Annotated in this window: 55 protein-coding genes and 1 pseudogene (1 of these 56 cut by a window edge); 24 read left to right on the top strand and 32 right to left on the bottom strand. The window is 62.2% G+C overall.

Annotation, left to right across the window (positions count from 1 at the left end; translation table 11 throughout):
- Window positions 1-361: the 3' portion of an AraC family transcriptional regulator gene (locus VGO04_RS29495; RefSeq protein ID WP_327499529.1), read on the top strand. The gene continues 491 nt to the left of window position 1, outside the view; only the last 361 of its 852 coding nucleotides appear in the window; its start codon lies off the left edge, out of view; it ends in the stop codon at window positions 359-361.
- A gap of 97 nt (window positions 362-458) precedes the next feature.
- On the opposite strand, the gene VGO04_RS29490 is transcribed toward VGO04_RS29495, so the two are convergent.
- The gene (locus VGO04_RS29490) at window positions 459-1673 is read right to left on the bottom strand and encodes an NADP-dependent isocitrate dehydrogenase (RefSeq protein WP_043614565.1); all 1215 of its coding nucleotides are present in this window, start codon (window positions 1671-1673) and stop codon (window positions 459-461) included.
- A 274-nt stretch (window positions 1674-1947) separates the two neighbouring features.
- On the opposite strand from VGO04_RS29490, the gene VGO04_RS29485 reads away from it, so the two are divergent.
- The 3 genes from VGO04_RS29485 to murI all read left to right on the top strand — a co-directional run bounded on the left by VGO04_RS29485 (window position 1948) and on the right by murI (window position 5688).
- Window positions 1948-3924, top strand: a complete 1977-nt coding sequence (locus VGO04_RS29485; RefSeq protein WP_327499528.1) for an FUSC family protein — start codon at window positions 1948-1950, stop codon at window positions 3922-3924.
- Between the two features lie 86 nt (window positions 3925-4010).
- Window positions 4011-4856: an RNA methyltransferase gene (locus VGO04_RS29480; RefSeq protein WP_327499526.1), complete on the top strand. Its 846-nt coding sequence runs from the start codon at window positions 4011-4013 to the stop codon at window positions 4854-4856.
- Window positions 4843-5688: a glutamate racemase gene (gene murI, locus VGO04_RS29475; RefSeq protein ID WP_327499525.1), complete on the top strand. Its 846-nt coding sequence runs from the start codon at window positions 4843-4845 to the stop codon at window positions 5686-5688. The genes VGO04_RS29480 and murI overlap by 14 nt, the downstream gene beginning before the upstream one ends.
- A gap of 36 nt (window positions 5689-5724) precedes the next feature.
- Here the strand turns inward: murI and VGO04_RS29470 are convergent, their stop codons facing one another.
- Window positions 5725-5910, bottom strand: a complete 186-nt coding sequence (locus tag VGO04_RS29470; protein WP_327499524.1) for a hypothetical protein — start codon at window positions 5908-5910, stop codon at window positions 5725-5727.
- A 300-nt stretch (window positions 5911-6210) separates the two neighbouring features.
- Between VGO04_RS29470 and VGO04_RS29465 the strand changes: the two genes are divergently transcribed.
- Window positions 6211-7728: an ATP-binding protein gene (locus VGO04_RS29465; protein WP_327499523.1), complete on the top strand. Its 1518-nt coding sequence runs from the start codon at window positions 6211-6213 to the stop codon at window positions 7726-7728.
- A gap of 59 nt (window positions 7729-7787) precedes the next feature.
- Here VGO04_RS29465 and VGO04_RS29460 read toward each other — a convergent pair whose 3' ends face one another.
- A complete protein-coding gene (locus VGO04_RS29460; protein ID WP_327499522.1) occupies window positions 7788-8123 on the bottom strand; it encodes a cupin domain-containing protein in 336 nt (111 codons plus the stop codon).
- Between the two features lie 110 nt (window positions 8124-8233).
- Here VGO04_RS29460 and VGO04_RS29455 point away from each other — a divergent pair, with 110 nt between their 5' ends.
- The 5 genes from VGO04_RS29455 to VGO04_RS29435 all read left to right on the top strand — a co-directional run bounded on the left by VGO04_RS29455 (window position 8234) and on the right by VGO04_RS29435 (window position 12622).
- A complete protein-coding gene (locus tag VGO04_RS29455) occupies window positions 8234-8761 on the top strand; it encodes a MarR family transcriptional regulator (RefSeq protein ID WP_327499521.1) in 528 nt (175 codons plus the stop codon).
- Window positions 8762-8988: 227 nt separating this feature from the next.
- The gene (rpsD, locus tag VGO04_RS29450) at window positions 8989-9606 is read left to right on the top strand and encodes a 30S ribosomal protein S4 (protein WP_034794529.1); all 618 of its coding nucleotides are present in this window, start codon (window positions 8989-8991) and stop codon (window positions 9604-9606) included.
- A 150-nt stretch (window positions 9607-9756) separates the two neighbouring features.
- Complete coding sequence (locus VGO04_RS29445; protein WP_327499520.1) at window positions 9757-10704, top strand: glutaminase; 948 nt, start codon at window positions 9757-9759, stop codon at window positions 10702-10704.
- Between the two features lie 212 nt (window positions 10705-10916).
- Entirely contained in the window at window positions 10917-11801 is an 885-nt protein-coding gene (ttcA, locus tag VGO04_RS29440; RefSeq protein ID WP_327499519.1) for a tRNA 2-thiocytidine(32) synthetase TtcA, read from the top strand.
- Complete coding sequence (locus VGO04_RS29435; RefSeq protein ID WP_327499518.1) at window positions 11798-12622, top strand: inositol monophosphatase; 825 nt, start codon at window positions 11798-11800, stop codon at window positions 12620-12622. The genes ttcA and VGO04_RS29435 overlap by 4 nt, the downstream gene beginning before the upstream one ends.
- A gap of 80 nt (window positions 12623-12702) precedes the next feature.
- Here the strand turns inward: VGO04_RS29435 and VGO04_RS29430 are convergent, their stop codons facing one another.
- The 6 genes from VGO04_RS29430 to purL all read right to left on the bottom strand — a co-directional run bounded on the left by VGO04_RS29430 (window position 12703) and on the right by purL (window position 19239).
- Window positions 12703-13995 carry a multidrug effflux MFS transporter gene (locus VGO04_RS29430; protein ID WP_327499517.1) on the bottom strand — a complete coding sequence of 431 codons (1293 nt, stop codon included), beginning with the start codon at window positions 13993-13995 and terminating at the stop codon, window positions 12703-12705.
- Window positions 13996-14094: 99 nt separating this feature from the next.
- Entirely contained in the window at window positions 14095-15333 is a 1239-nt protein-coding gene (locus VGO04_RS29425; RefSeq protein WP_327499516.1) for a multidrug effflux MFS transporter, read from the bottom strand.
- A gap of 481 nt (window positions 15334-15814) precedes the next feature.
- Window positions 15815-16153, bottom strand: a complete 339-nt coding sequence (grxD, locus tag VGO04_RS29420) for a Grx4 family monothiol glutaredoxin (RefSeq protein WP_327499515.1) — start codon at window positions 16151-16153, stop codon at window positions 15815-15817.
- 130 nt (window positions 16154-16283) lie between these two features.
- On the bottom strand, window positions 16284-16529 hold the full coding sequence (locus tag VGO04_RS29415; protein WP_327499514.1) for a hypothetical protein: 246 nt from the start codon (window positions 16527-16529) through the stop codon (window positions 16284-16286).
- A gap of 6 nt (window positions 16530-16535) precedes the next feature.
- Window positions 16536-16769, bottom strand: coding sequence for a BolA family protein (locus VGO04_RS29410; protein WP_057248940.1), 234 nt, complete (start codon window positions 16767-16769; stop codon window positions 16536-16538).
- Between the two features lie 238 nt (window positions 16770-17007).
- Complete coding sequence (gene purL, locus VGO04_RS29405; RefSeq protein ID WP_327499513.1) at window positions 17008-19239, bottom strand: phosphoribosylformylglycinamidine synthase subunit PurL; 2232 nt, start codon at window positions 19237-19239, stop codon at window positions 17008-17010.
- Here purL and VGO04_RS29400 point away from each other — a divergent pair.
- A complete protein-coding gene (locus tag VGO04_RS29400) occupies window positions 19226-19393 on the top strand; it encodes a hypothetical protein (RefSeq protein WP_156134025.1) in 168 nt (55 codons plus the stop codon). The genes purL and VGO04_RS29400 overlap by 14 nt on opposite strands.
- A gap of 42 nt (window positions 19394-19435) precedes the next feature.
- Here the strand turns inward: VGO04_RS29400 and VGO04_RS29395 are convergent, their stop codons facing one another.
- Together VGO04_RS29395 and VGO04_RS29390 are read right to left on the bottom strand one after the other, a co-directional pair.
- Window positions 19436-20017 (bottom strand): acyloxyacyl hydrolase, encoded by a 582-nt coding sequence (locus VGO04_RS29395; protein ID WP_327499512.1) that lies wholly within the window; start codon window positions 20015-20017, stop codon window positions 19436-19438.
- A 91-nt stretch (window positions 20018-20108) separates the two neighbouring features.
- Complete coding sequence (locus VGO04_RS29390) at window positions 20109-21527, bottom strand: PLP-dependent aminotransferase family protein (RefSeq protein ID WP_327499511.1); 1419 nt, start codon at window positions 21525-21527, stop codon at window positions 20109-20111.
- 82 nt (window positions 21528-21609) lie between these two features.
- Between VGO04_RS29390 and VGO04_RS29385 the strand changes: the two genes are divergently transcribed.
- Window positions 21610-21864: a DUF1127 domain-containing protein gene (locus tag VGO04_RS29385; protein ID WP_327499510.1), complete on the top strand. Its 255-nt coding sequence runs from the start codon at window positions 21610-21612 to the stop codon at window positions 21862-21864.
- 94 nt (window positions 21865-21958) lie between these two features.
- Here VGO04_RS29385 and VGO04_RS29380 read toward each other — a convergent pair whose 3' ends face one another.
- The 4 genes from VGO04_RS29380 to purC all read right to left on the bottom strand — a co-directional run bounded on the left by VGO04_RS29380 (window position 21959) and on the right by purC (window position 24297).
- Window positions 21959-22366: a hypothetical protein gene (locus VGO04_RS29380; protein ID WP_327499509.1), complete on the bottom strand. Its 408-nt coding sequence runs from the start codon at window positions 22364-22366 to the stop codon at window positions 21959-21961.
- Between the two features lie 56 nt (window positions 22367-22422).
- A complete protein-coding gene (purQ, locus tag VGO04_RS29375) occupies window positions 22423-23094 on the bottom strand; it encodes a phosphoribosylformylglycinamidine synthase subunit PurQ (RefSeq protein ID WP_327499508.1) in 672 nt (223 codons plus the stop codon).
- Window positions 23095-23272: 178 nt separating this feature from the next.
- Complete coding sequence (gene purS, locus VGO04_RS29370) at window positions 23273-23515, bottom strand: phosphoribosylformylglycinamidine synthase subunit PurS (RefSeq protein WP_034794427.1); 243 nt, start codon at window positions 23513-23515, stop codon at window positions 23273-23275.
- A 17-nt stretch (window positions 23516-23532) separates the two neighbouring features.
- Window positions 23533-24297, bottom strand: a complete 765-nt coding sequence (gene purC, locus VGO04_RS29365) for a phosphoribosylaminoimidazolesuccinocarboxamide synthase (RefSeq protein ID WP_065373601.1) — start codon at window positions 24295-24297, stop codon at window positions 23533-23535.
- Window positions 24298-24527: 230 nt separating this feature from the next.
- On the opposite strand from purC, the gene VGO04_RS29360 reads away from it, so the two are divergent.
- A complete protein-coding gene (locus VGO04_RS29360) occupies window positions 24528-24842 on the top strand; it encodes a DUF1476 domain-containing protein (protein WP_327499507.1) in 315 nt (104 codons plus the stop codon).
- A 48-nt stretch (window positions 24843-24890) separates the two neighbouring features.
- Here the strand turns inward: VGO04_RS29360 and VGO04_RS29355 are convergent, their stop codons facing one another.
- Together VGO04_RS29355 and VGO04_RS29350 are read right to left on the bottom strand one after the other, a co-directional pair.
- Window positions 24891-27413, bottom strand: coding sequence for an EAL domain-containing protein (locus VGO04_RS29355; RefSeq protein WP_327499506.1), 2523 nt, complete (start codon window positions 27411-27413; stop codon window positions 24891-24893).
- Between the two features lie 190 nt (window positions 27414-27603).
- Window positions 27604-28158, bottom strand: coding sequence for an alpha/beta hydrolase (locus VGO04_RS29350; RefSeq protein ID WP_327499505.1), 555 nt, complete (start codon window positions 28156-28158; stop codon window positions 27604-27606).
- Window positions 28159-28418: 260 nt separating this feature from the next.
- Here VGO04_RS29350 and VGO04_RS29345 point away from each other — a divergent pair, with 260 nt between their 5' ends.
- Window positions 28419-29234, top strand: a complete 816-nt coding sequence (locus tag VGO04_RS29345; protein WP_327499504.1) for a DUF2189 domain-containing protein — start codon at window positions 28419-28421, stop codon at window positions 29232-29234.
- An 82-nt stretch (window positions 29235-29316) separates the two neighbouring features.
- Here the strand turns inward: VGO04_RS29345 and VGO04_RS29340 are convergent, their stop codons facing one another.
- The 7 genes from VGO04_RS29340 to VGO04_RS29310 form a co-directional block, all read right to left on the bottom strand.
- Window positions 29317-29625 (bottom strand): PilZ domain-containing protein, encoded by a 309-nt coding sequence (locus VGO04_RS29340; RefSeq protein ID WP_327499503.1) that lies wholly within the window; start codon window positions 29623-29625, stop codon window positions 29317-29319.
- A 160-nt stretch (window positions 29626-29785) separates the two neighbouring features.
- Entirely contained in the window at window positions 29786-31087 is a 1302-nt protein-coding gene (gene purB, locus VGO04_RS29335; protein ID WP_327499502.1) for an adenylosuccinate lyase, read from the bottom strand.
- Between the two features lie 62 nt (window positions 31088-31149).
- Window positions 31150-31707: a hypothetical protein gene (locus tag VGO04_RS29330; protein ID WP_327499501.1), complete on the bottom strand. Its 558-nt coding sequence runs from the start codon at window positions 31705-31707 to the stop codon at window positions 31150-31152.
- On the bottom strand, window positions 31704-32447 hold the full coding sequence (locus VGO04_RS29325; protein ID WP_327499500.1) for a DUF2259 domain-containing protein: 744 nt from the start codon (window positions 32445-32447) through the stop codon (window positions 31704-31706). Before VGO04_RS29325 ends, VGO04_RS29330 begins: the two co-directional genes overlap by 4 nt.
- Entirely contained in the window at window positions 32444-33121 is a 678-nt protein-coding gene (gene rpe / locus VGO04_RS29320) for a ribulose-phosphate 3-epimerase (protein ID WP_327499499.1), read from the bottom strand. The genes VGO04_RS29325 and rpe overlap by 4 nt, the downstream gene beginning before the upstream one ends.
- Window positions 33122-33197: 76 nt before the next feature.
- Complete coding sequence (locus tag VGO04_RS29315; RefSeq protein ID WP_327499498.1) at window positions 33198-34205, bottom strand: P1 family peptidase; 1008 nt, start codon at window positions 34203-34205, stop codon at window positions 33198-33200.
- The gene (locus tag VGO04_RS29310) at window positions 34202-35290 is read right to left on the bottom strand and encodes a branched-chain amino acid ABC transporter substrate-binding protein (protein ID WP_327499497.1); all 1089 of its coding nucleotides are present in this window, start codon (window positions 35288-35290) and stop codon (window positions 34202-34204) included. The genes VGO04_RS29315 and VGO04_RS29310 overlap by 4 nt, the downstream gene beginning before the upstream one ends.
- 259 nt (window positions 35291-35549) lie before the next feature.
- On the opposite strand from VGO04_RS29310, the pseudogene VGO04_RS29305 reads away from it, so the two are divergent.
- The 7 genes and pseudogenes from VGO04_RS29305 to VGO04_RS29275 all read left to right on the top strand — a co-directional run bounded on the left by VGO04_RS29305 (window position 35550) and on the right by VGO04_RS29275 (window position 41379).
- A pseudogene (locus tag VGO04_RS29305) lies at window positions 35550-36076 on the top strand (flavin reductase family protein).
- Between the two features lie 125 nt (window positions 36077-36201).
- A complete protein-coding gene (locus VGO04_RS29300; RefSeq protein WP_327499496.1) occupies window positions 36202-37122 on the top strand; it encodes a MoxR family ATPase in 921 nt (306 codons plus the stop codon).
- Between the two features lie 22 nt (window positions 37123-37144).
- On the top strand, window positions 37145-38380 hold the full coding sequence (locus tag VGO04_RS29295) for a VWA domain-containing protein (protein ID WP_327499495.1): 1236 nt from the start codon (window positions 37145-37147) through the stop codon (window positions 38378-38380).
- A gap of 24 nt (window positions 38381-38404) precedes the next feature.
- Window positions 38405-38737 carry an XdhC family protein gene (locus VGO04_RS29290; RefSeq protein WP_327499493.1) on the top strand — a complete coding sequence of 111 codons (333 nt, stop codon included), beginning with the start codon at window positions 38405-38407 and terminating at the stop codon, window positions 38735-38737.
- A 2-nt stretch (window positions 38738-38739) separates the two neighbouring features.
- Complete coding sequence (locus VGO04_RS29285) at window positions 38740-39444, top strand: XdhC family protein (protein ID WP_327499492.1); 705 nt, start codon at window positions 38740-38742, stop codon at window positions 39442-39444.
- Window positions 39441-41057 (top strand): molybdopterin-binding/glycosyltransferase family 2 protein, encoded by a 1617-nt coding sequence (locus VGO04_RS29280; RefSeq protein ID WP_327499491.1) that lies wholly within the window; start codon window positions 39441-39443, stop codon window positions 41055-41057. The genes VGO04_RS29285 and VGO04_RS29280 overlap by 4 nt, the downstream gene beginning before the upstream one ends.
- 4 nt (window positions 41058-41061) lie before the next feature.
- Window positions 41062-41379, top strand: coding sequence for a TfoX/Sxy family protein (locus tag VGO04_RS29275; RefSeq protein ID WP_327499490.1), 318 nt, complete (start codon window positions 41062-41064; stop codon window positions 41377-41379).
- 42 nt (window positions 41380-41421) lie between these two features.
- Here VGO04_RS29275 and VGO04_RS29270 read toward each other — a convergent pair whose 3' ends face one another.
- The 5 genes from VGO04_RS29270 to VGO04_RS29250 form a co-directional block, all read right to left on the bottom strand.
- On the bottom strand, window positions 41422-41853 hold the full coding sequence (locus VGO04_RS29270) for an NUDIX domain-containing protein (protein ID WP_327499489.1): 432 nt from the start codon (window positions 41851-41853) through the stop codon (window positions 41422-41424).
- Between the two features lie 8 nt (window positions 41854-41861).
- Window positions 41862-43370 carry a DEAD/DEAH box helicase gene (locus VGO04_RS29265; RefSeq protein WP_327499488.1) on the bottom strand — a complete coding sequence of 503 codons (1509 nt, stop codon included), beginning with the start codon at window positions 43368-43370 and terminating at the stop codon, window positions 41862-41864.
- 202 nt (window positions 43371-43572) lie between these two features.
- Window positions 43573-44907, bottom strand: a complete 1335-nt coding sequence (locus tag VGO04_RS29260; protein WP_327499487.1) for a M23 family metallopeptidase — start codon at window positions 44905-44907, stop codon at window positions 43573-43575.
- A 104-nt stretch (window positions 44908-45011) separates the two neighbouring features.
- Window positions 45012-45839, bottom strand: a complete 828-nt coding sequence (locus tag VGO04_RS29255) for a ferritin-like domain-containing protein (protein WP_327499486.1) — start codon at window positions 45837-45839, stop codon at window positions 45012-45014.
- Between the two features lie 9 nt (window positions 45840-45848).
- Window positions 45849-46316 carry a peroxiredoxin gene (locus tag VGO04_RS29250; RefSeq protein ID WP_327499485.1) on the bottom strand — a complete coding sequence of 156 codons (468 nt, stop codon included), beginning with the start codon at window positions 46314-46316 and terminating at the stop codon, window positions 45849-45851.
- A gap of 410 nt (window positions 46317-46726) precedes the next feature.
- Between VGO04_RS29250 and VGO04_RS29245 the strand changes: the two genes are divergently transcribed.
- Entirely contained in the window at window positions 46727-50119 is a 3393-nt protein-coding gene (locus tag VGO04_RS29245) for a DUF3971 domain-containing protein (protein ID WP_327499484.1), read from the top strand.
- A 52-nt stretch (window positions 50120-50171) separates the two neighbouring features.
- Here the strand turns inward: VGO04_RS29245 and tyrS are convergent, their stop codons facing one another.
- Window positions 50172-51425 carry a tyrosine--tRNA ligase gene (gene tyrS, locus VGO04_RS29240; protein WP_327499483.1) on the bottom strand — a complete coding sequence of 418 codons (1254 nt, stop codon included), beginning with the start codon at window positions 51423-51425 and terminating at the stop codon, window positions 50172-50174.
- A gap of 97 nt (window positions 51426-51522) precedes the next feature.
- Here tyrS and VGO04_RS29235 point away from each other — a divergent pair, with 97 nt between their 5' ends.
- Together VGO04_RS29235 and VGO04_RS29230 are read left to right on the top strand one after the other, a co-directional pair.
- Window positions 51523-52662, top strand: a complete 1140-nt coding sequence (locus VGO04_RS29235) for an anhydro-N-acetylmuramic acid kinase (protein ID WP_327499482.1) — start codon at window positions 51523-51525, stop codon at window positions 52660-52662.
- 141 nt (window positions 52663-52803) lie between these two features.
- A complete protein-coding gene (locus VGO04_RS29230) occupies window positions 52804-54003 on the top strand; it encodes a GGDEF domain-containing protein (protein WP_327499532.1) in 1200 nt (399 codons plus the stop codon).
- Between the two features lie 11 nt (window positions 54004-54014).
- On the opposite strand, the gene VGO04_RS29225 is transcribed toward VGO04_RS29230, so the two are convergent.
- Complete coding sequence (locus tag VGO04_RS29225) at window positions 54015-54833, bottom strand: alpha/beta hydrolase (RefSeq protein WP_327499480.1); 819 nt, start codon at window positions 54831-54833, stop codon at window positions 54015-54017.
- 207 nt (window positions 54834-55040) lie between these two features.
- Window positions 55041-55718, bottom strand: a complete 678-nt coding sequence (locus VGO04_RS29220; RefSeq protein WP_043614433.1) for an alpha/beta hydrolase — start codon at window positions 55716-55718, stop codon at window positions 55041-55043.
- Window positions 55719-55873 lie beyond the last annotated feature (155 nt).

Below are 55873 nucleotides of genomic sequence, written 5' to 3'. Positions count from 1 at the left end.
GACCTTGTTCTCACGCCAGCTCTTCAGGCCGGACATGGAGATGATCGGCATCTATCTCGACGACCCGGAACTGGTGCCGACCGACAAGCTGCGCTCATTTGCCTGCGTCAGCGCGCGCGCGCCGGTTGCGGCCGAAGCACCGCTGGCGCCCCAGCATCTCGACGGCGGCCGCTACGCCGTGCTTCGCCACAAGGGTCCCTATGCGGACATGCCGAAGGCCTACCAATGGCTCTACGGCACCTGGCTGCCGCAGTCGGGCCGAGAGATCCGCGACAGCCTGATGTTCGAAAAATATCTCAACAATCCGCGGGAGGTCGCGCCGACCGAACTGTTGAGCGAGATCTATCTGCCGCTGAAATAGCGACACGCCGCCCCAAGCGTTCAGGCGGCATCGAACGCGCCTCAAAAAGAAACCCGGCTCAAGGCCGGGTTTCGTCGTCTTCAAGGACTGGTGCCGATCAGGCAGCCATGGCCTTCTGCAGGTTCTCGTCGATCTTGTCGAGGAAGCCGGTGGTCGAGAGCCACGGCTGATCGGGACCGATGAGCAGCGCCAGGTCCTTGGTCATGAAGCCGGCTTCGACGGTATCGACGCAGACCTTCTCGAGGGTTTCGGAGAACTTGGCCAGTTCCGCATTGCCGTCGAGCTTGGCGCGGTGGGCAAGGCCACGGGTCCAGGCGAAGATCGAGGCGATCGAGTTGGTCGAGGTTTCCTCGCCCTTCTGGTGCTGGCGGTAGTGACGGGTCACCGTGCCGTGCGCGGCTTCGGCTTCAACCGTCTTGCCGTCCGGCGTCATCAGAACCGAGGTCATCAGGCCGAGCGAGCCGAAGCCCTGGGCCACGATGTCGGACTGCACGTCGCCGTCGTAGTTCTTGCACGCCCAGACGTAGCCGCCGGACCACTTCAGAGCCGAGGCAACCATGTCGTCGATCAGGCGGTGCTCGTACCAGATCTTCAGTTCCTTGAACTTGTCGGCGAATTCCGCGTCGAAGACCTGCTGGAAGATGTCCTTGAAGCGACCGTCATAGACCTTGAGGATGGTGTTCTTGGTCGACAGGTACACCGGAACCTTGCGCTGGATGCCGTAGTTGAACGAAGCGCGCGCGAATTCGGTGATCGAATCGTCGAGGTTGTACATTCCCATGGCAACACCGGCCGACGGTGCATCGAAGACGTCGTATTCGATTTCCTTGCCGTCTTCACCGACGAACTTCATCGTCAGCTTGCCCTTGCCGGGGAACTTGAAGTCGGTGGCGCGGTACTGGTCGCCGAAGGCGTGACGGCCGACGATGATCGGCTTGGTCCAGCCCGGAACCAGGCGCGGAACGTTCTTGCAGATGATCGGCTCGCGGAAGATGACGCCGCCGAGGATGTTGCGGATCGTGCCGTTCGGCGACTTCCACATCTTCTTCAGCTTGAATTCCTCAACGCGGGCTTCGTCCGGCGTGATCGTGGCGCACTTGACGCCGACGCCGTGCTTCTTAATGGCGTTGGCGGCGTCGATCGTCACCTGGTCTTCGGTGGCGTCGCGGTTCTCGACGCTGAGGTCGTAATATTCGAGATCAACGTCGAGGTAGGGATGGATCAGCTTGTCCTTGATGAACTGCCAGATGATGCGGGTCATCTCATCGCCGTCGAGTTCGACGACCGGATTGGCGACCTTGATCTTTGCCATGAATATGCCTCGTAGTTTAGCGGGACAGCGGGAGCGATGTCCCTTCCTCTCTGAAAAATCCTGTGCCCTATAGCACTCAGAACCGGCGACGCAAAGCATGCTTGGATGAAACTTTGGATGGAGACCAAACCCGGCGGCTGCCAAGGGTTTGGCAAGGCTTTCGAGCTAGGCTTTGAACGCCGTCCACCTTGCAAAGATCGCGCCTGCCGCTATGCAGGAAGGACCGGCGAGGCGAGGGCCTTGCGCGGTGAACGCACACAGGCAAAGGCATCCGATGGCACTTCGTTCCCGTATGCGTGATTGGCTTCTTGCCAACGACCCCGCCTTTTCGCGGTTGCGTCAGGCGTCCCGGATCACGGCGACGGTCGTCGTGTCCGTCCTGATCCTGATGGCGGTCCACTACCTGGTCGTACCGATGCCGCCGGCTGCCTTTGGCCTGGCCGCGTCGCTGTCGGTCGAAGGCGGGCTTGCGGTGCGCGACCGCACGGTCGCGGCCCAGAGGCTGACCCGCATCATCGCCGTCATCGTCGGCGTCTCGATGGTCGGGCTGGCCTCGCTTCTGGAAGATCATCGTTACGTCTCGGACGTCGTCTTCCTGCTGATCATCTTCCTCGCAGTCTACGGCCGGTCCTTTGGCCCGCGCGGCTTTGCTGTCGGCATGTTCGCCTTCATGTCCTATTTCACCGGCGCCTATCTCAGGCCGACGGCCGATCAACTGCCGGCGCTGTTCTTCGGCGCGGCGGTGTCGGCGACGGTCGCGCATCTCGTTCGCACGCGACTGCTGCCGGATGATCGCTATGCCGACCTCCTGCGTGCGGCAGCGAGCGTCCAGCGGCGCGTCGACCAGATGCTGGCGCAGCTTACAGACATCGCCCGCAAGCCCGTGCTTTCCGATGTCGACCGCCGGCGGCTGCACACGGCGGAGGAGCGGTTGAAGGAAGCGGTGCTGATGGCCGAAAGCTTCATCCCGACGGAAAACCGACGGCCGGAACCGGAGCCCGGCCAAGTGTCCGCCGATCTCGTCGTCAATCTCTTCGACCTGCATCTGGCGGCCGAAAGCGTGATCGTCTTAAGCTTCCAGGCCATGCCGCCGCCCGCCTTGGTGGAGGCGATGATCGCGCGCGACGGCGGGCGGATCGACGAAGAGATTGCGCGGCTTGGCGATCCGAGCCCGCGCCGCGAAGAGACGGTCAAGGCGCTGCTGTGGCTTCGCAATGTGCGCCAGCGGCTTGCGCGGAGCCTCGCGAAGCTCTCACCCCAGGATCTCGAGGAGCCAGCCGCGGCAACAGGCACCGTTTCTGCCCGATGGAAACCGTCGTTCGATGATCCCGCGTTGAAGAGCGCCATCCAGATCACGCTCGCAGCCGGCATTGCCATGGTGTTCGGGCTGATGCTGTCGCGCGAGCGCTGGTTCTGGGCGGTGCTTGCGGCATTTCTTGTCTTTACCAACACCAGGTCGCGCGGCGATACCGCCGTCAAGGCGCTGCAGCGCTCAGCCGGCACGCTGTTCGGCATCGTGGTCGGCATCGTTGCCGGCACGCTTGTCGGCGGAAACATCTATCTGGTGCTGCCGCTGAGCGCCCTTTGCATCTTTCTCGCCTTCTATTTCCTCGCCGTCTCCTACGCGACGATGACGTTCTTCGTCTCCATCGTGTTGTCGCTGCTCTATAGCCTGATGGGGGTGCTTACCCCGCATCTGTTGCAATTGCGGCTTGAGGAGACCCTGATTGGCTCGATTGCCGGGGCATCGGTCGCGTTCTTCGTGTTCCCGACGCGCACCCGCACGACACTTGATGCCGCCGTGACGGCCTGGTGCAACGAACTGACGGGCTTGCTGCAGGCGGCGAGGGACGGTGCCTCGGGCCTGGTCCTGGTCACCCGCTCTCAGGCGCTCGACCGCTCCTATCGGGATCTCGCGGCCGCCGCAAAGCCGCTCGGGTTGCCCTGGCAGCTGGTCACGCGCCCGGGCCATGTCCGCCAGACGCTTGCCATCTTTCTCGCCTGTACCTATTGGGCGCGCGTCTTTGCCCGACGCGTCGGCACGGAAGCGATCGAGGACGGTTCCGATTTCACGATGGATCTCGATGAGAATATTGAACGGGTTCGCTCGGTTCGCGAAAAGGCGTCGGCCTATTTCTACGAGGTCGGCCGGATCGGCGCGCCGGTGGACCGGCATCTGCCAATCTCCAGGGACGATGCAGAGCTTGGCCTGGAGATGATCGGCGTATCGCTCAACCGCCTTCATCTGTAGGCTTGGGGCCGATCACAGATCACGGACTTTAATTTCGCCGGCATTTGTGCAAGGGAAGCGCCGAACGAAAGACGAAGGCGAAAGACATGGCAGGCACCAACAGCGAACGAGTACTCCTGACCGAAGGACCGGCGATCATTCTTGCCTATCCACAGCTCGGCGAGAACATCGGCATGGTCGCCCGTGCCATGGCCAATTTCGGCCTGTCGGAACTGCGCCTCGTCAACCCACGCGACGGCTGGCCAAACGAAAAGGCCCAATCCGCCGCGAGCCGCGCTGACCACGTCATCGAGGGCGCCAAGCTCTATGACACGCTCGAGGAGGCAATCGCCGACCTCAACTTCGTCTATGCGACGACAGCGCGGGACCGTTACGGCTACAAGCCGGTGCGCTCGCCGATCGTGGCCGCGCGCACGCTCAGGCAGCGTTTCGTCGCGGGCGAGGCGACCGGCATCATCTTCGGCCGCGAACGCACCGGCCTCACCAACGAAGAGGTAGCCCTTGCCGACGAGATCGTGACTTTCCCGGTCAATCCGGCCTTTGCCTCGCTGAACCTCGCCCAGGCGGTGCTGCTCATGTCCTATGAGTGGCTGAAGACCGGTATGGAAAGCGAAGACCAGACGTCCTTCCAGGCGCTGGAACAGCGCCCGGCGAAAAAGGATGATCTGCAGGGCCTGTTCGATCACCTCGAGGATGCGCTGGAAGCGCGCAACTATTTCCGCTCCGCCGACAAAAAGCCGAAATTGGTCGAAAATCTGCGGACCGTTCTGACCAGACCATCCTTTACCGAAACGGAAATCCGGGTGTTGCGCGGCGTGATCTCGTCACTCGATCGGTTTTCGCGCGAACATCCCCGTGGTTCCGGCGCTCCTGCCGACAGCAGCAGAGCCGAGCCCAACAAGAAAGTATCGGACAGCGGTGACAGCGAGTGAACTGAAGCCCATCCTCGTCTTCGATAGCGGCATCGGCGGCTTGACCGTGCTGCGCGAGGCGAGGGTGCTGATGCCCGAGCGGCACTTCATCTATGTCGCCGACGATGCCGGCTTTCCCTACGGCGGCTGGGAAGAGGCGGCGCTTAAAGGGCGGGTGATCGAACTCTTCGGTCGATTGCTTTCAGAACACGATCCGGAAATCTGCGTGATCGCCTGCAACACCGCGTTCACGCTTGTCGGCGCGGACCTGCGGGCGGCCTATCCCCAGATGACCTTTGTCGGCACAGTGCCTGCCATCAAGCCGGCGGCCGAGCGCACGCGCTCCGGGCTCGTCTCGGTACTGGCGACACCGGGTACCGTCAAGCGCGCCTATACCCGCGACCTCATCCAGTCCTTTGCCAGCCAGTGCCACGTACGGCTCGTCGGCTCGGAGAACCTCGCCAAGATGGCCGAATCCTATATCCGCGGCGAGAAGCTGGACGACGAGACCGTACTTGCCGAGATCGCGCCGTGTTTCGTCGAGATGGACGGCAAAAAGACCGACATCGTCGTGCTCGCCTGCACGCACTATCCTTTCATGGCCAATGTCTTTCGCCGGCTCGCGCCCTGGCCGGTCGACTGGCTGGACCCGGCTGAAGCCATTGCCCGGCGAGCGCGTTCGCTCGTGCCGCTGCCGAACGGGTTCGAGCCGCTGAATGGGATTGATCCGGCGATCTTCACCTCTGGCAGGCCGGATTTTGCTACACGACGGCTGATGCAGGGCTTCGGCCTGACGGTGGCACCGGATGCCAACATTGAAAAAAGGGCAGGGCACGCCGAAGCGATCGGGTAGAGCGCCCTTTCCGCGTTCCTATGAACGCCCGGCGCTCTAAGAGAAGATCGCAAGCAACAGGCCGATGAGAACGGCCAACAAGCAAGCGGCGCGAAAGCGCATACGGCTGGCGCGAGCGGCATCGTCTTTCGAGGCGACCCGTTGCGTGTCCTTGTAAGCATTGCGCATACGCTGATCGAGATTGTGCAGCTCCATTTGCTGTTCCGTCTCGTAATGTTCCATTGCTGCCCCTGGCAAATCGCTTCGACCAAAACTCATATGGGCATTCGTCTCTGCACGTAAAAGTAAGAATTTCAGTCGATCTCAACTTTATCTTGCTGCAACCGGATTGTGCATCAGGCTCTCTTCGCGAAGCGTATTCCCTGTGGGTTTTCAGTCTCGGCGGCACGATTTCCTGAGAAACCGTGCTAGGTGTCGCCCGATGGGCGGTCTGCGAATGACCGCGAATCAGTCCAGAGCATTTCAAAAGTGAGCAACGATTTTGCGTCCGGAAATGCGCGAGCGTAACGCGAAGAGGTGGAAATGAAGGTCGGCATCGACATGGGAGCGACGTCCGAAGGGACCTCGGCCTCGCTCGATATCGAGGAGCTTCTGGCCACCCGTCTGCTGGTGCAGGGCAATTCCGGTTCGGGCAAGTCGCATCTGTTGCGCCGGCTACTGGAGCAGTCGGCACCCTGGGTGCAGCAGTGCATCATCGATCCCGAGGGCGATTTCGTCACGCTTGCCGACAAGTTCGGCCACGTGGTCGTCGAGGGCGAGCGCACCGATGCCGAACTGATCGGCATTGCCACCCGCATCCGCCAGCATCGCGTCTCCTGCGTGCTCTCGCTCGAAGGGCTCGATATCGAGCAGCAGATGCGCAATGCCGGCGTCTTTCTCAACGCCATGTTCGATGCGGACCGCGAATACTGGTACCCGGTTCTCGTCGTCGTCGACGAAGCGCAAATGTTTGCGCCTTCGGTTGCCGGCGATGTCACCGAAGAGGTGCGCAAGATTTCCCTCGGCGCCATGACGAACCTCATGTGCCGCGGCCGTAAGCGCGGACTTGCCGGCGTGATCGCGACGCAGCGCCTGGCGAAACTTGCCAAGAACGTTGCGGCCGAAGCCTCCAACTTCCTGATGGGCCGCACCTTCCTCGACATCGACATGCTGCGCGCCGCCGACCTGCTCGGCATGGACCGGCGCACGGCGGAGATGTTCCGCGACTTGAAGCGCGGCTCCTTCGTCGCGCTCGGGCCGGCGCTTTCGCGGCGGCCGCTGAGGGTGACGATCGGCGCCGTCGAGACCTCGGCGCGCTCGACGAGCCCGAAGCTGATGCCATTGCCCGAAGCGCCGCAGGACGTGGAAGATCTGATCTTCACGCCGGATCCGGACGAGCTGACGCGGCCTATCATGCGCCGCGCCGTGGCGCCGCCGCGCCCGACGACCGACATCCTTGCGGAACTGTCGCGGCCACGGCCCGAGCCTGTTGCCCCGGCCGAAGCACGGCCGGCGCAACCGGAAATGACGCCGGAGGAGAAGGAAGGGCTGCTCGACAGCGTGTTCCTGGAAATCCTCGCCAATCCCGAAGCCGCCTTTAGACCCGATGCGGAACTGTTCCAGGACTTCCTGGTGCGCTGCCGTATTCGTCGCCTGCCATCCGGCACGGCACTGTCGCTTGGCGCCTTCCGCCGCAAGATGGCGGTCGCGCGCTCGGGCGTCGATGCGGAGACGGCAGCGAGCGAAACCTGGGCGCAGGCCTTGCAGCTTGCCGACCGCGTCACCGAAGACCTGCAGGCCGTGTTCCTGATGATGGCGCAGGCGGCGGTACGGCGGCTACCGTGCCCATCTGACGCGATGATCGCGCGCGCCTATGGCACCCATTCCGCCCGTCGCGCGCGCCGTCTGCTCGGTTATTTCGAGGAGCATGGGCTGATCGTCATCCATGCCGACTTCGCCGGCAAGCGCATCGTTGCCTTCCCGGACCTTGGCTGCGAGACTGCGCCGGGTGACGCCAACGGCCCGGACACGGTTGATCCGGCTGCCGCCGCGGCGGAATGAGCCGTTCAAGCCATCGTTTCTCGCGAGACAAATGACCATGTCGACCGGCTCGGCATGGCTCAGATAAATTCCTGTATGACGCGCTCGGACGCGTGGATGCAGGTCATCTCCAGTCGTGCGTTGCCGTTGTTCACGAAACGGTGGGGCGTGCCCGCCTCCACGACGATGATATCGCCAGCCTTGCCGATAAGCGTCTGATCGCCGACCGTGAACTCTGCCTCGCCGGAATGAATAAGCCATGTCTCGGCATAGGGATGGACATGCAGCGCCGGACCCTGGCCTGGCTCCGCATCCATCAGGAACAGCGAAATCGGCGTGCCGTATTGCCCGCCCTCGAACAGGATCGTGCGTTTTGGACTCGGCTTTTGCTCTGAGCGCGGAATGACATGAAACATGCTGGCCTCCATCTGCTTGGCGTTCTGCCCGGAATGAACTATCTTCACGAGAAGATATTATGCCAAACTATCTTCTCGTCAAGATACTTTCGCAGCGCTGGAGCAAGGCAATGCAAAACGAAAATGCAAAGAGCGATCACGTCGACCGGCTAAGGGCGCAATGGGATCACGAGTTGCCGGATCTCGATACCGAGCCGATGACGATCCTCGGAAGGGCCTATCGACTGTCAAACCTCGTGCGCCCGTCGATCGAGGAGACCTTCGCCTCCTTCGGCCTTGATCGCGGCGAATTCGACGTGCTCTCGACGCTCCGCCGCTCCGGGCCGCCTTATCGGCTGACGCCAACCGATCTTTACACGCTGCTGATGATCTCGTCTGGCGGACTGACGCATCGGCTTGATCGGCTGCAAAAGGCCGGGCTGATCCTGCGCGAGCGTTCAGCATCCGACGGCCGCAGCAGCGTCGTCGGGTTGACGGAGAAGGGGATAGCGCTTGCCGAATCGGCGTTTCGGGCAGACATGGCGAGCGAGGCACGCTATCTCGAAGGCCTTGAGCCGGACGAACGTGCAGCCCTTGCAGCACTCCTGAGGAAGCTGCTTGTTTCACTTGAAAGCGAGCAGACCGGAAACCCGGCGTGAAATGGTGGCTGAAGCGGCAAATTCGTTTGACAATGCCGGCTGGAACCACTAAAGCCGCCCCAACGCCGGGCAGAAATGTCCGGTGTTTCATTGACATGTCCCGTGGCTTCTCCGTCAGCGTGATCGTGAGAAACCTGTCAGAGCCTTAGAAAATGGGTTCAGAGGAGGGCGTGTTTCCTTGATCCGGTTTGGAAACAGGCCGGTGTAACTGTTTGAAAGGAAATGCGATGAGCAAGCGCGAATCGTCCAAGTACAAAATTGACCGCCGTATGGGCGAAAACATCTGGGGCCGTCCGAAGTCCCCGGTAAACCGCCGCGAATACGGCCCGGGCCAGCACGGCCAGCGCCGCAAGTCCAAGCTTTCGGACTTCGGTGTACAGCTGCGCGCCAAGCAGAAGCTCAAGGGCTACTACGGCGACATCCGCGAGAAACAGTTCCGTGCGATCTTCGCCGAAGCTGACCGTCGCAAGGGTGACACCCCGGAAAACCTGATCGGCCTGCTCGAGTCGCGTCTCGACGCGATCGTCTACCGCGCAAAGTTCGTTCCGACCGTTTTCGCTGCACGTCAGTTCGTCAACCATGGCCACGTCAAGGTTAACGGCGTTCGCGTCAACATCGGTTCCTACCGTTGCAAGCCGGGCGACGTCATCGAAGTCAAGGAAAAGTCCAAGCAGCTCGTAACCGTTCTCGAATCGGTTTCGCTCGCTGAGCGCGACGTTCCGGACTACATCGAAGCTGATCACAACAAGATGGTCGCGACCTTCGTCCGCGTTCCGGTTCTCTCCGACGTTCCTTACGCCGTCGTCATGGAACCGCACCTGGTCGTCGAATTCTATTCGCGTTAATCCGAGGCTCACGCCTTGTGACGTATCGAGAACCGCCCGGAAACGGGCGGTTTTTTTGTCAGTGCAGACCAGCATCCGCTCAGCGCGGACCCAAGCATCAAACGCCGTTTCGTCCCTTCGCGCGAAGGCGATGAGTAAGAGGGAAGCCCGATGCCCGAGCAGAATGTGCCGCAGGACCTGCAGGCGATCATCGAGGACATCCATCGCGAACTGAGCCCGCGCTTCGGCCAGGGCAAGGTTGCCGACTACATCCCGCAGCTCGCCCGCGTCGACGCCAAGCATTTCGGCATGGCGATCGTCACCACCGACGGCAAGATCTATCGCGTCGGTGACGCCGAGGTGCCGTTTTCCATCCAGAGCGTGTCGAAGGTGTTCACCCTCACGCTCGCGCTCGGCAAGCACGGCGAAAACATCTGGCACCGCGTCGGTCGCGAACCGTCGGGCTCGGCGTTCAATTCGATCGTCCAGCTGGAACACGAGGGCGGCAAGCCGCGCAATCCCTTCATCAATGCCGGCGCCATCACCATCAGCGACCTGATCCTTGCCGGCCATACGCCGCGCGAACTGATCGGCGAAATCGTGCAGTTCGTCCGCTATCTCGCCGATGACGACCAGATCGTCATCGACCACGAGGTGGCGCGATCGGAAACGGCCACAGGCTTCCGCAACTTTGCCCTCGCCAACTTCATGCGCTCCTATGGACGTCTCGACCACCCCGTGGAGCACGTGCTCGGCGTCTACTTCCACCACTGCGCGCTGTCGATGACCTGCAGCCAGCTCGCCAAGGCGGGTCTGTTTCTCGCCGCCGGCGGAACCAATCCGATTACCCGCCACAATGTCGTCTCGCGCCAGCGGGCGCGACGCATCAATGCGCTGATGCTGACGTGCGGCCACTATGACGGCTCCGGCGATTTCGCCTATCGTGTCGGCCTTCCGGGCAAGAGCGGCGTTGGCGGCGGCATCATGGCGGTCGCCCCCGGCAAGGCCTCGGTTGCCGTCTGGTCGCCGGGCCTTAATGAGAACGGCAACTCGCTGCTCGGGTCGCTGGCGCTCGAAATGCTCGCCGCACGTACCGGCTGGTCGGTGTTCGGGCCTTAAAGCGCATCGCGATCTTTCAGATGCGCAACCGCGCTTTAAGCTCTTGATTTTTCGCATATCGTTATCGCAAAACTGCTGCACACTTTTGCGCGACATGCCCTAAAGGGCCGGCTACGGCCGATTTCCCTTGATCTTGACAGCCGGAGCGGGCAAGTGCAGGCGAAGATATGCCGGGCGCCGATTGCGCCCGACTGCCGCACAGGATCCCCGCCATGGACCTTTCGCTCAACGCGTCGCAAGACCCGGCCGAAACCCTTTTTGATGAGACAGAGACCGACGCGACCGCGCATCCGCTGTTCAGCCGCATGCCGTCGTCCGTCTCGTTCAACAAGCTGCGCAAGCGCCTCCTGCGCCAGACCCGCCAGGCGCTCGACGATTTCGGCATGCTGAAGGGCTCGAAGCGCTGGCTCGTCGGCCTGTCCGGCGGCAAGGACAGCTACAGCCTGCTCGCGCTGCTGATGGATCTGCAATGGCGCGGCCTGCTGCCGGTGGAGCTCATTGCCTGCAATCTCGACCAGGGCCAGCCGAACTTCCCGAAGCACATCCTGCCGGAATACCTGGCTTCGATCGGCGTCAAACACCGCATCGAATACCGCGACACCTATTCGATCGTGAAGGAGAAGATGCCGGCGGGTGCTACCTATTGTTCGCTCTGTTCGCGGCTGCGCCGCGGTAACCTCTATCGCATCGCCCGCGAAGAGGGCTGCGACGCGCTGGTTCTCGGCCATCACCGCGAGGATATCCTCGAAACCTTCTTCATGAACTTCTTCCACGGCGGCCGCTTGGCGTCGATGCCGGCGAAGCTTCTGAACGACGAAGGCGATCTGATGCTGCTTCGCCCGCTCGCCTATGCGGCGGAGGACGATCTTGCCAAGTTCGCGGCAGCCATGGAGTTCCCGATCATTCCTTGCGACCTCTGCGGCTCGCAGGACGGCCTTGAGCGCAACGCGATGAAGGCAATGCTTTCCGATCTCGAGCGGCGCATGCCGGGCCGCAAGGACACGATGCTGCGCGCACTCGGCCACGTGAACCCGTCGCATCTGCTCGATCCCAAGCTGTTCGATTTCCAGTCCCTCACACCGGAGCCCAAAGAATGAGCCATTCCGTCGACATCGCCGGCCTTGCCAATCTCATGCAGGAAGCCGCGGTCAAAGAGATCCTGCCGCGGTTTCGCAATCTCGATGCCGGTGACGTCAGGATGAAATCGGAAGCGATCGACCTCGTGACCGAAGGCGACGAGGCGGCCGAGCGGCTGATCAAGGCGCGCATCGAAGACGTGGCGCCGGGCGCGCTGTTCGTCGGCGAAGAATCGGTCGCGGCCGAGCCGGCCCTGCTCGACAAGCTTGCGGACGCCGATCTTGCCGTCGTCGTCGATCCGATCGACGGCACCTTCAACTTTGCCGCCGGCCTGCCGCTCTTCGGCGTCATGGCGAGCGTCGTCTCGAAGGGCGAAACGGTCGCCGGCATCATCTACGATCCGCTCGGCAATGATTGGGTGATTGCAGAGAAGGGGTCTGGCACCTGGATGTGCCGTCCTGACGGTTCGCAGGAGCGCCTCTCGGTGACTGCGGGCGTTCCGCTCGAAGCCATGGTCGGCGGAGCCTCGACCGGGTTTTACGCGCAAGAAGCGCGGCGCGAGGTCATGGCCAACATGGCCAAGGTTCGGATTGCGACGAGCTATCGCTGTGCCGCACACGAATACCGCATGTTCGCCGCCGGCCACATTCACTTCCTCATGTACCAGAAGCTGATGCCCTGGGATCACCTGGCCGGGACGTTGATCTCGCAGGAAGCGGGCGCCTATGCGGCGCGCTTCGACGGCTCGCCCTATCTGCCGCAGCATCTGAACGGCGGCCTGCTGCTGGCCACCGACAAGGAGAGCTGGGAAACGCTGCGCCGCGAGGTGTTTACGGTCTGAGCCTCTCTCAGCTCGCGCACAAATGAAAAAGCCCGCCCGGATCGCTCCGGGCGGGCTTTTGTTTGCCAAGCGGCCGCCGCTTACATGTGGCCGCCACCGTGATCCATGTTGACGTCCTTGTCGCCGGGATGGGTGAAGAGCTTGCCCTTTTCCGCCCAGAGCGTCGCGAGGATCGTGAAGAGGCCGAAGAGGGCGAACCCACCGAAGAGCGGCTGCAGCGTGCCGTTGAACAGCTGTCCGACGGCGCCGCCGATCAAGGCGCCGCCTGTCGTCGAGACGAAGCCGGTAATGGCTGTCGCGGTGCCGGCGAGGTGGCCCATCGGCTCAAGGCTGATGGCTGTGAAGTTCGTCGCGATCACCGCAAAGAACATCAACAGCACCGAGAACATCAGGTAGCTGACGGCGAAAGCCGGCGTGCCGGCGAGCGACATGACGAAACCGGCGACCGAGATCAGCGTGAACAGGATCATCGAGACGTGGGAGATGCGGCGCATGCCGAAGCTGCGGACGAAGAAGCCGTTGGCAAAATTCGCAACCGCAATGCCGCCAGCCGTGCCGGCAAAGGCGATCGGCAACCAATCGCCAAGGCCATAGACCTCACCGAAGATCTGCTGGACGGTGACGATGTAGGCGCAGATGACGGCGGTAAACAGCGTCATGCCAATCATGTAGCCGCAGGTGATGCGGTTGGTCAGAACGGTCTTGAAGCCGGAGGCAACCGCACCGACGGAGAGCGGCAGCCGCTCTTCCTGGGGCAGGGACTCCTTCATGCGCGCAAAGGCCCAGGCAAACAGGATCGCGCCGACGATGCCGATCAGGATGAAGATCCAGTGCCAATTGGCATAGAGGATGACCAGCTGGCCGATCGAGGGTGCGACGATCGGCACGATCATGAAGACGATCATGACATAGGACATGACACGCGCCATCTCGCGGCCGCCGAAGCAGTCGCGCACGATCGCCATCGTGGTGATGCGGATCGCGGCGGCGCCGATGCCCTGGATGAAGCGCAGGATGAGAAGCGTTTCGAAGCTCTCGGTCAGCGCCGCGGCAAACATCGACACGGTGAAGAAGGCGAGACCACCGAGCAGCACGCGGCGACGCCCGAAGGCATCGGACAGGCTGCCGAAGAAGATCTGCGAGATGCCGAAGCCGAGGAAGAAGACGCCGATCACCAGCTGGCTGTCATTGGTGTTGGCAACGTTCAGCGACTGGCCGATCGCCGGAAGCGCCGGCAGCATGCTGTCGATGGCGATGGCGACGCTCGCCGTCATGACGGCGATGGTGATGATGAATTCGAAGAGGCCCATGTTCAGGCGCTGAGCCCCTGAAACCCCGTCGATATGTTCGGATTGATTGGCGATGGTGGACATTGGGAAATCCCGTAAATTCAATCTTGAAACGACTGGCCAGCAGTTGAGAGCGCTACAGCGACCTTTACGCATCTTCTAAGACGCGTGGCGCTGCAGAAATCAGCCGGCCGGCTGATGGTGCGGTTTGAAAAGCTTGCCGCGCTCGGCGATAAGCACGAAGACGAGGCCGATGGCAGCAACGGTGAAGTAGCCGGTGGCGAGCGGTACGGCGGTACCGTCGAACGACTGGCCGATGAACGCTCCGATCACGCTGCCGCCGATCGTCTGCATGAAGCCCAGCACCGAGGAGGCGGTGCCGGCAACGTGGCCGAGCGGCTCCATGGCCATGGCGTTGAAGTTCGGCGCGATCAGCCCGAACTGGAACATCGTGGCGCAGTAGAGGACCACGAAGACCGGGAAGGGCAGCGGTGCATAGAGCGAGGCCGACATCCACACGAAGCTTGCCAGTGTGAAACCGACGAGAGCCGCATGCGACAGCGGCCGCATGCCGAAGCGGCGGACGAGGCGGGAGTTGGTGAAGGAAGCGACCGCCATCATACTCGCGAAGGCCGCAAACACAAGCGGAAACCACACGCCAAGGTCGTAGACGCCGACCAGCACCTGCTGCGCCGAGTTGATGAAGCCGAACAGCGCGCCAAGGATCACCGAGGTCGCGAGCGTATAGAGCAGCGACAGCCGGTTGGTCAGCACGATGCGGAAACCGTTGAGGATGACCGACGGCGTGAAGGCGCGGCGATGGGCCGGATCGAGCGTTTCGCCGAGCTTGGAGAGCACGACCGCGATGTTCATCACGGCATAAAGCGCGACGATGACAAAGATCATATGCCATTCGGCAAAGCTGATGATCAACTGACCGATCGAGGGGGCAACGACCGGCACGATCATGAACACCATCATGACAAGCGACATGACCTCGGCCATCTGCCGGCCACCGTAGACGTCGCGCACGATCGAGATAGTGATGACGCGTGTCGCCGCGGCGCCTGCGCCCTGTACGAAGCGCAGGGCCAGCATCAGGCCGAAGCTCGGCACAACCGCAATTGCGAGCGCGCAGAGAGCATAAAGCGCAAGGCCAGCCAGAAGCGGAGGCCGGCGTCCGAAGCGATCCGAAAGCGGACCGAAGAACAGTTGCGCCACGCCCATGCCGAGCAGATAGGCAGTGATGATGTATTGCCGCTCGTTCTCCGAGGCAACGCCGAGGCTTGCGCCGATCTGCTGCAGGCCCGGAAGCATGATGTCGATCGAGATTGCGTTGGTCGCCATCAGCATGGCCATCATCGCGATGAACTGGAATTTCGTCACGCCGGGCAGGGCGTTATCGGTGGTCACGCTTGTCATTTTCAAAAGTCCTAGCGGCGCGGTGGGCGCAAGCAAAACAGGTTTGGCTCCGGACGGATCCGGACAAGTAGGATGTCGGCTGGCGCAATGCCGGTCGGCATAAGGATTTCGGGCAGGAGCGACAGGGCAGCCGCACCGCATGGAACCGGGCCTACATGAAGCGAGGGAAACATCGATCGGCAGCGGCCGGGCAATTTCTGCGCCGGAAGCGTCGAGGCGGGAACCTCTGTTGGCTGCTTATGCCGAACGATCGCGACTGCTTCATGACAGGCCGGGAATTCGGCCCCAGGCTTCGCTTCAGAACGTCGGAAACGTTGCAGGAAGGAAGCACGCTTTCAAAACACTCGAACGGTCTTCACGCGAAGAGAACGCGCAAAGCCACTGGAAAGACAACGAAATTCGAAACCCGGACAGATATCCGAATCAAAAAAGGCGGGATTGCCCGCCTTCTCCGATAGATCGGGACAAGGCGTCCTTGGACTTAAGCGGCGGCGCCCTTGACGGCAATGCCCTGGGCCTCGAGGTGCGACTGCAATTCGCCGGCCTGGAACATCTCACGCACGATGTCGCAACCGCCGACGAATTCGCCCTTGACGTAGAGCTGCGGGATCGTCGGCCAGTTCGAATAGTCCTTGATACCCTGACGCAGGTCAGCGTCGGCGAGCACGTTGAGGCCCTTGTAGTCGACGCCGATGTAATCGAGAATCTGGACAACCTGACCGGAGAAGCCACACTGCGGGAACTGCGGCGTACCCTTCATGAAGAGCACCACATCGTTCGTCTTGACTTCGTTGTCGATGAATTCGTGAATTCCGCTCATCTGTCTTCCTTCCTGCGCCGGCTTCAAGGGCCGGAAATCAATTGGGTCATAGATAGCATGCATATTGGTGATTTTCACCACCCAATCGCAACAAATATTGATGGGCCTCAAGATGTGGTTTTATTACCACTCAAGCGGTGCGCCGACGGGTCCTGCTGCGGGCCGCCGCCGTCTTGCGGCGGCTCACCTGCTTCTTCGCGGGTTTACGGATGGCGGCCTCAAGAATATCTCCCAGAAGCCCGCCACCCGACGAACTTGTCCGCGTCCGTCGCTTTGTCCGCTTGCTCGAGGTTCGCTTGACGCCGGTCTTCTTGAGGATTTCCTTCAGCGCACTGTCGACGACGCCGCTGACGAGTTCCTTGATCAGGTCGGCCATCGAGGTCTACTCCGGCGCACTCGTCTGAAGCGCAAGGGCATGCAGAACGCCCCCCATGTTGCCCTTCAAGGCATTGTAGACCATCTGGTGCTGCTGCACGCGGGTCTTGCCGCGAAACGCTTCGGCCACGACTTCGGCGGCATAGTGGTCGCCGTCACCGGCCAGATCGCGGATCGTGACCTTGGCACCGGGAATCCCCGCCTTGATCATGTCTTCGATGTCGCCTGGTGTCATGGGCATGATACGCCAACTCCCTTTTTATTCTGCAACGTCAGCAGCCTGCCGACGCCGTCCATGAAATTAGGGAACCACGATTCAGGGGCGGAACGCAATTGCTGAATTGGGTGAGGGAGGCGAGCATTGGGCTGCGAGGCCATCCGATGATGGCGCCAAAGCAGTGCCACGCGCTGCGCCTTTAGAGACGCGCATGGAAGGGGACGGAAGCCACCGAAAGCGGCTCCCGTCACCGATTCTGTTCTCAGTTCTCGGGGGCGAGGTCGCCCTGCATGAACTCGGGGAACCAACCTTCGTGGGCCGAGCGCAGGTGTGCGACAGAGACCGCCTTGGCGTCGCCGAGCTTGACGGTATCGCCACCGGTCTTGCCGATGATCGGCAGAGCCACGCCCGCAGCCTTCGCGCGAGCGACAACCGCGTCGAGTGCGCCGGCAGCGACCGTCACAACATAGCGGCCCTGGTCTTCGCCATAGAAGGTGGCAATCGGATCGTGACCGGCGACGGCGTCAACCGTGGCGCCGATGCCGGAAGCCATAGCCATTTCGGCAACAGCAAGCGCCAGACCGCCCGACGAGCAGTCGTGAACGGCGGTCACAAGACCGTCGACAATCAGGCTGCGGACGAAGTCGCCGACCTTGCGCTCATGCGCGAGATCCACATACGGCGCCGGGCCGTCGGTGCGGCCGTGAATGTCGCGCATGTAGACCGACTGGGCGATGTGCGAGCCGAGACCGGCAGGTGCGCCGGCGACAAGAATCGTTTCGCCTTCCGCGGCAAAGCGGATACGCGCCATCTTCGACCAGTCCTTGATCAGTCCAACGCCGCCGATCGTCGGGGTCGGCAGGATGCCCTGGCCATTGGTCTCGTTGTAGAGCGAGACGTTGCCCGACACGATCGGGAAGTCGAGCGCGGTGCAGGCTTCGCCGATGCCCTTGATGGCATGAACCAGCTGGCTCATGATTTCAGGACGTTCCGGGTTGCCGAAGTTGAGGTTGTCGGTGGCGGCGAGCGGCAGCGCGCCGGTAGCCGTCAGGTTGCGCCAGCACTCGGCGACAGCCTGCTTGCCACCTTCGAACGGGTCGGCCTCGACATAGCGCGGCGTGACGTCGGACGAGAAGGCGAGTGCCTTCGAAGCATGGCCTTCGACGCGCACGACGCCGGCGTCACCGCCCGGCAGCTGCAGCGAATTGCCCTGAATCAGCGTGTCGTACTGCTCGTAAACCCAGCGGCGCGAGGAATTGTTGGCCGAACCGACGAGCTTGACGAGCGCATCGGCGACGTCTGCCTGCGGGATGTCGTTGGTTGCGAGCGGAGCGGCGGTCTTGGCCGGCGTCCAGGGGCGATCGTATTCCGGCGCTTCATCGCCCAGTTCCTTGATCGGCAGGTTGGCCACTTCCTCGCCCTGGTGCAGGATGCGGAAGCGCAGGTCGTCCGTGGTCTTGCCGACGATCGCAAAGTCGAGGCCCCACTTGACGAAGATCGCCTTGGCGACTTCTTCCTTGGCGGGCTCCAGCACCATGAGCATGCGCTCCTGGCTCTCCGACAGCATCATCTCATAGGCGGTCATCTGCTCTTCGCGCACCGGCACGGTGTCGAGGTTGAGTTCGATGCCGAGGTCGCCCTTGGCGCCCATTTCAACGGCCGAGCAGGTGAGGCCGGCCGCACCCATGTCCTGGATGGCGATGACGGCGCCCGTCTGCATCAGCTCAAGGCAGGCTTCCAGCAGGCACTTTTCGGTGAAGGGGTCGCCGACCTGGACGGTCGGGCGCTTCTCTTCGATCGACTCGTCGAATTCGGCAGACGCCATGGTCGCGCCGCCGACACCGTCACGGCCGGTCTTGGCGCCGAGATAGACGACGGGCAGGCCGACGCCTTCGGCCTTGGAGTAGAAGATCGCGTCGCTCTTGGCGAGACCGGCGGCAAAGGCGTTGACGAGGATGTTGCCGTTGTAGCGGGCGTCGAACTCGACTTCGCCGCCGACGGTCGGAACGCCGAAGGAGTTGCCGTAACCGCCGACGCCGGCAACGACGCCGGAAACGAGGTGGCGGGTCTTCGGATGGTCAGGCGCGCCGAAGCGCAGCGCGTTCATGGCAGCGACCGGACGGGCGCCCATGGTGAAGACGTCGCGCAGGATACCGCCAACGCCCGTTGCCGCGCCCTGGTAGGGCTCGATATAAGACGGGTGGTTGTGGCTCTCCATCTTGAAAACGACGCAGTCGCCGTCATCGATGTCGACGACGCCGGCATTTTCGCCCGGGCCCTGGATGACGCGCGGTCCCTTGGTCGGCAGCGTTCGCAGCCACTTCTTGGAGGACTTGTAGGAGCAGTGCTCGTTCCACATCGCCGAGAAGATGCCGAGCTCGGTAAAGGTCGGCTCGCGTCCGATCAGGCCGAGAATGCGCTCATATTCATCGGGCTTCAGCCCGTGCGATGCGATGAGGTCCGGGGTGATGGGGCGGGTGTTGGAAATCGTCATCGTCGACCGTCAAATCCTTCGGGCGGCGCGCAATCCACGAAAGAGGAATATGGCGCGTGCGAACCGCAACAGAAACAGGGGGCGCTTTGCGGCTTCTTTAACCTATGCTGCGGCGCGGCGCGACAGAAAAATACGGGCGATCAACAGCGGTTGATGCCCGTCAGTGCTTTGCGGAAGGCGATTGAACCGCCCGGCCTTAGAACTTGTAGCCGAGGGCGAGGCCGGCGCGTGTCAGGCCGTTATTGGGCCCGTCGCAGAGATTGGCATGAGACGCGTGTTCGATTGTCGCCGAAACGTTCCAGTGTTCGTCGAGGCGAACGCCGGCTGCGGCATATTCGCGGAACAGGAAGCGGCAACCAAGCTGCGGACCATCGCCATTCGGATTGTCGAGGTCGCCATCATGAACCGTACCACCGGCGCCGAACTCGACAAAGAGGCGCTTCGTCATGTCGAAAGTCCAGCTTAAGCCGCCATAGGCCTGATTGACGCCGTTGGATGAAGTCGCAACCGCTGCGCCGGTATAGACACGCGGGCGCAGAAGCTTCTCTCCAAGGTCTGTCGCGCCATCCGCATCGAACGGGTCGAAGTATACGGTGAATGACGGAAATACGCCGTCTTCCTGCTTGTCGCCGCTGGCGATCGAGGTCGTCACGCCGAAGCGCATTTCATCGAACACACCTTCGGCGGCGAAGGCCGGCGCGGCGATCAATGTGGCTGCGGCTAGAGAAAGGCAAGCGGAGAGGCGGCACGAACGGGGCAGGCTGGACGATAGCGGCATGCGGAATCCTTGAAGCGAATCAAATACGCAAGACTGCTAAAACAGTATGATGCGTAACCTTGCGCGAAAGTCACCCCGAGGATTCCGTTAGTCACTCAAAACTGTCGTAGCCTGCACGCCCGCTGTCGAGCAGCCGCTTCAACGCCTGGAAACCGCCCCTTACCTCCGCACGGTCGCGCGGCGAGGAAAAGCCGATGCGGATGCGGTGGAAGACACGGTCGGTGCGGCCGGCCTTGAACTCATCCTCGTCATCGACGAGTACGCCTTCCTGCAACGCCGCCTGCTTGAAGGTACCGGACAGCCAGGGATCGGGCAGCTTCATCCAGAGGAACGGAATGGAGGGATGCGAGGTAAACTCGATGCCTTCAAAGACCTCGCGCGCCATGGCCTCGCGAGCGCGCACCTCTTCAATGCCCTTGGCGCGCAGGATCGCCGCCGAGCCGGACAGCACCAGGCGGGCGCAAAGCTCGGCCAGGATGAAGGGCAGGCCGCCGCTCACCATCTTGTGGGAGATGCGGATGCGCTGGCTGAAATGCGGCGGGCAGGCGACCCAGCCGCCACGAACGCCGGCGGCAACCGACTTCGACAGGCCGCCGACCAGGAAGGTGCGCTCCGGCGCGAGCTCGGCCAAGGGCGGCGTCTGGTCGCCGGTCATCGCGCCATAAAGGTCGTCCTCGACCAGCCATACGCCGTATTTGCGGGCAATATCAGCAATTGCCTGCCGACGGGCCAGCGGCATAATCGCGACCGTCGGATTGTGGGCGCTCGGCATCAGGAAGGCGAGCTTCGGATGCTGTTGGGCGCAGACGCGCTCGAAGTCCTCTGGGATCATCCCGAACCCATCCGACTCAACCAGTGTCGTCCGGCGGCCGATGAGACCGGCGCTGCGGCTGACTTGAGAATAGGTGAGCGTTTCGAAAGCGATGCGATCGCCCGGCGCGGTCACCGCGGCGATGACGGCGACGACCGCCGCATGGGCGCCCAAGGTCGGTACGATATTCTCCGGCTTCGGCTGATAGCTGCCGCGCGCCAGCCATTGGCAGCCGGCTTCAAACCAGTGGTCGGGAAAGTTACGCGCATAGCTCGCAATGTCGGCGTGGTGGTCCTGGCTGATCTCGCTCAGCAGTTCGCTCAGGACCGCGCCTTGGCCGATATCCGGTGCCGCCGTGCTGTCGAACCTCAACTTTCCAGCCGGCGCCACCAGCGGGCGCGTACCGGCAAGCGAGGTCGTCAGCGGATCGGATTGTTCCGGCGGCCGGCTCTCTGGATGATCGAGTACATAGGTGCCGCGTCCGACTTCGCCGCTCACCAGCCCACGCTCGCGCACGATGTTGTACGCACGGCCGATCGTGCCAATTGTCACGCCGATATCGTAGGCAAGATTGCGTTGCGGGGGCAATTTGGCACCGACGGGCAGGGCGCCGTTACCAATTGCGTGCTCGATCTGATCAGCGATCCGCGCATAGAGCGGACCGTGACCCTGCTGAATGTCTGGGAGCCAATTTGTCATAGTGACAATTCTTTAGATTACAGCGCGGAATATGTCAATTATCACCATAACAACGGTAACAATCGCTGCATTGGGGTATTCAATGAGTACAATAGATACAATTTGTTCGTCCCACATCGAGGTCAGCTCGAGCAGACGCACCGACACGTTGTTTGGTGGCGACTACTCGGACGAGCGCGAAAGCCTGCTCAAGCGGCTCTGGGGTTACTACTGCGAACTCGATGCAAGGCGGCGCGGCCGGCTGGCGCTCGGCGAGATGAGCGACTGGCAGCTGAAGGATATCGGCGTATCGCAGAAGGACGCGCGGGAGGAATCAGCCGTGCCGTTCTGGCGGTAGGTTCGATCGCTCCACGAACCACGGACAGCAAAAAGCCGGCGCGACCTTCTCGGGTCGACCGACTTTTGGATGCGTTCAGCAAGGCGAGAGCGGCTTATTTGCAGCCCTGGCTACCTGCGGCCCAGCGACGGATATCGGCGGCCATGCGCGTACCCGTCGGCTCGTTCATCAGCGGCCCGAATGCCTGCAGACGGGCCGGATTGCCCTCCGCCTGGACGACGGCGAGGGGTCGCGCTTCCGGCGACTTGCGCGGTACGATCAGGATGCGCGGGCGCCCGGAGAAGGAATTGAGTTCCGGCGCCAGCCGATAGGACTTGAAGGCGGGATCGCCGGATTTGAACCAGCAGCTGTTGGCGCCAAGCGCCACGCGCTCCATGGTCGGCAGCGCCGCGGTGTTCGGGCTGGGGGCTGGCGGCTTCGGCGACTGGCACGAAGCGAGCAGCGCGAGCCCGAACACAGTGCAAGCGATGCTGGTCAGGCGTACAGGGGCAATTGAAGGCATCGACGGTCTCGCTCGCGTTCGGGGGATGGGTCGGATGCCTTCTATCAGCCGGATGGTTAAGCGGCGATTACTTCGAGCGCCGACGCAAAGAGCCCGCGACCGTCAGAACCGCCGTGCGCGGCTTCGATCAGGTTTTCCGGGTGCGGCATCATGCCGAGCACGTTACCCTTGGCGTTCATCACGCCGGCGATGTCGTTCATCGATCCGTTCGGGTTGGTGCCTTCAGCGTAGCGGAACAGGACCTGGCCATTGCCTTCGATCGCCTTGAGCGTCTCGGCATCGGCAAAATAGTTGCCATCGTGATGGGCAACCGGCGAGCGGATGATCTGGCCCTTGGAATAGGCGCGGGTGAAGTCCGTATCGGCGTTGACGACTTCGAGCTTGATCTCGCGGCAGACGAACTTCAGCGAGGCGTTGCGCATCAGCGCGCCCGGCAGCAGGCCCGCCTCGACGAGGATCTGGAAGCCGTTGCACACGCCGAGAACCTTGACGCCTTTTTCCGCCTTGGCCTTGATCGCCTGCATGACGGGCATGCGCGCAGCGATCGCGCCGCAGCGAAGGTAGTCGCCATAGGAGAAGCCACCTGGGATGACGATCAGGTCGACATCGGGAATGTCCGTTTCCGTCTGCCAGACGGTGACGGGCGCCTTGCCTGAGATCTTGGTGAGGGCCGCGATCATGTCGCGGTCGCGATTGAGGCCCGGAAGCTGGACGACGGCTGACTTCATAACTCTGTCTCCGTAAGCGGCGAGATGGTTTCGATACCGCACCCAAGGGAAGGCTCGGCACCCGTTACGCCAAAACAGCCTTATTCCCTTCAAGGGTTCGTGCTACCGCGGCGTTTAGCAGATCCGGTCCCGCGCCGAAACGCGGAACCTAATTCAGTTTAAGCCAGACCGTTTCCGGTCAGGCGAACGAGATGCTGTAGTTCTCGATCACGGTGTTGGCGAGCAGCTTTTCGCACATCGCCTTGAGGTCTTCCTCGGCCTTGGCCTTGTCGGCCGATTCGATCTGCAGGTCGAAGACCTTGCCCTGACGAACCTGGCCGATGCCGTCGAAGCCGAGCGCGCCAAGCGCACCTTCGATTGCCTTGCCCTGCGGATCGAGAACGCCGTTCTTCAGCGTCACGGTTACACGTGCCTTGATCACTTTGATTTTCCCCGAAGTTATTTCACCAGAACCGGACCGGTGCCACGCACAGGTTCGTTCTCGTTCATGATGCCGAGACGGCGGGCGACTTCCTGATAGGCCTCGACGAGGCCACCGAGGTCGCGGCGGAAGCGGTCCTTGTCGAGCTTTTCCTTGGTCTCGATGTCCCAAAGGCGGCAGCTGTCCGGCGAAATCTCGTCGGCAAGGATGATGCGCATCATGTCGCCTTCGAACAGGCGGCCGCACTCGATCTTGAAATCGACGAGCTGAATGCCGACGCCGAGGAACAGGCCAGTGAGGAAGTCGTTGATGCGGATGGCGAGCGCCATGACGTCGTCAAGTTCCTGCGGGCTCGCCCAACCAAATGCAGTGATGTGCTCTTCGGAGACCATCGGGTCTTCGAGCGCATCGGCCTTGTAGTAGAACTCGATGATCGACCGGGGCAGGACGGTGCCTTCCTCGATGCCGAGACGCTTGGCCAGCGATCCGGCAGCAACATTGCGCACGACGATCTCGAGCGGAATGATCTCGACTTCCTTGATCAACTGCTCGCGCATGTTGAGGCGGCGGATGAAATGGGTCGGAATGCCGATGCGGTTGAGATGCGTGAAGATGTACTCGGAGATCCGGTTGTTCAGAACGCCCTTGCCGTCGATCACGTCATGCTTTTTCTTGTTGAAGGCGGTCGCGTCGTCCTTGAAAAACTGGATCAGCGTGCCCGGCTCCGGACCCTCATAGAGGATCTTTGCCTTGCCCTCGTAGATACGGCGGCGACGATTCATAGATGTTGTCTCTGTGTTTTTGGCGCTCTTGGGTCGCGCACGTGGAGTATCTCTAGCGGGTCCTTATCTGAAAAGAACGGATTTCACAATCGGCGCATCCTGCAGTCCCCTGATTTGCTCAGGGTAACACGAAAGTCATCAAACCCGAAAACTTCGCATTGCAGTTTGACCATCGTTTTGGTTTATGGCGATAACTGTTTCCGATATGGAATTTTCAGGGAGATCGATTGATGACGACGATGCAGGATCGCGAAAAAGCCTTTGAAGCGAAGTTTGCGCTGGATGAAGAGCTGAGGTTCAAGGCTGAAGCGCGTCGCAACAAACTGCTCGGTCTCTGGGCTGCAGGCTTGCTGGGCAAGGCCGACGCCGAAGCCTATGCCAGCGAAGTTGTTGCTGCAGATTTTGAAGAAGCCGGCCACGAAGACGTTGTGCGCAAGATCAAGGCCGACTTCGATGCGGCTGGCGTCGCGCAGACGGAAGAGCAGATCCGCGTACGCATGCTCGAGCTTCTCGGCCAGGCCGTGCAGCAGATCCAGAGCAAGTAAGCTCACACTGACTTTCTATAGCCGCCCGACCGCAAGGTTGGGCGGTTTTTATTTGCCCGCATCGCCGAAGGTTGGCTTCCAGCCGCGGCTCAATCGCTGCTCGAGTTCCAGGCGGTCCATTGGCCGGGCAAGCGCATAGCCCTGCAGCACGTCGCAGCCAAGCTCTCGCAGCATTGCTGCATGTTCCCAGGTTTCGACGCCTTCGCCGACGACCTCGATGTTGAGCGAATGGCCAATGTCGATGATAGCCCGGACGAGCTTGGCCTGCTTTGCGCTTTCGGTGATCGGGCCGACGAGCGCCCTGTCGATCTTCAGCCGGGCCGGGTTGAGATTGAGCAGACCGATGATCGACGCATGCCCTGTGCCGAAATCATCGATCTCGACTTCGATGCCGAGATCACCAAGGGCCGAAATCGTTTCGGCGATTTCGTCTTCCGGATCATCGAGAAAAATGGACTCCAGCAGTTCGAACGAAAGTACGCCCGGTGGGATCCGCATGGCGCTGAGGTCGGCGATCAGGCCGGGATCGCGCAGACGCGGCGACGACATGTTGACCGAGATCTTCGGAATCGCAAAACCGGCCCGTTGCCAGGATTGAAAGTCGGCATAGGCGATTTCGACGACCTTCCTGTCGATCGCCGGCAAGACGTTGATTTCCTCGGCGACCTTGAGGAAGTGAATGGGCGCAAGGATGCCGCGTTCGGGATGATCCCAGCGCACCAGGGCCTCGACGCCCGTTATCTCCAGTGAGCGCGCGTTGAACTGTGGCTGGTAGTAGACCGTAAACTGGCCTTCCTCGATTGCCTGGCGAATGTCGTCGCCGATCCTCTTGGCGGTCAGGATCTGGGTTTGAATGAGTTCGGAGAACACCTCGACCCGATCGCGCCCCAGGCTCTTTGCCCGATAGAGCGCAATGTCGGCATTCATCAGCAACTGCTTTGCATCGAAGTCTTCGTGGCCCTTCCAGGCAATGCCGATGCTTGCGCCAAGACGGCAGAGCTGTCCGTCATAGGGGATCGGCCGACGAAAGGCGTGCACGATCCGCTCGGCAAGTTCGGTCAGTTGCGGCAGGTCACGGTCGCGTCGGCAAAGAATGACAAATTCGTCGCCGCCGATACGCGCGATAAAATCGTCATGGCGCGCATGCGCTCGAAGGATGGCGGCTGCGTGCGTCAGCATCGCGTCACCGGCCTGGTGCCCAAGCGTGTCATTGATCTGCTTGAAGCGGTCGAGATCGATATGCAGGATGGCGTTGACCGCAACGTTCTCCGTCAGCATCTGATCGAGGTAGCGACGGTTGGGCAGGTCCGTCAGATAGTCGTGCAGAGCATTGTATTCGATCCTGATGCGCGCTTGCTCGAGTTCGCGGTTGCGCGCCTCGGCGGAGGCCTGGGCGTGGCGCAGTTCCTCCTGCAGGGCAATGTCTTCGGTGACATCCCAGTTAGCACCGATGAGCTTGCGGGTCCCGAGATGATCGACATAGGTCGCGGCGTTCGAGCGGATATGCCGGATCGAGCCGTCTGGCCGAACGATCCGGAACGCGTTGCTATAGGTTTTTCCGGAGGCGATGCCTTCGTTGGTGCGGGCAATCACCGCATCGCGATCTTCGGGATGCAGGCAATTCTCCCAGGTCTCGGAACTCGGAGGTCCTTCGCTCGCGTCCAGACCGTAGATCTCGAACATGCGCTCGTCCCAGTCGTCGCGTAGAGCGTCGAGATTGAAGTCGAACACACCGATCTTGGAGACGCCGAGAGCGAGCCGCAGCCGGCGCGAAACCTCTTCGAGCCGGGCCTCGGCTTCCTTGCGGGCGGTGATGTCCGTATCCGTGCCGATGATCCGGCTTGGGCGTCCGTCTGGCCAGTAGGCGACGGCGGCGCCACGGCTTTCGATCCAGATCCAATGGCCGTCCGCGTGGCGTTCGCGATACTCGAAGGTGTTGAAGATGGCTTCGCCCGAATCCTGCCGCTCGATTGCGGCGCGCACATGCGAATGGTCGTCCGGGTGAACGCTCTGGATCCATGTTTCAAGGGTGCCGTCGACGACGGCATCGTCGGGCAGGCCACGCAGACGCTTCCAGGTGGTTGAATAGAACAGGTTCCCGGTTTCGAAGTCGTGGTCCCACACGCCCTCAAGCGCGCCATCGAGCGCATATTTCCAGCGCGTTTCGTCGCTGCGCAGCCCGGCAATTTCGCTTACGAGATCATCGACCGGCAGCAGCAGGATCAGCCAGTCGCCCGGCCTTTCGAAATGCGCCTGCGAACAGGCAACGAGCATCGGCAACGAACCGGACGGACCTAGGAAGTGAACTGTGGCAGGGGACGTCGAGCTTGCCCGCGGAGGCAGAAGCGGCCGGTACTCGTCCTCCACAAGGTCGCTCAGGAGTGCGTTTCGCAGTTGAGAAGGAGTGCGAGCGAGCAGTTCGGCAGCACGGGCGTTGGCTGCAAGGATCCGTCCATGGCCATCCGCAACGATTGCGCCCGCCGGCAACCGCTCCAGGGTGGCCTGCGTCAGAGCTTCCGGTTGCGCCAGTGCGCGATGCGCACCTTGGGTAAGACCTTCGTTTGCGGCCACTTATCCTATGTCCACTGTCTGCGGCCGCATTATCCGGCCAAAGAGCCAGGCAATCACGCCGCAAATCAAGGTTCGATAGCGGACGGAATCACTGGGGATGCGCGCCACGCTGCCATGCCCGCCGATGATGACCGCGGACAATGAACGTCGGATTAATGAGACGTCAACCGATCGACACAGTGGTTAAGACTTAAGGCTTCAGGCGGCTTAGAAACTGAGCAAACACCATCGTGCCCTCAGGCCACGGTCCGTGTCCCGATTCCGTATTGATATGGCCAGATTCACCGGCGTCGACGAGGAGCGAGCCCCAGGCGTTGGCGATATCGTCCGCGTGCTCGTAGGAGCCGAACGGATCGTTGCGGCTCGCGACCATCAGCGAGGGGAACGGCAGCGGATCGCGCGGGTAGGGGCCGAAGGTCATCAGGTGCTTGGGGCGGATCGCCGGATTGGCTACGTCCGGCGGAGCGACGAAAAACGCGCCGGCGATCGGCTTCGTGAAATGGGGCAGGGCGTGCACTGCCGTCGCGACACCAAGCGAATGCGCCACGATGACCACGGGCTTTTCCGCCGCATTGACCTCTTCGACCATGCGCGCCACCCAGTCGTCGCGCACGGGCTTTGCCCACTCTGCCTGCTCGACGCGGCGCGCGGACGACATCTTGCGTTCCCAACGGGTCTGCCAGTGCTCCGGTCCGGAGTTGGTGTAGCCTGGGACGATGAGGATATGGGCGTCGGAAACTTTCATAATGGCCGCGATGTGGCGCTGAAACACGTCGAAGTCAAGGTCTACCGGCAGACCGGCCTCTCAAGATGTACGCAGATCGCTGTAGCGCCCGCGACACGACGTTTTGGCTTCTTCCCATCGACGATCATTTTAGCAGGCGTGCAGACGGCGACAGCGGTTTCATTTTCTGTATAATCGGGCTGACGGTCGCGGTTTGGTGCGGCTTGCTTTCGCCGCACTGCTGTTCCGTGGCCGCTCGGGTTCGTTGAGGAGTGTGAGCCATGACAACATTCCATGTTCTGTCGGGAGCGGACGCGAGTGTCGCCCATCCCGGAATCAAGAAGATTGGCGTCGCTGACGTGTTCGACGCTTTGCGCCTCGGATTTGACGACTTTCGCGAAAAACCATCGCACTACGTCTTTCTTTGTCTGATCTACCCGATTGCCGGCGTCGTTCTGATCACCTGGAGCGCGGGAGCCAACATGCTGCCGCTGCTTTACCCGCTGGTCTCAGGCTTTGCCCTGATCGGCCCGGTGGCGGCGATCGGCCTTTATGAAGTCAGCCGACGGCGTGAACTGGGCATGGACTACTCCTGGCCGCATGCGCTTCGCCTGCACCGTTCTCCAGCCTTGCCGTCCATCATGGCAGTCGCCGCCATGCTCCTTGGCGTATTCGTCGTGTGGCTGCTGGTCGCACAGGCGCTTTATGTGCAGATCTTTGGAACCACGCCACCGGATTCGATCGGAGCGTTCTGGAACGGTATCATCGGCACGGAGCAGGGCTGGAACCTGATCCTCGTCGGCAACGCAGTCGGCTTCGTCTTTGCCGTGATCGTACTGGCGACGTCGGTGGTATCGTTTCCGCTGCTGATTGACCGTGACGTCGGTGCAGTCTCCGCAGTCGAAACCTCCATTCGGGCAACCCTCGTCAATCCGGTACCGGTCGCTGTCTGGGGCTTCATCATCGCCGCAGGCCTGGTCATCGGCTCGATCCCGGTCTTCGTCGGCCTCGCCGTCATCATGCCGATCTTCGGCCACTCCACCTGGCATCTCTATCGCAAGATGGTGGAGCCGGGCCCGCGTGCCCGTTCGCGGTAACTGCCGATCGGTAGAATGCCAACGCCAAAGCGCCGCAGGTCGACTGACCGGCGGCGCTTTGGCGCGTAGACGCGAACCGTTCCTACGGCCGGAAGTGCTTGTAGTAGGACGAAATCTGAGCGGCCGTATTGGATGACAGATTGAGCTTGATGCCGATCTTGTCGCCCCGATACCAGCGAACCATGCCGGTCAGGAACCCGAGTTCTTCGCTCCGGATCGTCACTTCCTGCCCGGTCCGGGCGTTGATGTCGAAGAAGAGCTGAAAGCAGATGCCTTCCGCCGAAAGATCGGTGACGACGCCGTTGCTGGAGCCCGTTTTGCAGGTAACAGTACCCGTGATCTTCGTTCGCGTGCGCTGGGTCGTCCGCTCGACACTGTCCTTGTAGGCCATGTGATCCTCAGAAACCTGAATTGACAGACCTGAAGCGTTGCACGCAATAATTGAATATCTCGCTAACAAAAATGCCCGCATTTGACCGATGTGCGTCAAATGCGGGCATGTTGTTCAATAGCTATAGGGGCGCGCCTTGTGCGCCCGCACCTGTGGTGCCTCAGCCGAAGACGCGCTTGAAGATCGTGTCGACGTGCTTGGTGTGGTAGCCGAGATCGAACTTCTCGCGAATGTCTGCCTCAGACAGCGCAGCACGCACTTCGGTGTCGGCCAGCAGCTCTTCGAGGAAGTCCTTGCCCTGTTCCCAGACCTTCATGGCATTGCGCTGCACCAGACGGTAGGCATCCTCGCGCGACACACCGGCTTGGGTGAGGGCGAGGAGGACGCGCTGCGAGTGAACGAGACCGCGGAACTTGTTCATGTTCTTGGTCATGTTCTCGGGATAGACGAGCAGCTTGTCGATCACGTTGGTCAGCCGCGCAAGCGCGAAGTCGAGCGTAACCGTTGCATCGGGGCCGATCATGCGCTCGACCGAGGAGTGCGAGATATCGCGCTCGTGCCACAGCGCCACGTTTTCCATCGCGGGGACGGCAAAGGCGCGGACCATGCGGGCAAGACCCGTCAGGTTTTCGGTCAGCACCGGGTTGCGCTTGTGCGGCATCGCCGACGAGCCCTTCTGGCCCGGAGAGAAGTACTCTTCCGCTTCGAGCACTTCGGTGCGCTGCAGGTGACGGATTTCGGTTGCGAGGCGCTCGATCGACGAGGCGATGACGCCGAGGGTGGCGAAATACATCGCATGGCGGTCACGCGGGATGACCTGGGTGGAAACCGGCTCCGGCTTCAGGCCGAGCGCCTTGGCGACATGCTCCTCGACGCGCGGGTCGATATTGGCGAAGGTGCCGACGGCGCCGGAGATGGCGCAGGTGGCGACTTCCTCGCGGGCGGCGAGCAGGCGCTGCTTGCAGCGGTCAAACTCGGCATAGGCAAGCGCCAGCTTGACGCCGAACGTCGTCGGCTCGGCATGGATGCCGTGCGAACGGCCGATCGTCACCGTGTCCTTGTGTTCGAAGGCGCGGCGCTTCAGCGCTTCGAGCAGCTTGTCGAGATCGGCAAGCAGAAGGTCGGTTGCACGCACCAGCTGGATGTTGAAGCAGGTATCGAGCACGTCGGACGAGGTCATGCCCTGGTGAATGAAGCGGCTGTCCGGACCGACGAATTCGGCAAGATGCGTCAGGAAGGCGATGACGTCATGCTTGGTGACGGCTTCGATCTCGTCGATGCGGGCAACATCGAAGGTGGCAGCGCCACCCTTTTCCCAGATCGTGCGGGCAGCATCCTTCGGGATGACACCGATCTCGGCCAGCGCGTCGCAGGCATGGGCTTCGATCTCGAACCAGATGCGGAATTTCGTTTCCGGAGACCAGATGGCCACCATTTCCGGTCGGGAGTAGCGCGGGATCATGGGCTTTAGCTTTCGTCGTCAGAGGAGGATGGCCGTGCCTCTAGCAAAGATAGGCGCGAAGCTCAACGCCGTTGGCTGCGGCGGCTTGCCAGCCACAGGCTGGCACCAAGCAGTATAACACCGCCAACCGGCAAATAGAGGCGCAGGCCCATGACCAGAAATTGATAGAAGGCGATGGCGGTGGTGAAGGCAAATTGGAACAGCCAGGTCCTCGTTCCGACGGGCGCGTGCCACTGCGCATAGAATTCCCGGTAGTCGAGCGCAAAGAGCAATGCCGTCATTCCGATCGTGCCGAGCGAAAGGAACAGGAGATAGGCCGCAAACCGTGTTTCGGCTCCGCGCCCGAGCGCGGTAAGGCGGGCCAGAAACAGCGCTGGCGGCCAGGCCAGCAAGGCGCCGAGACCGAAGATCCAGAGCAATTCTGCAAGGTGAAAGGTCAAGGCGCGCTCGCGAAGCCAGAGGCCATACCAGGCCGAAAGCGCCATCGACGCACTCCACAAAGGCGCGCCGACGACCAGCACGCGAAGCGATGGAACGGCGCGGGCGAGGCGGCCTTGCTTCGGAACATCGGCCGCCGCACGCTCTGCTTTCGCGTCAACGCTGGCGGCCGCCTCGTTCATTTGGCAACCCGGGTCGGGATGGCGATCCAGCGTCCATCCGTCGTGCCTTCAAAGCCCAGCGACTTGACGAGAACCATGATGACATGGGTCTCCGAACCGTCATCGTTGCGATGGGTAACCGCACCGCCGACCTGATAACCCGTCGGGCAACGTCGGCTATCGGGAATACGGCTGTCATCCTGCAGCACGTCCGCGGCCGGCGCTCCCGCCTTGGTCGTCATCGACAGCCGGAAGCCCTTGATCTCCTTCAGGAAGTCCTTGCAGATGCCGTCCGATGGAAAGGCTTTTTCTTCCAAGGTCACCGAATAGGTCTCGCGGAACGCCGCTTCGGCTGCAAACGAATCGTAAGTCAGGCTCAGCGGCTTGGCGTTGGCTTCGGTGATCGGATTGTAGGCAGCCAGCAGCCCAGGCGCATCGGCCAGGCGATAGGCCTCGATCAAAGGTGCTGCGCGCCTGCGTGCTTCATGACGCGCCTTGGAGAGCGGGCTGCCGTCCTCGCGCCCGACCGCACGCACCGGTGCGCCGGGCAGGAACGCATCGCTGCGGGTATCGATCACGTAGATGGTCGAATAGGGGAACCCCGAACCGTCCTGGACGCCGTATTCCTCGAAGGCAAAGACATTGCCGTCGGCCGAAAAGCCGATCGGCTCGAAGGCCGCATAATCGCCGCCCAGCACCGGGGACGCGAACGCACCGGCCGCTACGAAGAGCAGAACTGGCGCTCCTGCGCGCTTCTTCATCGATAGGCCTTTTCGGCGGGCGCACGGATCGCGTCGATCGCGCTGCGATAGGCTTCGACCGAGCCCCCCTTGAAGATCGCTGAACCGGCGACCAGAACATTGGCGCCAGCGCCGGAGGCAACAGCGGCGGTATCGGGCGCGATGCCGCCATCCACCTCGATCTCGATCGGGCGGTCGCCGATCATCGCCTTGATGCGGCGGATCTTTTCTGCGGTCGCGTCGATGAATTTCTGCCCGCCGAAGCCCGGATTGACGGTCATGACCAGGATGAGATCAAGCTGATCAAGCACGTATTCGATTGCGCTTTCCGGTGTTGCCGGGTTCAGCGAAACGCCAGCCTTCTTGCCAAGCGACCGTACCGTCTGCAACGAGCGGTGCAGGTGCGGGCCGGCTTCGGCGTGCACCGTCAGGATATCGCAGCCCGCCTTGGCGAAGGCCTCAAGGAAGGGATCGGCAGGCGAAATCATCAGGTGGCAGTCGAAGGTCGCGTCGGTGTAGCGCCGCAGCGACTTGATCACGTCGGGACCGAAGGTGATGTTCGGCACGAAATGGCCGTCCATGACGTCGAGATGGATCCAGTCGGCGCCGGCATCGACGACGTCGCGAACCTCCTGTCCGAGCTTGGAGAAATCGGCCGCCAGGATCGACGGTGCAATGCGGATAGGATGGGTCATGGCGCACTCCAGCGTGTTTTCCGCGCAAATAGCACCGGTGGGACGCGCAAACAACATGCCGGCGATCAAAGCTGCGTCAGCTAAGCCCAGACCAGCACGGCTTGAGGTCGTTTTCTGCCGGTGTCGCATCATGGACGCCGCGGGCGATCGCGCGTGCCATGGTCGATGCTGCAACGGCGCCAAGGTCGATGAAATCCTCAAGCGTCGGCACCTTGCCGCTGGCACCGGTCGCAAGCGCGAAGATGAGATCGCCGTCGAGCGGTGTATGAGCCGGCCAGAGCGCGCGGGAAAACCCGTCATGGGCGGCGATCGCCAGGCGCTTGGCCTCAGCCTTGCTCATCACCGCGTCGGTCGCGATTACCGCAATGGTCGTGTTGGCGGCAGCCGACTGGCGGTCACGAAACTTAATGCGGATATCGGATGCGTCCTCAGGCAAGGGGTGGGGATAGCCGAGCCCGCCGAACTCACCATCGATTTCGAACGGAGCCGCCCAGAAATGCTGGCCGCCCCCGACTGTCGCAGAACCGAGAGCGTTGACGGCGACGAGCGCCCCGATGGTGATGCCGCTTGGCAAAACGGTCGAGGCCGAACCGAGGCCGCCCTTGAACGTGGCCGTCAGCGCGCCGGTGCCAGCACCCGCCGTCCCGGTGGAAAACGTAGTGCCGGCGCGGCGGACAGCCTCAAAGCCGAGCTCGCGATAGGGCGGGAAACGCCCCCATTCCTTGTCGCCGCCGTTGATCAGGTCGAAGAGAATGGCGGTTGGGACAATCGGTATCCTGTGCGGGCCGACTGCAAAACCGCGCCCCATCTCCTTGAGTGCCGCCTGGGCGCCGGATGCGGCGTCCAGCCCGAAAGCAGAGCCGCCCGAAAGCACCAGGGCATCGACCGTCTGCACCGTGTTGTGCGGGTCGAGCAGATCCGTTTCCCGCGTGCCGGGTGCGCCACCGAGCACCTGCACCGCGGCGGTGGCCGGCGGATCGCAAACGATGGCGGTGACACCGGACTTCAGGCGGTGGTCCTCGGCGTTGCCGACCGTCAGCCCAGCGACGTCGGTGATCAGGTTCAGGCGTCCCCTGGAGGTCATGGAGTTCTTCCTTCCGGGGCTGCCGGCACGAAGCGGCTGCCTTGCCATTGCATCAGACGATAGGGATTTTCAGCGCGCTCATGCTTTTCATCGAACGCGATGAGGCCGAGAACAGTCGGGTAGGGTCCCCTGGCGATCGCTTCTGTTAGCGGCTTGTCGTCCTGCGCAGCGCGATCCTTGGCCTCCTCCAGCAGGGCCATCACCGCGAAGGCCGGCATCACATAGCCTTCGGGCTCGAGGCCCGAAGCGCGCATGTCGTCTGCAAAAGGCTTGCCTTCGGGCGCTTGTGACGCGTCCGGCAACGTCACCGCGAGCACGCCGTCGGCGAGCGGCACGGCGAGATCGGCAGCGTTCAAGGCGTCTCCGCCAAGCAAGGTGAGGCTCGCGCCTTCCGTTTGCGCATCACGGGCAATCACTGCCGTGTCCTGGCGGTCGCCCCCGGTAAAGACATGGGTGGCGCCGCTCTTGACCAGGCGCCGCACCAGGTTGATCTGCTGCTCCTGCGCGGGACGATAGGTGTCGCTGAACACCGGCGTCATCCCGATTTCGCCAAGCGCGGAGCGCACGGTCTCGACCAGCTCGCGGCTGTGGATCGTGCCATCGTCGACGAGTGCCACCGGCTTGTCCTTCCAGCGCGCCAGGATCGCGTCGACAATGGCCGCCGCTTCGGCATTGCCGCTCGGCGCAAGCCGGAAGAGCGGCCATTTGTTCTTGAGGGCGTCTTCCATCAGGATATCGGAACGCACGCTGAGCGTGATTGCCGGCAGCCCGGCTTCGGCCAGTGCCGGAAGCGTCGCGTTGAGGCTTTCGGTGCACAGAAAGCCGATGGCCGCCTCGGCGCCGGAGGCAAGCAACGCCTTTGTCAGGGCATCATTGCCAGCCGTGTCGCACGTCTCGGGTATGACGACGACCTCGCTGCCGCGATCGCCCGCCTTGAACGCGGCGCCGTCGATAATCTGCTTGCCCAGGAGCGAAAACGGACCTTCGACCGGTGCGACGACTGCGACCTTGATGCCTGCTGCCGCGGCGGGTGCCGCCTGTACCAGTCCGGCAAGGATGAGGCTGGTGACAATCGATCGACGCATTCACTTTCTCCGCTGCCGCATGGTCCCAGATCAGAATCAATCCGGAACGAACTCCTGCGGCGAGCCCCGCTGCTACCCCTGCCGTGCCGCCCGCAACCAGCGTGCGGTATGGTCGTTGCCGCATGTTTTAAGGATGTGCCCCTTCGCGTCAAAGGAAAAGATGATGCTTCCTGCGAAGAAGGTTCAATCTGCGTCGTCGCCATGTCGCAGAAGTGCAAGATTCTCTTCATGGCGGGTTTCATATTTCAAACGACCGTCTATGTATGTGCCTGACATTGCCCGGAGAAAGAAGTGTTGGAGAAGACCCGGCTGGACCCCATCAGTTATCGCGACGCGATGAGCCGCCTGGCCGGTCACGTGCAGATCATCACCGCGGCGGATGCAAGCGAGCGGCGCGGCGTCACCGTGACGGCGTCCTGCTCCGTCTCCGACAGCCCTCCGACCGTTCTTGTCTGCCTCAACGGTGCCAATCCTCGCAACGAGATCTTCACCCGCAGCGACAGCTTCGCCCTCAATCTGCTCGGAGACGAGCACCGGGCGCTTGCTCACGCCTTTTCCGGCCGTGACCAGCTGGATATGGATCGCCGCTTTGCGCTTGGTCAGTGGACGCAGTTGACCACCGGTTCTCCAATCCTTGCCAACGCGGTCGCCTCCTTCGATTGCCGTCTGGTCGAGGTGAAAACCATAGCCACGCACCTGGTGCTCTTCGGCGAGGTGGTCGACGTCGCGATCGGGCCGTCGCGTCCGCCGCTCATTTATGTGGACCGCGGCTATCACTCGCTATAGATTTTGTCGTGCGACTTCGAACGTCTATAACGGCATGAGGACTTTGCCGTAAGCCGTTGAGTTGCCCGGTAGAATTGATGCATCGGTCGACTCGCGTGATCGATGCAAGCCGTGGCGGAGGAGACATGGCGACTGAAAGCATGCCCCAGTCGATTGAGGAGACTTCGGCCCTCCTTCAAGCGCATGACTATCTCGCCGGTACGGCACTTGCGACGGTGCTGTTTCTCGCGCTTCGCATGAAACGGCCGCTCTTTCTCGAAGGCGAAGCCGGCGTCGGCAAGACCGAGATCGCCAAGGTGTTGGCAAAAGCGCTCGACCGGCCGCTGATCCGGCTCCAATGCTACGAGGGTCTCGACGTGGCATCGGCGGTCTACGAATGGAACTATCCGGCGCAGATGCTGGAAATCCGCCTTTCGGAGGCCAGCGGCAAGGTCGATCGCAAACGAATCGAAAGCGACATTTTTTCCGAGCGCTTCCTTATTCGCCGGCCGGTTCTCCAGGCAATTTCATCCGAAGACGGCCGCGCGCCTGTTTTTCTCATCGATGAACTCGACCGAACCGACGAGGCGTTCGAAGCGTTTCTGCTCGAGGTGCTCTCGGACTTCCAGGTGACCATCCCCGAACTTGGAACCATCCGCGCTGCCGAGCCGCCCATCGTCATCATCACCACCAATCGCACGCGTGAAATCCATGACGCGCTCAAGCGCCGCTGCCTCTATCACTGGGTCGACTATCCGAAAGCGGCACAGGAGCTGGAAATCATCCGTCGCAAGGTCCCCGGATGCAACGCGACCTTGTCGCGGGAAATCATCGCCTATGTACAACGGCTGCGCACGGTCGACCTTTTCAAGAACCCCGGCGTTGCCGAGACGATCGACTGGGCAACGGCCCTGACCGAGCTGGACAGGCTGGCGCTCGATCCCGAGACCATTGCCGACACGCTCGGCACATTGCTCAAATATCAGGACGACATCGCCAGGATCGACGGGGCCGAGGGGCGCAAGCTGCTCGCCGAGGTCAAGGCGGAGCTGCTGGCGGCTGGCTGACATGGAAACGCGGGAGGCGCACATGGACGGTGCCATTCTCCCGCCGGTCGGGGAAGCGGACGGTCGCCTTGCCGACAACATCGTCTTTTTCGCGCGGTCCTTGCGGCGCGCGGGGATCAAGATCGGTCCCGGCGCGATCGCCGATGCCATAGATGCGGTCACGCTGATCGGTATCGGCGACCGGGACGCCTTTTACGCGGCACTTCAATGCGTCTTCGTGAAGCGCCACGAGGACCAGCCGGTGTTCGACGAAGCTTTCCGTCTGTTCTGGCGATCCCGCGGGCTTGTCGAAAAGATGATCGCGATGATGTCGCCGTTGGCGCCAGAGCGCGAGAGCGAGCGCCAACAGCGCAGAGCTGGCGAAACGCGCGTCAGCGATGCCCTGCTTTCGGGACACGAAGCGGACCGACCAGCGCGAGACGAGCCCGAGATCGAGGTCGACGCCCGCTTCACGGTCTCCGGTCGCGAATTGCTGCGCCGGGCCGATTTCGCGCAGATGAGCGCCGCCGAAATTGCAGAGGCGAAGCGCGCGCTTGCCGCACTGACGCTGCCGATGGACCGGGTCGTCACACGCCGCTTTCGGCCCTCGCGCCGCCAGATCCGCATAGATCCGCGCGCAACCATGCGCGATGCCATGCGCTTTGGCGGCGAACTGATCCTGCCGCGTTTTCGAGAGCGACGTCTGATCCAACCGCCGCTCGTGGTGCTCGCCGATATCTCCGGCTCTATGAGCCAGTACACCCGCATCTTTCTGCACTTCCTGCATGCGCTCACCGAGGAGCGTCGGCGGGTGCAGACCTTTCTCTTCGGAACGCGGCTGACAAACGTCTCGCGTCAGCTGCGCAATCGCGATCCGGATGCCGCAATCGACGACTGCGTCGCCGCCGTCAAGGACTGGTCCGGCGGCACGCGGATCGGCGAGACACTGCATGAGTTCAACCGACGGTGGTCCCGTCGTGTGCTCGGGCAGGGCGCCATCGTGCTGATGATCACCGACGGCCTTGAGCGGGACGATGTGGGCGAGCTCGAGGTCGAGATCGACCGGCTGCACCGATCCTGCCGGCGGCTGATCTGGCTCAACCCGCTATTGCGTTTCGACGGCTTTGAGGCGCGCGCCCGCGGCGTCCGGGCGATGCTGCCGCATGTTGACGAATTCCGGGCGGTGCACAATCTTGAATCGATCGGTGAACTGGTGAAGGCGCTTTCCGGGCAGGGCTCCCGGGATGCGGATCCCAGACGGTTTCTCGCGTCGCGATGACCGAATGGCAGGGAAGGTGGCAAAATGCTGGCGGCAGTCAATAGTTTGGATCCACTCGATGTTGCAGAAGCCTGGATCAAGGACGGGCGCAAGGTGGCAATCGCGACCGTGATCGAAACCTGGGGCTCAGCGCCACGCCCGGTCGGCAGCCATCTGGTGATCGACGGCGAAGGGAACTTTGAAGGGTCGGTTTCCGGCGGCTGCGTCGAAGGCGCAGTCATCGTGGAGGCGGCCGATGTCATTGCCTCGGGCGCACCGAGAATTCTCGAATTCGGCGTCGCGGACGAAACCGCTTGGCGCGTCGGGCTTTCGTGCGGCGGGCGCATCCGGGTGCTTGTGGAACAGGTCGACGGCTGACGATGGAACGAGCAATCCTGGAGGCACTCAACAAGGCACGGGCGGCGCGTCGAGCCGCCGTAGCCGTCAGCGATCTCGCCGGTGGCGTGCGGCTGTTTCTCGAAGGTGACGACTGTCCCGCATCCTTGCAGAGAGCTGTTGCCAGCGCCCTGCAGTCCGGCCGAGGCGGTATCGTCGATACCGATGAGGGGTCGTTGTTTTTCAATGCCTATCTGCCGCCGCCACGCATTCTCGTCATCGGTGCCGTGCACATATCGCAGGTGCTGGCGCAACTGGCGCCGGTTGCCGGTTTCGACGTGACGATCGTCGACCCGCGCACCGCCTTTGCGACGCCGGAGCGTTTCGCCGGCGTCGAGCTCATTGCCGAATGGCCGGAGGATGCCCTGAAACTGAGGCCGCTCGACCGCTTCACAGCTCTCGCTGCCGTAACGCACGACCCGAAGATCGACGATGCACCGATCCGCGCGGCACTTTCTGCCGGGTGCTTCTATGTCGGCGCGCTCGGTAGCCGGAAAACCCATGCGAAGCGTGTCGACAGGTTTCGCCAGGCAGGCGTTGCGGATGCCGAGATCGCGCGCATTCGGGCGCCGATCGGGCTCGACATAGGCGCGGCAAACCCAGCCGAGATCGCAGTGGCGACCCTCGCGGAAATCATCGAAGCGCTGCGGCGCCGCGCCATCGGCAAGGACGAAGGAGCGATCGCGTGAGGTTCGGGCCGATCAAGACCTGCGAGGCGGAAGGGGCCATTCTGGCGCATGGGATCAAGGCGGATGGTCTGCGCTTGCCGAAAGGTCACCTGCTTTCTGCCACCGACATCGCCGCCTTGACAGCCAGCAACACACCGGAGGTCGTGGTCGCGCGCCTTGATCCCGGCGACCTCACGGAAGACGAGGCCGCAACGCAGATCGCGGCGGCGATCGCCCCCGATCACCTTCGTTTCTCGCAGGCCGCAACGGGCCGCGTGAACGTCTACTCGCGCGTTGCGGGCCTTTTCGTCGCATCGCGCGACATTGTCGATCGATTGAACCGTATCGACCCGGCCATCACGCTTGCCTGTCTCGGCGACCATATGCCGGTCCAGGCCGGCGACATGGTTGCGACGATCAAGATCATCCCGCTCGCAGTCGCCGGTCAATTTGTACTGCAAGCCGAGAGACTGCTCGGCAGCCATACAGCTTTCGAAGTCAAACCCTTCGCGGCAAGGCGCGCAGCGTTGATAGCAACTGAGTTGCCAACACTGAAATCTCAGGTGATGGACAAGACCAAAGCCACGCTCGCAGCGCGCCTGCGTCACTCGGGAAGCGAGCTTTTGACCGAGCGACGCGTTGCACACACGGAACGCGCCGTCGCCGCGGCAATCGACGACCTGCTGCCAGAGCATGACCTGCTGGTGGTCTTCGGCGCCTCCGCCGTCGCCGATGCGCACGACGTCATTCCCGCAGCGATTCGGCGGTCGGGCGGCGTGGTTGACCATGTCGGCATGCCGGTCGATCCCGGCAATCTGCTCGTTCTTGGCCGAGTTGGCGAAGTCCCGGTCGTCGGTGCGCCCGGCTGCGCCCGCAGTCCGCGCGAAAACGGGTTCGACTGGATTCTCGACCGTATCCTCGCCGGCGAGTGGCCAAGCTTCGATGACATTACCGGCCTCGGCGTCGGCGGTTTGCTCGGCGAAATCGCCACTCGGCCGCAGCCACGTGAATATGCAACGGCGTTGCCATTATCACCCGTTGAAATCGTCGTTCTGGCGGCGGGCCGCGCCAGCCGGATGGGACCGGACAGCGGCCACAAGCTGCTCGCGACCTTCGACGGCGTCCCACTCGTGCGCCGTAGCGTCGAAGCCGCGCTCGCGGCGGCCCCTGGCAGGGTGACCGTGGTCACCGGCCACCGTGAAGCCGACATCCGCACGGCGCTTGGTGAACTGCCGGTAAAATTCGTCTCCAACCCCGACTATCTCTCCGGCATGGCCTCGTCGCTGACCGCGGGACTTTCGGCCCTTGGCCCGCGTGCCTCCGGCATGCTGGTGATGCTCGCTGACATGCCGGGCATCACCAGTGACGACCTCAACACGCTGACCGCGCGCTTCAACGCTGAACGCGGTGGCGCCGTCATCCGGGCGACCGCCGACGGGCAGCGCGGCAACCCGGTGATCCTGCCGCGGCAAACCTTTTCTGCGATCCGGCTGCTTGTTGGTGACGTTGGCGCAAGGCACATCATTGAGAAACGTGGGCTGCCGGTCATCGATGTCGAACTAGGCTCAGCCGCAAGGCTCGATCTCGATACGCCCGAGCAGATTGTCGCCGCCGGCGGCACACTGGAGGTATAAACGCGTGGACAATGCAGCCATCGAGGAGATGTTCGAGACGCTCGGACCTGTGACCATCAAGCGGATGTTCGGCGGCAAGGGTGTCTACTTCGAGGGCGTGATCTTCGCGCTCGAGGTCGATGGCGAAATCCTCTTGAAGGGCGACGAGCAGACGGCGCCCGCCTTTGAGGGCGCGGGTTCCAGGCAGTGGGCCTATGACGGGAAGGGCAAGCCGGTGAAGATGCCTTACTGGAGCATTCCCGAAGACGCCTTCGATGACCCGGACGAGATGGCACGCTGGGTGAGGCTCGCCTATGACGCGGCGCTGCGTTCGCGGAAATAGTGTCCGGCGGGACAACCGTCCGTCAGCTACGTCGAGACCGCCTCAGGCGGAGACGCGGCTTTCCAGCTTGCGCAAGGCGTGGACGGCATCGGCAGAAAAACGCGACAAGGGCTGGGGCAGGGCGTCGAGTTCGAACCAGCCGAATTCGGAAAGCTTATGCGGTTCGGTGATCTCGGGCTCGCCGGAGAAATGCCGGCTCACATAGATCATCGAGATCCAGTGCTGGCGATCAGCCTCGATCACCTGTTCGCTCAGGCACAAGAATTCGCTCGAAAGGATTTTGAGGCCGCTTTCTTCTTCGGCCTCGCGCCGCGCCGCGGCTTCCGAGCGCTCCATATGGTCGACCTTGCCGCCGACGATGTTCCAGTGCCCGGCTTCAGGCGCATTGACGCGCTTGTAAAGCAGGATCTTGCCATCGCGCACGATCGCAAGTCCGCAGCCGAAACCCGGAAAATCGATGCCTGGCAGGCCCATAATGGCTATCAGGCCTTGCCGGCAATCAACATGAAGGCAGGGATATCGTCGCCGAAGCCGACCGGGGTCGGGCCGTCGTCATAGTCGCGGCGGTGACGGTTGCGGCGGTCGCGGTTGTCGTCGTTGGCGGGGTTCGATGCACGCACCGGACGATCGGCGCGGTTGTTCTGTCCCTGCTTGTTTTCTGCGCTGCGTGCCGGTTTCACCGATTCCGCCCTTTCCACGACTGTTTCAACTTCGGCCTCACTATCGACACGCACGGTATCGGATTTATGATCGGTGCGCGCCCTCGGGCCACGATCCCCATCTTTTTTCCGGTCCTTGCGGCCATCGCGACCACGTTCGCGGCGACCGGTGTCGTGGCTTTCCATCGGCTCGGGCAAATTGTTGAGATCGCCGTTCAGCCATTCAACCTTCTGGCCGATCAGCTTTTCGATCGCATCGGAGAACTTCGTGTCACGCTTGGTTACGAGCGTGAAGGAGGCGCCAGAGCGACCGGCACGACCGGTACGACCGATACGGTGAACATAGTCTTCCGCATGGATCGGAACGTCGAAATTGAAGACGTGGCTGACGTCAGGAATATCCAGACCACGGGCAGCAACGTCGGAGGCGACCAAAAGCTTGATGTTGCCGTCCTTGAAGTTGGCCAGCATCGTCATGCGCGAGCGCTGATCCATGTCGCCATGAAGCGCGCCGACGGAGAAGCCGTGACGGTCAAGCGAACGGAAGAGGTCGGCGACATCCTTTTTGCGGTTGCAGAAGATGATCGCGTTCTTGAGTTCGTCCTGAGCGCGAATCAGGTCACGCAGAACGGCACGCTTCTCGTAGTCCTTTGCGTGCGCGGCAACGAAACGCTGCGTCACGGTCTGGGCAGTCGATGCCGGGCGGGCGACTTCGACGCGCTCCGGGTTCTGCAGGAAGCGATCCGCGAGCTTCTGGATTTCCGGCGGCATGGTCGCCGAGAAGAACAGCGTCTGACGCGTAAACGGAATGAGCTTGGCGATGCGCTCGATATCGGGGATGAAGCCCATGTCGAGCATGCGGTCGGCCTCGTCGATTACCAGGATCTCGACGCCGCTCATCAGCAGCTTGCCACGCTCGAAATGGTCGAGCAGGCGGCCCGGCGTGCAGATGAGCACGTCGGCGCCACGCTCAAGCTTGCGATCCTGCTCGTCGAAGGAAACGCCGCCAATGAGAAGCGCGATGTTGAGCTTGTGGTTCTTGCCGTACTTGTCGAAGTTCTCGGCGACCTGAGCGGCCAGTTCGCGCGTCGGCTCCAGGATCAGCGTGCGCGGCATGCGGGCGCGGGCGCGGCCCTTTTCGAGCAGCGTCAACATCGGCAGCACGAACGACGCGGTCTTGCCCGTACCCGTCTGCGCGATCCCCAGAATGTCACGACGCTGCAGCGCCGGCGGGATGGCGCCAGCCTGGATCGGGGTCGGGATTGTGTAGCCCGCATCGGTGACAGCGGAGAGAACTTTTTGGCTCAGGCCAAGGTCAGCAAAATTGGTCAAAGGGAAATCTGTTTCCGTTCCGGTTCAATAGAACACTGATCGATAGATGGAAAACGCACGAGCACGTGGCCGGGCTCTTAAGCTGAACGCCGCTGAAAGTCAAGAAATCCAGCACGTTGAAGCTCGAAAAGGTGAAAAGCCGCGAATCTGTCGCATTTCTTGTCAAGCCGTGACGGAGCGCAAGGTGCGGCTGGGCGCCCGCTCAGTTCATGTAGCTGGCAAGCTTCCTGCTCGCATCGAGAAATCGCATCGGGTCCACAGCTTCGCCGTTTAGCCGGATTTCATAGTGCAGGTGCGGCCCGGTAGAACGCCCGGTATTGCCGGATTTGGCAATGACGTCACCCGCCTTGACCTGATCGCCTACACGCACCAAAACCGTCGACAGATGGGCGTATCGCGTGGCGACACCGTTGCCATGATCGATCTCGACCAGGTTCCCGTAACCGCCTGTCAAACCAGCTGTTGTCACCGTTCCAGGTGCTGCAGAACGGATGCGCGTGCCAACTGTCGCGCGAAAATCTATGCCGGCGTGCAGCGCCAGGCGCCCAAGGAAAGGATCGAGCCGGTTGCCGAAGTCGCTGGTGATGTCGCTTGCCGGCGAGGGGTTGCCGAACGGAAGCTCGCGAGCCTGCTCCCGAGTGCGCTCGAGTTCCACAAGCGCAGTATCCAGCGCCGCCAGTGAACGCCCGAAATCGTCATCGTCCGCGGGCTCGACGAAAGGTCCGCCAATCGCCGTGTCGGCCAGCGCCGATGGTGCCGTCTGCAAGGTCGTTTCCGCTATGTCGGTGGTCGGCAGGTCGAAACCGGTGCGTCCGACAATCGAGCGAATCGCATCCGACGTTTTTGACGCACCCTCCGTCAACTGTTTCAGCCGTGTCAGCTGCTCCCGTTCGACATCCTTCAGCGAAAGCGTGACTTTCGAAAAGATCCTGTCTGCCCGATCGGAAGGCGATTCGGCGGCGTTCGGCGCGGCATAGGCGAGGGCGGACGTAGCGTCTGCACCGCTGACGGAGGCGCTGTTCAGCCCCATCAGCCTTTCGATGGCCTTGACGCCGCCACCGCTTGCGTCAGCGCGTTTGCCGTAGGCCAGTGGCTCGACCGCCGGCGTCTCGTCGCTTCCCGTCGCCAGACCGGAGTTCTCGGCCCTTTCGACCAGCGCGCCAAGCTTTCCGTTGCGTGAAGTGAGCGCCATCTGCTGGCGCAGCAGCTTTTCGACCTTTTCCTCGACCACCTGCTGGTCAAGTAATTGCCGACTGGTCACGCGGTCGACCTGGGCCCGCAGCGCGGTAATCCTGTCTTCATATTCGTGCTGCATGCGCGCCTGGCGGGCAATCGTACCGCCGATAAGATCGTCGCGCAGAACAAGGTAGGATGTGGCCGCGAGATAGCCGATGCTGCACACACCGGCAAACGAGACGGCGATTGCCGCCATCCAGGGACGAACCGTCATGTGACGAACCTTGTCGCCACTTGCCAGTATCAGAACGTGACTTTCCTTACGTTTTCCGAAGGCACGATTTGCCGAACGTCCAGACACCCGTTCTCTCCCGCCATGTGCGCGTTGCCTCGCATCACCTGCGGATCATTACACTTCGTTAGGGTTAACAATTGGTAAGGAACATTGCCGGAGCGTGACGGCGGCTATCGGTTGGTCGAAGCGGTCATCGACCGATAGAAGGATGGCGTCAGACCGGCTTCGGCGCGGGCGACGTCGTTGAAAGGCGCCTTGAGCGGCCCGCGGAAATTGGCGCGCACCAGCGCCTGAAAGGTTGCAGCCGGGTCCCTTTTTTCTCGCGCGCAAAGGAAGCGGAACCATTTGGCGCCAACGGCCACGTGCCCTTTCTCATCCTCGTAGATGATGTCGAGTACCGCAGCGCTTTCAAAGTCGCCCGTTTCGCGCATCTTGGCTTGCAGGGCAGGCGTCACATCGAGCCCGCGCGCTTCGAGAATGAGCGGCACCACGGCGAGCCGCGCGGTCAGGTCGTTGCGGGTATCATGCGCCGCCTGCCAAAGCCCGTCATGGGCGGGCAGGTCGCCATAATCCGCACCGAGATCATTCAGCCGCTTGCGGACGAGCCTAAAGTGCTTGGCCTCTTCAAAGGCGACCCGCATCCAGCCGTCGAAGAAGGAATTGGGCACCGGCTCCGTGGCGAATCGGGCAACGATATCGAGGGCCAGATCGACGGCGTTGAGCTCGATATGGGCAATCGAGTGCAGGAGCGCAATGCGCCCCTTGAGTGAGCCGAGCGAGCGTCGTTTGACCTGGGTCGGTGGCGTCAGTTCCGGCTTTTCCGGACGCCCGGGGCGCACCGGCACCGGTCTGTCGAGCGGCGAGCGCAGAGACAACGTGCGGCGTTGCCACCGCCTCGCAGCTTCCTGTGCAAGCTCGGCCTTGACCTCAAGGTCGGCGGCGCTGATCGCTTCCACAGCGGCTCCGCGCAGGCTGTGAAACACGGGCAAATCGATCATGGGGCCTCCTCAGAGGGCCCGTGCGGCGTCGAGGACCTCGCGGGCGTGGCCGTCGACCTTTACCTTTTCCCACACCCGGGCGACGACGCCGTCGGCGCCGATCAGGAATGTGCTGCGCTCGACGCCCATGTACTTGCGGCCGTACATCGATTTTTCGACCCACACGCCATAGGCTTCGACGACTGCCTTCTCCTCGTCGGCGGCAAGCGGCACGGTCAGATTGTGTTTCTTGGCGAAGCGGTCGTGCTTCTTTACCGAATCAGGCGAGAGGCCGAGCAGCGTGATACCGGCGGCAGCGAACTCCCCGGCAAGCTCGGAAAAGGAGATCGCTTCAAGCGTGCAGGCTTGCGTGTCGTCCTTGGGATAGAAGAACAGGACGACCGGGCGGCCGCGAAACGCAGAAAGCGAAACCGTGCCACCGCCATCGCGCGGCAGCGTGAAATCGGGAGCGACATCTCCGGGAACGGGTCTTGCCATGATTAAACCTTCCTTCCGCCAAGTTTTGCAGACAATCGGACGCTACTTCAGGTTTCCTTTGGTCGCTGCCGATCAAAGGACAAAACATGCGGTAACTCATAGCACCAAAGCGGCTTTGCGCCCCTCGTAACACACGCGCCACGCTAGGGCATATCGAAAATCGCCGGCTACCGTCCAGCGCATTTGTGCTAGATTTGACAGGTTTCGGACGGCATTGGCCAGTACGAAACGATGCTGTCACCTGTGAGCGCCATTCCCGTCGCAGCTCGTGGCTTTCCACAGCAAGGTCCCGCATCCTGTGGTGACTTTGCACGGCGAGATGTGGTCTAGATGGGGCGAGAAACAGCCGTCCGGCGCGACAGGGAAGGGACGGTGAACAAGCGTGTATCGAACGGAGGACGTCCGCACTGATGAGTGAGATCCGCGGCGAAAAAGTCGGCTTTCGCAAGAAAGACATCGTCGCGTTGCATGCGTTGCCCTCGGCGCAGGCTCACGATCCCATTATCGTGCACGCTCCGCGCAAGAGCACATTTCCGCGTTTTTGCGCCAAGATCGCCCTGAGCCTGTTCTTTTTCGTCCTCGTCATCGGCGCTGCCATCGTCACGGCCATCGAGAGCGGGGTGATCGACAGCACCTTGAACGCCCGCGCCCGCACAGCACTTGAGGCTGCCCTTGGCGACGCCTATCAGGTCGAGGTCGGCAGCACCGTAGTGCGCATGACAGGCAGCGGCGCGCTTGCCCTCAAGGCGCGTGAGGTCTCGCTCAACGAGTCCGTGTCCGGCCAGCCGGTTGTAAAACTTCGATCCATTTCGATTGCGCTCGACCCGCTGGCGCTCGTGACCGGGCGAATCGCCGTATCCAGCCTTCAAGCGGAAGGCGGCGATTTCGACACAGGGCTGCTTCCTAGGGGTGAGCCGCTTGACCTGACGAAGATCAAGATCGCCGACGTCGGTGATGCCCTTGAGGCGATCTTCTCCCATGTCGACCGGATGTCGCAGATGGCTGCCGGGCGCGGGAGCCAGACGGTTACCCTTTCGGACTTCAGCTTCTCCGTCGTCGGGGCACGCGACCGTGTCGTACCGGTCGTCGCCACGGCGCTCGAATTCAAGCGCGATTCCGGCGGCTCGATGAGCGCCATGGGCAACGTGACGGTTGATGGCGTTGAGGTTGAAATCAGCGCCGACGCACTTGGCCAGGGTGGGCATGTCACTGGCTTTGAGGCCGCGATCACCAATCTGCCGCTCGCACCATTCCTCTACCATGGCCAGTTGGGCTCTGAGCCTGCCTTCGGTATCGACGCTGCGGCCGGACTGACACTGAAGGCGACGCGGGCGGCGGACGGCGCCAAGCCGGACCTGCGGGTGGCGGTGCGTACCTCCAAGGGCGCATTCCATGCCGGTGGTCGGATCTCGACGCTCAATCCGTCGCAGATGGATATCGCCTACGATTTCGAGCGGTCGTCGGTCGAGATCCTGCCCTCCCAGGTCAACATCGGGCGTTCAACCTTTCCATTCACCGGCGCGGTCGTCGACCTCGACAAGATCGCCGGCGCCACAGACAAGGGCTTCGCAATCGACCTTCTCTTGAAGAACGCCAGCTCCGCACCGGAGGACATCAACGATCCGCCGCTGATCTTCGACGCCAAGGCCAATGGTCGCTTCACCTCGGATACCCGACGGTTGATCTTCGATCGGCTGGTGGTGTCGAGCCCGCTCGGCTCGATGTTTGGCTCGCTTTCCGTCGCCTTCGGCAAGACGTCGCCGCAAATCAGTTTCGCTTCGGTCAGCGATCGGATGGATGCGACGGCCGTCAAGCAATTGTGGCCGTGGTGGCTGGCAAAGGGTGCCCGCCGCTGGGCGATCGCCAACCTCTTTGGCGGCACCGTCACCAACGCCCGGATCGAAGTGTCGATCGCAGAGGGGCGCATCGCCAACAACGAAGGCGAATTGAAGCTTGGCGAGCAGGAACTCAACATCAATTTCGACATCGACGACACCCGCGTCAACATAACCGGTGAGATCCCGCCGCTGCGCGACACATCCGGCCGGTTCAAGCTGAGCGGTCAGCGCATGACGGCCCAGATCGAAAAAGGCACTGCCTTCTTCCCCTCGGGACGCTCGGTCGCGCTCAACGGCGGCGAGTTCATCCTCCCCGACGTCTACACGAAGCCGCTGATGGCCGAGATGAAGATCGAGGTCGGCGGCAACGCGGACGCGATTGCCGAGCTTGTCAGCTACAAACCGATCCAGGCCCTGCAGAAAACGCCGCTGCAGGCGGAGGATTTCAGCGGTCCGCTGACGGCTGTCGTGGGTGCCCGCTTTGGCCTGATCGCGGACCAGCACCCGCCAAAACCGCTCTACCAGGTGGAGATGCAGCTCGACAAGGTGACCGTGAACAGGGCGATGTTCGGACGCCCCGTTGCCGACCTCGTCGGAACCTTCCGGGTCGACAACCAGCAGGCAGTTCTGGATGCGGATGCGCGGATTGACGGCGCCAAGGTCAAGGTTGCGATGACGGAGCCCGTCGACGCGGACTCGACGGTGAAACGCTCGCGCGAGATTTCGGGGACCTTGGAAAACAGTGTCTGGCAGAAGCTCATTCCGGGTCTGTCGCGGATCGTTTCCGGCCCCATCACCATCGACGTCACGATCGACGAGGCGAGCCGCCAGAAGGCAACGGTCAGTCTTACCAAGGCGCAGCTTTCACTGCCCTGGATCGGCTGGAGCAAGGGCGTCGGAATTCCGGCAGAAGTGCAGTTCACGTCCAGCATGGAGGGCCAGGTGGCGACGATCAGCGATTTCGCGATTGCCGGCGATGGATTTGGCGCACGTGGCACGCTGCAGATAGACGATAACGGGCTTCGGTCAGCAGATCTCGACAACGTCCGACTGGCGCAAGGCGACGACTTCACCGTCGCAGTCGACCGTTCGAAAGGCGGTTACACCGCCTCCCTGACCGGCGCCGCAGCAGACATCAGGCCGATCCTCGCTCAATTGAAGAGCGGAAACGACCAGGACCAGGGCGGCAGTGACGACATTACTATCAAGGCCCAGCTTGCCCGCGTGACGGGCTTCAACGGTGAAGCACTGTCCAACGTCAATCTCGTCTACGGGGAGCGCGGACGCCAGATCGAGGACGTCAACCTTTCGGCCGTCACCAGCAGTGGCCAGGCGCTGGTCGCCCGGCTCGCCAAGGCCGGCGCCGATAACACGCTTGAACTGACCACCGGTGACGCCGGCGCACTGGCGCGCTTTGCCGACATCTACCAGAACATGCGTGGTGGCTTGCTCAATCTGAAACTGCGCGACCGCGGTGGACGTTCATGGCGCGGCAGCGTCGACATCCGCAAGTTCCAGCTCGTCGGCGAACAACGGCTGCAATCGATGGTGTCGACGCCGACCGGTTCCGACGGGCGCAGCCTCAACCAGGCCGTCCGCCGCGACATCGACGTGAGCTCTGCCCGTTTCGAGCGTGGCTTCGCCCAGCTCGCGCTCGACAGCGGCGCAATCCGCGTCGACGGCGGCGTCCTGCGCGGAACCGATGTCGGTGCAACGTTCCAGGGAACGGTGCGCGACAAGAATGGCATCATGGATATGACCGGCACCTTCATGCCCGCCTACGGCCTCAACCGCATTTTCGGCGAGCTGCCGCTGATCGGTGTTCTGCTCGGCAACGGCCGCGACCGCGGCCTGCTTGGCATCACCTTCAAGCTGAACGGTCCCTTCAATCAGCCGAAGCTGACGATCAATCCGTTGTCTATCATCGCTCCCGGCGTCTTCCGCAGCATCTTCGAGTTCCAATGAAAAAGGCCGGCGCAAAGGCCGGCCTTCTGGATCAGTGTGTCGTGCGCGGGGCTCAGGCCGGGCGCACGAGGATGTGCTTCTTCTTGCCGAGCGACAGCTTGACGACGTTGTCGCCCGTAACGTCGCCGGTGCCGATCAGGCGGCGCTCGTCGCTGACCGCCTCGTCGTTGATCTTGATCGCGCCGCCCTGAACGTGGCGACGAGCTTCACCGTTGGATGCAGCAAGGCCGGCACGGACGATCAGCGACAGCAGGCCAAGGCCCGCTTCGAGTTCTGCGGCTGGAATCTCGACCGAAGGCAGGTTGTCGGCAAGCGCGCCTTCCTCGAAGGTCTTGCGTGCCGTCTCTGCCGCCTGCTCGGCGGCCGGGCGGCCGTGCAGCATCGCAGTGATCTCGGTTGCCAGGATCTTCTTGACCTCGTTGATCTCCGATCCGCCAAGCTTGGCGAGCCGCTCGATCTCGGCCATCGGCAAGGTCGTGTAGAGCTTCAGGAAGCGGGTGACGTCCGCGTCCTCGGTGTTGCGCCAGTACTGCCAGAAGTCGTAGGCCGACAGCATGTCCGGGTTGAGCCAAATCGCGCCGTTGACCGACTTGCCCATCTTGGCGCCCGACGACGTCGTCAGCAGCGGCGAGGTCAGCGCGTAGAGCTGCTGCGTGCCCATGCGGTGGCCAAGGTCGATGCCGTTGATGATGTTGCCCCACTGATCCGATCCGCCCATCTGCAGGCGGCAGCCGGTGCGCTTGTGCAGCTCGACGAAGTCGTAGGCCTGCAGGATCATGTAGTTGAACTCGAGGAACGACAACGACTGCTCGCGATCAAGCCGCGTCTTGACGCTGTCGAACGAGAGCATGCGGTTGACCGAGAAGTGGCGACCGACGTCGCGCAGGAACTCGAGGTAGTTGATGCCGAGCAGCCAGTCGGCGTTGTTGATCATCAACGCGTCCTTGGGGCCATCGCCGTAGGTGAGGTAGTTGGAGAACACCGTCTTGATGCTGGCGATGTTGGCGTCGATCGTCGCCGGCGTCATCAGCTGGCGCGCCTCGTCCTTGAAGGAGGGATCGCCGACCATGCCGGTGCCGCCGCCCATCAGCGAGATCGGCCGGTGGCCGGTCGCCTGCATCCAGTGCAGCATCATGATCTGGATCAGACCGCCGGCATGGAGGCTCGGCGCCGTCGGGTCGAAGCCGATATAGGCCGTCACGGTCTCCTTCCGGAACAGCTCATCCAGGCCCGTCTCGTCGGAGATCTGGTGGATGAATCCACGTTCGCTGAGGGTGTGAAGGAAATCGGACTTGAAACCGGACATGCTCTGTCTCTCTTGCGGGGATTTTTTGAACGAACGGGCGTTTAGCACTGTTTTTGCGCATAATCACTTCAAAAGTGATTCTGGAAATATTGACGCGATGGAACAGACAAGTACCGCAATCGGCCTGATGAGCGGCACCAGCATGGACGGCATCGATGTCGCGCTGCTGCGCACCGATGGAGACACGGTGGTCGAACGGGGCCCCGCCGGCGGTTTCGCCTATGACGCAGGCTTCCGTGACCGGTTGAAGCAAGGACTGGTCGATGCGACGGCGATGACGCAGCGGGATCAAAGGCCCGGATCGCTTTCGAAGCTGGAAAACGATCTGACGCTGCGACATGCCGAGGCCGTCGCCGCCTTCCTGCAGCAAAACGGCCTGTCATCCGCCGATATCGACGTTATCGGTTTCCACGGACAAACCGTGCTGCATCGCCCCGACGACGCCTTGACCGTTCAGATCGGTGACGGACCGCTGCTTGCGCGTCAGACCGGGATCGACGTCGTCTGGGACATGCGCGCCAACGACCTGGAAAACGGCGGGCAGGGCGCTCCGCTCATTCCTGCATACCACGCTGCACTTGCACGGGGCGCAGCCGACACGCACGGCCTTGTCGCGCCGGTCGTCTTCGTCAATATCGGCGGCATCTCCAATGTGACCTTCATCGGCGCCGGCGATACGCTCGTTGCCTTCGACAGCGGGCCTGGCAATACGCTGATCGATCAATGGGTCGAGGCCCATGCCGGCATCCCCTACGACCAGGGAGGCATGATCGCGAGCGAGGGAAGCATCCTCCCAGCGCTTGCCGAGCGCTATCTCTCCAACAGCTTTTTCACCGCAACAAAGCGCCGCTCGCTGGACCGAAACGATTTTGCGCCGCCTCAGGGCCGCGACGCTGACCTTGCCGACGGCGCCCGCACGCTCGCCCATGTGACAGCGGCGGCGATCCTCAAATCGGCCGGGCACCTGCCGGAGCGACCGGCAACTTACATCGTATGCGGCGGCGGGCGCCTCAATCCGGTGATCATGGGAGATCTCGCGTCGCTTGCCAAACAGGATGGCGCCGCAGTTCTTGCCGCAGAGGCCGTGGGCCTCAACGGCGATTCCATGGAGGCCGAGGCCTGGGCCTATCTGGCCGTACGCGCCCTGCGGCAACTGCCGCTCACCTATCCGGGAACGACCGGCGTCCGGCAACCGGTGAGCGGCGGAAAACATGCCGCAAAACCGCGGATCGGATAGGTTGGAATTGGGGTTCGGGTTCGTTTGGCGCACCACCCGACGGGTTAATCAATTCTTCGCATCAGGGATCTACGATCGACAGCCGCTGCCATAAGGATGGCGAAAAGCAGCATGCGCTGCGCGAAGGTTTCGGGTTCGTCGATGGGTGGTGCTATATCTCTGCTGGCAGTGAACTTCATCATTGCACAGATTTTCACGGCCGCATTTCTCACCATTGCCGCCAAGAGCCGCCAACGCCGTGCCGCAGTGTGGTGCGCGTCCGGCTTTGCCGTTGCGTCGCTGTCGGCGGTCTTTGAAGCCATCGTTCCCTTTTCACCGACGCCGCGCTTCTTTGCGATCGCCGCCTTTGCCTCCGTGCTCGGCGGTTTCTGCCTACTGCGCTTCGGACTTGGGCTTTTTTATCAGGTGCCAGTGCGCTGGTCCGTGCTCGGAGCCTGTTTCGCGGCCGGTGTCGCGCTGGACGTGGCGATCTTTGATCTGCCGCGGGGAACCTGGCAGCATTCCTTCTTCTACCAGATGCCTTTTGTGTTGATCCAGGCGTGGACCGCATCGGTTGTTGTCCGCTCGGCGCGACGCTCGTTTTTCGATTGGCTTCTTTTCAGCCTGCTTGCGCTATCGGCAGCCTACTACTTCATGAAGATCTATGCGGCCGTCGCCATTGGTGCAGGCGCGACGGCCCAGGATTATGTCTTGAGCAATTTCGCGCTCGTCTCCCAGGCGCTCGGTGCAATGTTGATCGTCGGCGCCGGCCTTGCGATGCTGGGCGTCATGGTCAAGGACATCGTCGACGACGCACAGGCCCGTTCAGAGATCGATCTGCTCTCGGCGCTCTACAATCGACGCGGCTTCATGGATCGCGTCATGCCGCTTCTGCATGCCCGTCAGAGCCAGACGCCAGGCACGCTTATCCTCGCGGATCTCGACCGCTTCAAGCTGGTCAATGATACCTACGGCCACCTCACGGGCGACGAGGTGATCCGCCGTTTCGCGCGCGTGCTGATGGACGTCATGCCGAATCGCGCCGTCGCCGGCCGTCTCGGCGGCGAGGAATTCGCCGTTTTTCTACCCTGCACGGAACTGTCGGAAGCACGCGTTGTCGCCCATGGCATGCGGGCGGCCATCATGTCCCAGCAGATCCCCGGCCTGCCTGAAGCGGCGCGTGTCACCTCAAGCTTCGGCGTGGCCGCAGTCGGCCAGGGCGAAACGCTTGATCTCGTGATGCAGCGGGCCGACAGGGCCCTCTATGCGGCCAAGGAGAATGGACGCAATCGCGTCGAATGCGCAGAACCTGCAGACACGATCGTCAATCCGGCGGTGCACCACTGGATCGGACGTCCATAAGCGTCTGTCATCTAGACGATACCCTTCGCCCGCAGAAAGCGTCGGATGTCCGCGGTGAACTGGTCAGGATCCTGCAGCACTGAGAAGTGGCTGACCTCCGGCTGGATCGACAAGCCGGAATTTGGAATGGTGTCAGCGATGAACAGCGTGTCCTCGCGCCTGATGACTTCCTCGTGGTCACCGTCGACGACCCAGACGGGGACCTGGATGCCCTTGAGGTCGGCGACTGTGAAGTCAGGTTGCGTGATCCACATCGTATTCATTTCGCCGAGGAATTCGCCAAATCCGTCTGGCGTTGGCGAAAGGCGCGCATATTCCTCTTCCGTTCGCTTGATGTAGCGATTGAACATCGCATTGTTCGTCAGGTCAAAAGTCCCATTGGGGCCGCTGTTCGCTCCAAAACAGAAGACACCGCTGATGCGATCGGGATGCTGCATTGCCAAGAGAAGCCCGATGATCGCTCCATCGCTCCAGCCGACGATCGCCGCCTTCGGCAAGTTGCAGTGATCGATCAGCGCCATGACGTCGTTTTTCATGAGAACATAGCTCATGGTCCCGCCACCCCGGCTGCTGCGTCCATGGCCACGACTGTCCATCACGATGACCTGGCACGTTGCGGCGAGCGCTGCGACTTGAAGTCCCCAATAGTCGGAATTGCCGAGCCCGCCATGCAACAGGATGACGGGCGGCCCCGAACCGTAAACCTTGTACCAGATCTTGGCGCCTGCGATCTCGACAACGCCCTCTTGGCCGCCGGTTGGAAGACGTGGCGTATCCGGAAGGGTTTGCCACTTCGGTGTGCCCACCGACCCGCTTGATACTTCGGTCATGAAACCCTCCCGTCGATGCGATCAAGACCTGCCCCGCCCGAAACAGCCTAGGCTTGCACTATACGCTGATCACACGGTGCCGAAACTTATCCGATCGGGTGAGCGACGACGTACGTCCGGGCAATTGGCCGCAGCGCCACATTCCGCAAACAAAAAACGCCGCGCACCCCGTTGGGATGCGCGGCGTCTGGATACCTGGCTCGGCCGTTAACGGATGCGCTTGGCAGCCGGTTCCGGCGTCAGTTCGCCGTTGAGGCGACGGTCGAGGTAGTCCTCGCATTCGCCCATCAGGCCTTCGACCTGGCCGTTGAAGAAATGGTTGGCGCCAGGCACGGTCTTGTGGGTGATGAGAATGCCCTTCTGGGCTTTAAGCTTCTCGACGAGGCCGTTGACGTCCTTTTCCGGCGCAACCTTGTCGGAATCACCGTTGATGATCAGGCCCGAAGACGGGCAGGGCGCCAGGAACGAGAAGTCGTAGATGTTCGGCTGCGGTGCTACCGCCATGAAGCCTTCGATCTCCGGGCGGCGCATCAGGAGCTGCATGCCGATCCACGCACCGAAGGAGTAGCCGGCAACCCAGCAGCTCTTGGAATCCGGATGCAGGCTCTGCACCCAGTCGAGCGCGGAGGCGGCATCCGACAGTTCACCAGCACCATGGTCGAACTCGCCCTGGCTGCGGCCGATGCCGCGGAAGTTGAAGCGGAGCGTGGTGAAGCCGCGCTTCTGGAACATGTAGAAGAGTTGGTAGACGATCTGGTTGTTCATCGTGCCGCCGAACTGCGGGTGCGGGTGCAGGATGATGGCGATCGGCGCGCTCTTCTGCTTCGAAGGCTGGTAACGGCCTTCGAGGCGGCCGGCGGGTCCGTTGAAGATGATTTCGGGCATTGGCTCTCCGGGGATGTTCCTGGTTCGAATCTTGGCTTCAGATCGCGATCAGTCTTGACGAAAGCAGTCAGCTTTTCTAAAACCTAGTTTAGAACCGTTCAAAACTTCTGTACGGGCATTCCGCCCTGTGCTTCGTCTCATAAGGCAAGCGGCGC

The sequence above is a fragment of the Ensifer sp. genome (assembly GCF_035999185.1).
In the GTDB taxonomy this organism is placed as follows: Bacteria; Pseudomonadota; Alphaproteobacteria; order Rhizobiales; family Rhizobiaceae; genus Ensifer.
Note: the sequence above shows the minus strand (reverse complement) of the source record. Positions and strands in the feature narration are given on the sequence as shown.

Bases quoted from the DNA above. Each gene is read 5' to 3' on its own strand.
- VGO04_RS29490 (WP_043614565.1), bottom strand. From the start codon at position 1,673: ATGGCAAAGATCAAGGTCGCCAATCCGGTCGTCGAACTCGACGGCGAT.
- VGO04_RS29485 (WP_327499528.1), top strand. From the start codon at position 1,948: ATGGCACTTCGTTCCCGTATGCGTGATTGGCTTCTTGCCAACGACCCC.
- VGO04_RS29480 (WP_327499526.1), top strand. From the start codon at position 4,011: ATGGCAGGCACCAACAGCGAACGAGTACTCCTGACCGAAGGACCGGCG.
- VGO04_RS29470 (WP_327499524.1), bottom strand. From the start codon at position 5,910: ATGGAACATTACGAGACGGAACAGCAAATGGAGCTGCACAATCTCGAT.
- VGO04_RS29465 (WP_327499523.1), top strand. From the start codon at position 6,211: ATGAAGGTCGGCATCGACATGGGAGCGACGTCCGAAGGGACCTCGGCC.
- VGO04_RS29460 (WP_327499522.1), bottom strand. From the start codon at position 8,123: ATGTTTCATGTCATTCCGCGCTCAGAGCAAAAGCCGAGTCCAAAACGC.
- VGO04_RS29455 (WP_327499521.1), top strand. From the start codon at position 8,234: ATGCAAAACGAAAATGCAAAGAGCGATCACGTCGACCGGCTAAGGGCG.
- rpsD (WP_034794529.1), top strand. From the start codon at position 8,989: ATGAGCAAGCGCGAATCGTCCAAGTACAAAATTGACCGCCGTATGGGC.
- VGO04_RS29445 (WP_327499520.1), top strand. From the start codon at position 9,757: ATGCCCGAGCAGAATGTGCCGCAGGACCTGCAGGCGATCATCGAGGAC.
- ttcA (WP_327499519.1), top strand. From the start codon at position 10,917: ATGGACCTTTCGCTCAACGCGTCGCAAGACCCGGCCGAAACCCTTTTT.
- VGO04_RS29435 (WP_327499518.1), top strand. From the start codon at position 11,798: ATGAGCCATTCCGTCGACATCGCCGGCCTTGCCAATCTCATGCAGGAA.
- VGO04_RS29430 (WP_327499517.1), bottom strand. From the start codon at position 13,995: ATGTCCACCATCGCCAATCAATCCGAACATATCGACGGGGTTTCAGGG.
- VGO04_RS29425 (WP_327499516.1), bottom strand. From the start codon at position 15,333: ATGACAAGCGTGACCACCGATAACGCCCTGCCCGGCGTGACGAAATTC.
- grxD (WP_327499515.1), bottom strand. From the start codon at position 16,153: ATGAGCGGAATTCACGAATTCATCGACAACGAAGTCAAGACGAACGAT.
- VGO04_RS29415 (WP_327499514.1), bottom strand. From the start codon at position 16,529: ATGGCCGACCTGATCAAGGAACTCGTCAGCGGCGTCGTCGACAGTGCG.
- VGO04_RS29410 (WP_057248940.1), bottom strand. From the start codon at position 16,769: ATGCCCATGACACCAGGCGACATCGAAGACATGATCAAGGCGGGGATT.
- purL (WP_327499513.1), bottom strand. From the start codon at position 19,239: ATGACGATTTCCAACACCCGCCCCATCACCCCGGACCTCATCGCATCG.
- VGO04_RS29395 (WP_327499512.1), bottom strand. From the start codon at position 20,017: ATGCCGCTATCGTCCAGCCTGCCCCGTTCGTGCCGCCTCTCCGCTTGC.
- VGO04_RS29390 (WP_327499511.1), bottom strand. From the start codon at position 21,527: ATGACAAATTGGCTCCCAGACATTCAGCAGGGTCACGGTCCGCTCTAT.
- VGO04_RS29385 (WP_327499510.1), top strand. From the start codon at position 21,610: ATGAGTACAATAGATACAATTTGTTCGTCCCACATCGAGGTCAGCTCG.
- VGO04_RS29380 (WP_327499509.1), bottom strand. From the start codon at position 22,366: ATGCCTTCAATTGCCCCTGTACGCCTGACCAGCATCGCTTGCACTGTG.
- purQ (WP_327499508.1), bottom strand. From the start codon at position 23,094: ATGAAGTCAGCCGTCGTCCAGCTTCCGGGCCTCAATCGCGACCGCGAC.
- purC (WP_065373601.1), bottom strand. From the start codon at position 24,297: ATGAATCGTCGCCGCCGTATCTACGAGGGCAAGGCAAAGATCCTCTAT.
- VGO04_RS29360 (WP_327499507.1), top strand. From the start codon at position 24,528: ATGACGACGATGCAGGATCGCGAAAAAGCCTTTGAAGCGAAGTTTGCG.
- VGO04_RS29350 (WP_327499505.1), bottom strand. From the start codon at position 28,158: ATGAAAGTTTCCGACGCCCATATCCTCATCGTCCCAGGCTACACCAAC.
- VGO04_RS29345 (WP_327499504.1), top strand. From the start codon at position 28,419: ATGACAACATTCCATGTTCTGTCGGGAGCGGACGCGAGTGTCGCCCAT.
- VGO04_RS29340 (WP_327499503.1), bottom strand. From the start codon at position 29,625: ATGGCCTACAAGGACAGTGTCGAGCGGACGACCCAGCGCACGCGAACG.
- purB (WP_327499502.1), bottom strand. From the start codon at position 31,087: ATGATCCCGCGCTACTCCCGACCGGAAATGGTGGCCATCTGGTCTCCG.
- VGO04_RS29330 (WP_327499501.1), bottom strand. From the start codon at position 31,707: ATGAACGAGGCGGCCGCCAGCGTTGACGCGAAAGCAGAGCGTGCGGCG.
- VGO04_RS29325 (WP_327499500.1), bottom strand. From the start codon at position 32,447: ATGAAGAAGCGCGCAGGAGCGCCAGTTCTGCTCTTCGTAGCGGCCGGT.
- rpe (WP_327499499.1), bottom strand. From the start codon at position 33,121: ATGACCCATCCTATCCGCATTGCACCGTCGATCCTGGCGGCCGATTTC.
- VGO04_RS29315 (WP_327499498.1), bottom strand. From the start codon at position 34,205: ATGACCTCCAGGGGACGCCTGAACCTGATCACCGACGTCGCTGGGCTG.
- VGO04_RS29310 (WP_327499497.1), bottom strand. From the start codon at position 35,290: ATGCGTCGATCGATTGTCACCAGCCTCATCCTTGCCGGACTGGTACAG.
- VGO04_RS29300 (WP_327499496.1), top strand. From the start codon at position 36,202: ATGGCGACTGAAAGCATGCCCCAGTCGATTGAGGAGACTTCGGCCCTC.
- VGO04_RS29295 (WP_327499495.1), top strand. From the start codon at position 37,145: ATGGACGGTGCCATTCTCCCGCCGGTCGGGGAAGCGGACGGTCGCCTT.
- VGO04_RS29290 (WP_327499493.1), top strand. From the start codon at position 38,405: ATGCTGGCGGCAGTCAATAGTTTGGATCCACTCGATGTTGCAGAAGCC.
- VGO04_RS29285 (WP_327499492.1), top strand. From the start codon at position 38,740: ATGGAACGAGCAATCCTGGAGGCACTCAACAAGGCACGGGCGGCGCGT.
- VGO04_RS29270 (WP_327499489.1), bottom strand. From the start codon at position 41,853: ATGGGCCTGCCAGGCATCGATTTTCCGGGTTTCGGCTGCGGACTTGCG.
- VGO04_RS29255 (WP_327499486.1), bottom strand. From the start codon at position 45,839: ATGATCGATTTGCCCGTGTTTCACAGCCTGCGCGGAGCCGCTGTGGAA.
- VGO04_RS29250 (WP_327499485.1), bottom strand. From the start codon at position 46,316: ATGGCAAGACCCGTTCCCGGAGATGTCGCTCCCGATTTCACGCTGCCG.
- VGO04_RS29245 (WP_327499484.1), top strand. From the start codon at position 46,727: ATGAGTGAGATCCGCGGCGAAAAAGTCGGCTTTCGCAAGAAAGACATC.
- tyrS (WP_327499483.1), bottom strand. From the start codon at position 51,425: ATGTCCGGTTTCAAGTCCGATTTCCTTCACACCCTCAGCGAACGTGGA.
- VGO04_RS29235 (WP_327499482.1), top strand. From the start codon at position 51,523: ATGGAACAGACAAGTACCGCAATCGGCCTGATGAGCGGCACCAGCATG.
- VGO04_RS29230 (WP_327499532.1), top strand. From the start codon at position 52,804: ATGGGTGGTGCTATATCTCTGCTGGCAGTGAACTTCATCATTGCACAG.
- VGO04_RS29225 (WP_327499480.1), bottom strand. From the start codon at position 54,833: ATGACCGAAGTATCAAGCGGGTCGGTGGGCACACCGAAGTGGCAAACC.
- VGO04_RS29220 (WP_043614433.1), bottom strand. From the start codon at position 55,718: ATGCCCGAAATCATCTTCAACGGACCCGCCGGCCGCCTCGAAGGCCGT.